Genomic DNA, 49,210 nt, shown 5'->3' with positions numbered 1-49,210 from the left:
CTTTCTCATTAACATAAGAAAATAGTAACGTGCTTTTAACTTCAAAAATAGTCTAAATCCTTAAGTTGATGGATGTGGGGTACCACCACATAACCATCAAGTTAAGAAAAGCAAATATCCCAAAATGAAAAAATGAGCTGAATTCTCTTAAATAGCTATATAGAGATAAAGTTGTTATTACAACATATTTTCCACTTTCAACTTAGTTGTCATTAGAATGTTTTTCTACAAAATCAAGGATTCTAGCATTAACTTCGTTAGAGAACTCACCATTGATTGCGTGAGATGCATTTTTCCAGTTAACTATATCGATATCTTTAACGTATTTTTTCCCAGTTTCAACTGCTTTTACTGAATTGTGCATTGTACTTTTTTCAGCCATTAATGCAAGCACTGGAACATTGATATTTTTTAAGTCTTCTTTACTAAATAGATCAGGCGCTGGCGTTCTAAGTTTATAGTTGCGCATACCTGACTCGATTAATTTAGCGATAGGCTCATCGTCATTTGTTTTTGCTCCTCTAGATACATAGCTTAACATCTTTTCTCTTATAAACTTGGGTACAATAGGGACGGAAGCTGGGATAGATGCAAGAATCATCTTTATGGGCATTTGCGCAAATACAAAGACTGGGTCTAATAAACTAGCCGTAGCAATATGCTCTGGATTATATCTGGCCAAATTCATTGTTGTCCAACCTCCAATGGAGACACCTACGATATGAACTTTTTCTAAACCTAATCCTTCAATTACTTCATTTAACCATTCTGCTTGTTGCTTTTGGTTTTCAATCACCTTCGTTTGCACACTCATTCCAGGTTCACCGAGTAAATCTATCGTGTAAACGGGCCTTTTCTCCCTTAGTCCTTCTAAATTAGGTACCCACATTGGAGTAGATGCACCACGCCCAGGGAGTAAGAGTATTGGTTCCTTATGTTGGTTTTCTTCTTTAGTAAAGTAATAAGCACGAATTGTGCCATATTTAGTTTTTATATCCTTCGTATCGTTAGGATTTGGAAGAAGTGCCATTGATTCATCGTAGGCAGTTTGAAAGTCTTCCCTTCCTTTTTCAGATGTAAAGTGACCAATCTTACTATCATCTCTCCTCATTTGAATTCCTCCTTTTTATAAATATATTGATGAACTTTATCCATATATTCATGGCAATAATCCATTGGGAATTTATCTTTTTTAAGTCAAAACTCTCGTTTAGAAAAAAGAAAAGACACCATCACATGCCCATCAAACCAAGAAAAATAAACTCCCATAGAAGATTCGTAACATATTTATTAGTATTTTTTCTATCCATATTCATTATAAAAATTCACGGTTGACATATTGTGAATTGTTCACATACAATAGTAATGAATGACATTCAGTCATTTTAACTTTTGAAAGGGTGCTAATAATATATTTTTTGATGCACACAAGAAGGTTAGGCAAGATGAGAATTCATTGATTAAGGATGTTAAAAGTACATCAAATCATTTTTGAATGTAGTTAGTTTTATAACGGAACAAATATAATAATAAATGAGGATGATAGTTATTTTTATATAGTAGTAAAGATTATATTTTTTTAAAACAAAATGAATGATAGTCAGTCATAAGAGGTGGTAAGTATGAAAAATAAAGCTTGGTTATATGTGATATTAACATGTATCTTTGAAATATTTTGGGTGTTTGGTTTTAATACAGCCCATACTTGGTGGCATTGGGTCGTTATTGTAGGAGTTATTGCTGTTGATTTTCATTTTCTTTCTAAAGCGTGCGAACATCTTGCAACAGGGACTGTATATGCTGTGTTTGCCGGAGCTGGTACGGTAGGTACTTTCCTAATGGATGTATTCCTTTTCGGCGGCAGTTTCAGTGTAGGGAAACTATTCTTTATCGTGATGGTCGTAGCGGGTGTTATCGGTTTAAAACTGGCTGATAATAAAGAAGAAACCGCGGAAGAAATTGTGAAAGGAGCTGCTTAAAAATGGGTTGGATTTTCGTATTTTGTGCCGCAATTAGTGAAATAGTAGGTGTGATAGGTCTTAAAATGTATAGTAAAGATAAGACGTTAGCAAATGGAGCGATTTATATAGGTGGATTTGCAACTTCCTTCGCATTCTTATACACTTCTTTCTTGTTTTTACAAGTAAGTGTGGCTTATGCGGTTTGGATTGGTATTGGAACAGCAGGCGCAGTTTTATTAAATATGTTTCTGTTTGGTGAATCGAAAAGTAAGGCACGTTTGATTAGCGTAGCTCTTATCGTATGTGGAGTTACAGGATTAAAGGCCCTTTCATAAGAAAAGGATAGTAAAGCTAAATCTCCTAACGATCTGTTGGGAGATTTTTATTATGAAAGTACATGATGATTGACAGTACAGCTAGTTATTTTATAAAATGAGTGACAGTCATTCAATATGTGTTTGAAAGGGTTTAGATGATGAATAAAAAAGAAAAAATTGTCTATGCAGCTATTGAAGTGTTTCAGGAAAAGGGCGTTGAAAAAACGAAGATTTCTGATATCGTGAAATTGGCTGGCATTGCACAAGGAACTTTCTATTTATATTTTCCTTCTAAGCTATCTGTTATGCCTGCAATAGCAGAAGTGATGGTTGAGAAGATGATACTTGCAGTGAAAGAAAAAGTACAGAACGATGCATCTTTTTCAAGTAAAGTTGAGCAAGTAATAGATGCAGTGTTTAACTTTATAGCTGAATATCGTGAAATACAAGCATTAATGTATGCGGGTCTTGCATCTACTGAACATATAAAAGAATGGGAAGCTGTATATGAGCCTCTTTATATGTGGCTAAGCGAATTTTTAAGCGAGGCAAAAGAAGCTGGTGAAATTCGTGATTCGGTTCACGCAGAGCGAACAGCCAAGTTATTTATCGCTCTTGTTGAATCAGCAGCGGAACAAGTTTATTTATACGATCATAAAGATGATGAGCAAGTGGAGCTTCAAAAGGCAGAAGTACTAGATTTTTTAATACATGCACTACATATAAAGAAATAAAGGGAAACTTTAATTGGTAGGGCATTCCCTGCTGATTATTAGCCCGCATTAATGGGGACAAAACAGTTAGGTGAACCTATCTTAAGAGGATAGGTTCATTTCTACGAAAAACTGAATGATAGTCATTCACCCTGTATTTGTGTATGTGTGGAAGGATAAAGTGAAACTTTAATGAGTGGGGGTATCTCCACTCATTATTAGCCCACAAATAGCAGGATAAAGAAAAAGTTTCTTGGGCATTATTTTTGAGAGGAACTTACGGGAAGAGGTGTTAAAAAGTGAAGAAACCGATAAAAGAACAAAAGATGGTATTGGTCATTCTTTTAAGCAATATATTTATCGCTTTTTTAGGGATTGGGTTAATCATTCCGGTTATGCCGTCCTTTATGAATGATATGAATTTAACAGGTAAAACGATGGGCTATCTCGTTGCAGTGTTTGCAATGGCTCAGCTCATAACTTCACCAATTACAGGTCGTTGGGTCGATCTTTACGGTAGGAAGAAAATGATAATCATTGGATTATTTATTTTTGGTGTTTCAGAGCTTCTTTTTGGATTAGGAAAAGATGTGTGGATGCTTTATGTAGCGAGGGTGTTAGGCGGAGTTAGTGCTGCGTTTATTATGCCGGGAGTTACAGCATATGTTGCGGATATTACATCGATTCAGGAACGACCAAAGGCGATGGGTTATCTTTCAGCAGCTATTAGCACTGGATTTATTATAGGGCCTGGAATCGGCGGGTTTATTGCAGAATACGGAATACGTGTGCCGTTCTTTGTGGCAGCAGTGATTGCTTTTGTAGCATGTGTGATTTCGATCTTTATTTTAAAAGAACCGTTAACGAAAGAAGAGCTTGCAGAAATTTCTTCTAATACGAAAGAATCAAGCTTTATTGGAGATTTAAAGAAATCATTAAACCCAATGTATGCAATCGCATTTATTATCGTATTTGTACTTGCATTCGGTTTATCGGCATATGAAACTGTGTTTAGTCTGTTTTCTGATCATAAATTTGGTTTCACGCCGAAAGATATTGCTGCAATTATTACAATTAGTTCAATCTTTGGGGTAGTTGTGCAAGTATTTATGTTTGGAAAATTAGTTGACATGTTTGGTGAAAAAGTGTTAATTCAAATATGTTTAATTGTGGGGGCAGTGTTAGCCTTCGTTTCAACTGTAGTCTTTAATTATTGGGTTGTACTGCTCGTTACTTGCTTCATTTTCCTAGCATTTGATTTACTTCGTCCGGCTTTAACGACGTTTTTATCAAAAGCAGCTGGAAAAGAGCAAGGATTTGTTGCTGGTATGAACTCAACGTATACGAGTTTAGGAAATATCGCAGGACCTGCTATGGGCGGAATATTATTTGATATGAATATTCATTATCCATATGCATTTTCAGGAGTTGTTTTAATCGTTGGTCTCGGCATTACATTTATGTGGAGAGAGAAACAGCTAGCTGAAAGTTTTGCGAAGTAATGTAGTGAATAATGAAAAGCCTCTTACTATTTGTATGGTAAGGGGCTTTTCGTTTATAAACTTAATCCAAACCGCTTTAATTCAATAAAAATCCCCTCTAATTGCTTTCCTTTATCCGTTAAAGTGTACTCTACGCGGGGCGGAACTTCTGGATATACTTTTCGCGTTATAATCCCTTGTGCTTCCAATTCTTTTAGGCGAAGCGATAATGTTTTTGGGCTAATGCCGTCCATTGATTTTTGTAAATCACTAAAACGTAAAGTTCCTTCAATAAGAAGGTCACGAATGATTAAAAACGTCCATTTTGTACTGATTACGTCAAGCGTTTTAGCGATAGGACAAGGTATGCCAGGTAAACCTTTCGTTAATACAACTGAATCTATATTGTTCATGGAACTAGCCTCCATAAAAATTTTTTGAATGAATTTGCTTTATAGTATCACAAAACTATACTTTTGGTAACTATATGAAAAAAATATCACTACTTCCATAAAGGAAGTTAGTGCATATACAATAGCAATATGAAATAAAAAGGGTTTAGATGAAGAGGAGGTGATTTCCATGAGTATGAAAAAATTGTTTATGTTCCTTAGTTTGTTTGTTGTTTGTATTGTACTTGTAGCATGCGGCGTGGAAGAAAAAACTGAAATTCAGTTATTAAAAGAAATGCCAAAGCCAAAAGCAATGACAATTGATTCTTCATTAAGTAAAAAGGAAGCGACAGAAATGGTTCATGCAGCGCAGCGTTTTTACGCATTTTGGGATACAGGTAAAGAGGAGCTTATTCCGCAGACTGTTACGGAAAATTTCTTTGATAATACATTACCGAAAGGTCGTCCGCAAGGCACTGAAGGATTAAAGGTTGCGGCGCAAAATTTTCGTAAAGTCGTTCCTGATATACATTGCGAGATTGAAGATTTATTAGTCGTTGGTGATAAAGTAACAGCTCGTCTTTCTTTTACAGGAACGCATAATGATAAGAAAATCAATTTTTTCGCCATTGATATTTTGCATGTGAAAGACGGAATGATAACGGAAGATTGGCATTTAGAAGATAATCTTACGCTAAAGCAGCAACTGGGCTTAATAGCTGAAGAGTAGATTATATAGGGGAGAGAAAAGCGATGAAAAATATTTTTATAATAAATGGACATGAGAAATACGGTACGAAAGAAGGACGATTAAATAGAACGTTAGTTGATTATATGGTAACGGTATTAAGCGAGAATCATCATGTGAAAACAACAACGATTCAAGATGGCTATAGTATTAAAGAAGAGCAAGAGAAGTTTTTATGGGCGGATGTTGTGATTTATCAAACACCAATTTATTGGTTTAGTGTACCGGGACTATTTAAAAAATATATGGATGAAGTGTATGAATACGGTTTGTTCTTTAAAGGTGCTGATGAATATGGAACAGGTGGTTTACTAAAAGAGAAGCAATATATGTTTTCTACAACTTGGAATGCACCTGAAAAAGCATTTGGAGATAAGACGAAGTTTTTTGAAGGAGAAAGTTTAGAATCTACGCTTAGTCATTTACACCGTGTGCAGAAGTTTCTCGGTATGAGTCCGTTACAGAGTTTTGCTTGTTATGATGTGGTGAAGAATCCGGATATTGAGCAGTTTTTATTAAACTTGAAAGATCACTTAGATGAAGTAATTAAATAATAGTTTATATTTGTATGTGAAGAAGGTACTACTAAGGATGTAGTACCTTCTCTTTTATGAAATACGTTGAAAATCTTTACTTATACAGGACTGCTTTAGTTTTTTTGATTTGATTAAATGTTTCATATCAGAGATGTTATCGTATGAAAGCTGAGTATGATAATAGTTAATGTACTCAAGTAATGCAAAAATATAAATAAATAGGGTGAATGATAGCCCACCTAAAGGTAAGTGGGGATACCAAATTACAAAATCAATAGTAAACGTAATAAATCCCGTGATAATTAATGCTATATTTATCTTTTTAAGTATTTTTAAATATTGAATCATCCTAATGGGCGTAACAGATGTTTTCTCTTTTTTTAGTCGTTTCCACTTTACGTACCAGTAAATTACTCCTTGTAATAAGATAAACTCTAAAAGAAGAAATGAGACCCAAAAAGAATATAGGGAATATAAATGTAATGTAGGATAAGCATAATTAAGTAAGTAACTTGTGAAGATAAAAGTAATGACTGAAAATAACTCACCTGTGTATAGATAGGAAAGTCTTTTTTCTAGGTTGCGTTTCATAGTTCCTCTCCTTTTATAATGACTCACATTTTAAGACATGGATGGCTGTATCCATAACTTTGCAAAATTTGCCCAACCGAATGAATCAATCGTTACGTTTTTTAAAGCAGAAGGATATGTTTTTCTTTTTAAAACGTGATAGTTAAATAAAATGATGTGTTCTGCTTGTAAAAACTCTTCAATCTCATACATGAGCTCATAACGCTTTTCTTTATTTTCCTCTAGTAAAAATGTATCTAGCAAACAGTTAATTTGTTTTTCATAGTGTGGGTCCATAAATCGATTTACGAAGCAACTTTTATTTTTAAACACATTTAAGAATGCGAGTTCATGATCAGCAGCAAACACTTCTCCCATGAAAATAATATCGGCATGTTTATCGATAGAACAATCCATATAATCTGAAACGAGAAATGGGTGAAGTTCTACGCGTATTCCTAATTGTTCGCAACGTTCTTTTAGGAAATGTGCGTCATTTGCACTGTCTTTAAATGCGAAGAAATAAATATGTATCGTTTCTCCATTATAGGTACTCTTTTTCAAATACTCTTTCGCTTTTTCTAAAGAGTAGGACCTATTAGGAACTTGGCGACTTCTTTCAGGGAAAAAGCTTGATGCAGCAATTGTTCGTCTACCTTCTATGCTACGAATTATCGTTTCAACATCATATAGTTCTCTCCAAGCCTTTCGAAAGTACATGTCATGATGAGGACCGGTTTTTTTTAAGTTGAAGCTAGCATAAATACAACCTATTTCTTCTATTTGTATATTATGCCTTTCATTTTCTTCTTCATTTGGTAGTTCATAATCAGCATCGATTTGTACATGATCAGGAATACCCCAAAATTCAATACGGTCTAATAACGCGCGCTCTTTAAAATAATGAGTGAACGCCTCGAACACGATATTATCTTCAGAGTAATGAGCAAGTTTGAAAGGTCCAGTACCTATATAATGATGATTTTCAATACTAGCATCATGTGGCAAAATTGCTAGTTGTATGGAACTTACATAGTGTAAGAAAAATAAATTTGGTTTTGCTAAATGGAATCGAATTTGCAATGGTGATGGTGTTTCAATTTGAACAATTTCTTCTGTTAACCATTCGAAAGGAGAGTGAATTTCTTTTAGTCTTTCAAATGAAAATCGTACATCTTTAGAAGTTAAAACTGTTTCGTTATGAAAATATACATCCTTTCGTAAATAAAAAGTCCACGTAAGCCTGTCTTCACTTAATTCCCACGTATGCGCAATGTGTGGTTCCATTTTTTCAGTAACATCGTTATAAACGACTAACGTATCAAAAATTTGACTCGTAAGATGGCTCTCTGTAGTTACAGCCACAAAAGCCGGATCTAATGGAAATATCTTTCTCGACATAGGAATCTTTAATATGTCGTACATATCATTTGAAGGTTCGTATCCAAAATGATGATGTAGTTTATTTTCTATCTTTTTTTGAAGTGCAAGGGGTAGGGGTTCTTTTAAAAGAAGAAAGATATCTTTTAATTTTTCTTGCGCTAACAGTTCATCTGTATAGGACTCAATCGCTTCTACGAAATTATGTATAAATAGAATTTCCGTTTTATTCCCGCGGCCTCGCCCTGGAGTCCAGTTAATTAATTGCTCCTCGCTCATTTTCTTTAATAAAATCTTTACGTTTTTCGTACTGCAATATAAAACATCCGCTAATTCTTGTAAGCTATTTCGAATATTTTGTTGATCTTGTGCATGTAGTCTTAGTCTAATGTAATAGTCCATAATTTTCATATATACACTTCCTTCTATTATAAAAGGGGAAACTCTTTAGAATATTCTAACCTTTTTCTTCCTTTTTTTCAAAGTAAAATAAGTAAGCATAAGGAGGGGGAAACAATGGGGTTTTGGAGTATGCATCGAAATATAAAAATTAGAATTATAACTTCGTTTTTAACACGTACTGTATCCACGATGATTTTTCCATTTATGGCGATTTATTTTTCAATAAAATTAGGTAGTGCAATTGCTGGTGCGTTACTACTTATTAATGTAATAGCTTCATTAGTAATTGGTTTATACGGTGGATATGTTGGGGATCGACTTGGTCGTAAAAAAGTAATGATTATCGGTCAAAGTATACAAGTCATTTCAATCGCTTGTATGGGGATTGCAAATTCAGATTATGTAGATTCACCGTGGCTAACATTTATCTTTATGTTAGTGAATAGTTTAGGATCTGGTCTTATGAATCCTGCGACAGAGGCGATGTTAATTGATGTGAGTACACCGGAAAATCGAAAAGTGATGTACAGCATTAACTACTGGGCGATTAATTTATCCATTGCAATTGGAGCGATATTTGGAGGACTACTATTTGAAAACTATAGATTACAATTGTTTATCGTATTAACACTTGTTGCCATTATTACTTTATATGTAATGGCTGTATATATGGAAGAGGTGTATGTAGCGAGAAAAACAGTAGAGAAGAAAAATGTCTTAAAAGATATGGCAGATAGTTATAAAGTTGTAATGAAAGATAAAGCGTTTTTAATTTTTTGTGCAGCAAGTATATGTACATTATCTTTAGAGTTTCAGGTTAATAATTATTTAGGAGTACGTTTGCAGCAGGAATTTGAAACGGTGCACTTTTTCTTTGGGAATGGTGTTACGTTTGATTTAACAGGTATTCGAATGATGAGCTGGATTTCAGCAGAGAATACAATTTTAGTTGTGTTATGTTCGGCACTCCTTATTAAAATGCTGAAAAGCTTCAACGATTTGAAAATCTTATATGTAGGTTTATTCATTTATACAATTGGATTTACAATACTCGGAACGAGCAATAGCTTATCGATTTTATTAATTGCTGGGCTTTTCCAAACGGTAGGAGAGATAATGTATGTGCCGGTTCGTCAATCTATTATGGCGGATATGGTGCCGGATGAGGCAAGAGGTTCTTATATGGCGATTAACGGGATGGTCTTTCAAATGGCGAAAATGAACGGGGCATTAGGTGTTATGTTAGGTTCATTTATTGCATCTTGGGGCATGAGTGCTCTGTACTTTATTGTTGGTATGAGCAGTATTTTATTATTTATGAAGGCGATAGGGAAAGAGAAATATCAAGATGAAGGGAAGGTTTCTCAGATCGGGTAAAGTGAAACGATATAAAAAGCGAACCAGTTATAATGAGGAGCGCTTTTTATACCATTTTTAAAACGGATCAACTTCAGCTAAATTTGGAGTGGTATTCGGCTGTAGTAAAAGATTTTTTAACGTTCCTACTTCAGAAAGCGCTACTAATATGTAGCCACTAATCAGTACAATAAGCCCAATGACGCGTAACGTTTGTAAGCTCACTTCATTATTATTCGTTTCCGTTGGATTTGGGGGCGTTGAAGGTGGAGTATTGTTCATAGTTAGGCTCCCATCTTTTGTATTTATATATGTGTAAAATCATGATTTAACTTATGGATAGGAATTATATAGTCATTTTCACTATATGAGAACTGCCTATGAATAGTGATTGGGAATTTTAGAGTGAGATAAGAGGTGTATTTGTGGGAGTCGGGTTGCCCATAAACACGCGATTAGTGTGAACTAATAATCAGTGGGGGATGAAAAAAATCCCCCACTGATTACATTTTGTTTTTCATACAAATAAAAGAGGTTAACCAAAGTAGCTATCCTAATATACGCAACGATTCTTCAATAAAAGCGGGGATGTCTTCCGGTTGTCTACTTGTGACTAGCTGATTTTGGCATACGACTACTTCTTTATCATGAAAGTTTCCGCCAGCATTTTTCAAATCGACCTCAATGGATTTATATCCAGTCACATCGCGTCCTTCAAGTGTTTGTGCAGTGATGAGTAGCTGAGGTCCGTGACAAATAGCGAAAACGGGTTTTTCCGCATCCATAAATGTTTTGCTAAAGCGAACAAAACGCTCATCTGCACGAAGTATATCTGGGGAAAATCCGCCCGGTATGAAGAGGGCATCAAAGTTCTCTGGAGAAACATCATCAATACTTTTATCAATTACGACTTCACTTTTTCTTTGCTTACCGTGTACCGTTTTACCTTTTTCCATTTCAATAGTTGTTAATTCATATCCCTTTTGCTTAAAAGATTCCACTGGCTCTGTGTATTCTGTGTCCTCGAAATAATCCGTTATTAAAATAGCAATTTTTTTACTCATTCCAGTCAGCTCCTTATATTATAGTATCGGTTCCAGAATCATCCTTGAGCAATGCCTTTTATAAAGTGAAACTTTAATTCATGTTTTTTCATTCCCTCCAGTTCCTTTGCCCTGTTAATTTAATAAATACCCTTTTTATTAGGACGTAAACATGTATTATCGTTTTTGTATGTAAAAATCATAAAATATCGGTTGTTTGAGGAAGAAAAATAAAAAAGCCAAGGAGATAATTTATTTTCTCCTTGGCTTTTAAGATAATTCTTTTCGTTAAAACGAAGAAACACGTTGCTTCGTTTTTGGTACAATAATAAATTTAATCCAGATTACCCCGATTATCATAATAATCAAGGTATGTAGTAATTGTCCTGTAGCAATGAGTATAACACTCGAAAATACAATGAGTTGAATGCTTAGTAATATAAAGATTAAGCGAAGAAATTGATTCATTCGTTTTTCAGTATCAATTGGATACAATGCTACAATAATATTTCCCGAAAAATATTTCCACAGGGAACGAAGCTGCATAGAAATCATATATAGGACGATATATGCGATAGCGCCTTTTACGTATGTGTTTGGTATAAAATATAAGGCGAAGGCACCAATCAACCCTAAGCGAATATATATACCGAAATAATCATTCCCGCGTAAAAATGCTAGTGTATGTAAATAGAAGAAAGTTGCTCGCTTTTTATGTAATAAAGGTTCAATCCAATTTGTAAGCCATTTTCTTTTGTTTACTTGCTTATTAAGTTGCGGAACATCAGTAAAGATGCTAGCAAATTGATAAAAGCGAACAACCATTTTTTCTTCTTGCTCGATTATGTAATCCCACGGTATTCGTTTTGTAGGCTGTTTTTTCGTATATAGAAGTAGGAAAGCAAGTAGTAAGAGCAATCCGCCTAATATGAGAACATGTGCCGAGTAAAATAGCATGTAAATGATTAGGGCGTTACAAGCAATACGAATAATGAACCATATGTTTTTTTCATGGCTATCACGCCACATCCAATATATGTACAGGTTCCAAGCTTTCGTAATCATTAAAACGATAAAGATTGTACATAAGAACGGTACAGTTAATTGTAATGATTGCATAGCAAGCGGAACGAGAATAAGGAACGTAAATAATAATGGGAAAATCTGAATGATGTAATTATATAGAAGAGATTTTTTAAAATAAGATGTTAGTTTCTCTTCTAATGCAAGCAAATAGACAGCATCAGGTTTTTGAATAAATGTACGGATCGGGCATCTCGTTATAATGAATGTAAGTACAATCGTGATGAGTAGTAAAGATATTCCTTTAGAAGGAGATGCTTTTAGAAACTGAGCATAGTAGTATGCACCAACGCATGAAATAAAGATAAAGCTATATAATAAACCGTTAATCATACGTGCAAAGTATGTAATGATGTTTTGCATATGTTGTTGGAAGCGACTGCTCCATAGTGATTCAATTGACATGTTTTTCACCTCTTTGTTCTATTATATATGTTTTACAAAAGAAAAAACGAGCAAATTGCGTTATGCAACTTGCCCGTTTTTCTTTTCGTTATTTTTTTTCTGATCACGATTCATTAATGGATAGAAGGCAAAGCCGATTACGAATAAACCAATTCCGAGAAGGAACGTTTTTATATCGGATGCGCCCGTTTTAATAACCCATAGTGCGTAGCAAAGTGCAATAACTGCGACTATACCATCCGTAATTCTTGCCCGCATTTCATTTTTATACGTTTCACCAGTTGCGACTAGTTTTAACTGGAAGATCGGTGAAACGAGATATGGAATGAGGTAGGCCAGTGTTGATACGGTAATAACGAATGTATAAGCTTCCGCAATGGTTCCTGATAATGTTGAGAATAGGAACACTTGCGACATAATGTTTGTTAATCGTAATGAATAAATTGGACTCCCTTTTTTATTTGTTTTCGTGAAGAAGGAAGGGAAGAAACCTTCTTTTGCTGCTTGATACGGTACTTCTGAGCTTAATAAAATCCAGCCTAAGATAGAACCGAACAGGGAAGTAAGAGCAAGCAATGCCATCAGTTTCCCGCCGCCATGACCCATTGCAGCATTTAGTGCATCTGCTAACGGACGTTCAGAAGCTTGTAATGTATCAACGTGAAGGACACCCATTGTTAAAATTGTAATTCCTAAGTAAATTGCAACTGTAATAAGTAATCCCGCAACTGTTGCCCGTTTTACCGTTTTTGGAGAAACAGCCCGGTTTGATAAAAGAACGGCTGATTCAATTCCGATAAACGCCCAAAGCGTTGTAAGAGCAGCTAAATTTACTTGTGAAAGAAGGCCGTGTGATACACCTGATTTATCAATCATCGGTGTGTACCATTGTCCAAACTTAGAAGCTTCGAATGCAAATAACGTAACGACGATAAATAAAAGGAATCCAGTTACTTTCGTTGTTGTTGCTAAGAAGTTTAGCTTTCCAGCTCCGCTTACACCATTAGTTAATATAATATGAGTTCCCCAAAGTAAGATGGAACAAATCGTAAATGTAATTAGTTTTCCGACTTCTATGTTAAACGAACCGATTGAAAATAGTAGTCGTGTATCTTTCATAATTGGGAAGAAGAGTGATAAATATCCCGCGAAAGATGTAATAATGGCAACGTTACTTGCCCAGTTTGCAACCCAATATCCCCATACCATACTGAAACCAGCCATTTTTTTCTTTTTTGGTGTTGAGAATAAAGCATATGCATGACTTTGTGGTCCTGTCGTTAAATCAGGACGACGAATTGCTAAATTACCGAAAACAAGAGCTAGCATTAAAACACCAAACCCTGTTGTTAACCAAGCTAAAGTGACACCGAGAGGGCTTGCTGTTTGTGCCAACGTACTTGGCACCATGAAAATTCCAGCGCCAACCATATTACCGACAACGAAAGCTGTTAGTACCCAAAAGCCCCATTTTTTTTGTTGCATAGAAAATACCTCCAAAGTTAGTATAACCAAGTCAAGCGAGGAGATATGTATGTCTTCCGATTAGAGAAGAGAAGTCCCAAACAAAACAAAAAAAGCACGTAATCTGCCGCTACATGCTTTCTATCTTATAAGAAACCCACGACATACCTCTCGATAGCTCTCCACAAACGAAACGTTTGTGACAGTTCTGCACTTATTAAATGCAGACCCAGCAAGTGTGCATGGTGGACACGACTTACTTCGGCAATCATTCCTTTCTCATTTCTTCATCAATGCCACTACATCTCCTGAAATGATACTCTTAATGACTGCAACCTCTACCTCACCGAGATACGAATGAGGATTTAAATATTAAATTAACGTATTTAAGAGTAACAAATGTATTTTTATACGTCAATGGATATAGTAATAATCAGATTATAGAGAAGAGTTTGTGATTAAAAGAGAGAGGGATTATTATGTAATATTGAATTTTCATAATATAATAAATGTTATTGACGCTAGAAGATTGAGAAGGGGATGAAGTATATGTCTGTATGTCATAAACATTCAGTAATAGGTGTGCTAGATTCGGGAGTTGGGGGATTAACAGTTGCGAGTGAAATTATAAGACAATTGCCTAAAGAGAGCATTTATTATATTGGTGATAATGAGCGTTGTCCGTATGGGCCAAGAAGTGTAGAAGAGGTACAATCTTTCGTATTTGAAATGGTTGAGTTCCTCAAACAGTTTCCGTTAAAAGTGCTAGTGGTAGCATGTAATACTGCTGCAGCTGCTGCATTGACTGCGCTGCAAGAAGCACTGTCTATTCCGGTTATTGGCGTTATACATCCGGGAGCAAGAGCGGCAATTAAAGTGACAAAGAAAGGGGAAATCGGAGTAATTGGAACTGTAGGTACGATACAGTCTAATATGTACGAAAAAGCATTACACGAGCTTGATACATATTTGGAAGTGCATAGTCACGCGTGCCCGACTTTAGCTACAGTTGTAGAAAATCAATTAGAAGATACAGCATATGTAACGCAGCAAGTGAAACAAGCTTTACTGCCATTAACGAAAGAAGATATAGATACGTTAATTCTTGGGTGTACGCATTATCCACTTTTAGAGTCCTATATAAAAAAGGAACTAGGAGAAGATGTAACGATTATTAGTTCTGCAGAAGAAACAGCGATAGAATTAAGCACAATTTTACAGCACAAAGGAATCCTGTCTGACAATTTGAATCCGAAGCATCGATTTTTTACAACAGGCTCTGTTTTATCATTTGAACATATTGCTGAGCGTTGGCTAGGATATGAAATTTCTGTAGAATGTGTGAATTTACCTATGGAAAAACAACTCGTGAAATAAAAAGAAGCTGATCTAAAACTAGATCAGCTTCTATATAAGATTAAACTAAGTTCAATACAGTTACTTTTTCACGTGTCATAGACTCAAGGCTCTTACGAATACCTTGTGCGCCCATACCTGAACCTTTTACACCGATGAATGGGAAGTGGTCAGGGCCGCGCTCTGTGCGTCCGTTAATTTGAACAGAACCAGTTTCGATTTTGTTAGCAATTGCAAATGCTTTGTTAATGTCTTTTGTGAAGACACTTGCTTGTAAGCCGAACTCTGATTTGTTAGCAATTTCAATTGCTTGCTCATCTGAAGAAACGCGGATGATTGGAAGGATTGGGCCAAATGGCTCTTCCCAAGCAACTTTCATTTCTTCAGTTACGTGGTCGATTAATGTTGGGTAAATTAAGTTACGCTCACGTTTGTTACCGATAACGATCGTAGCACCTTTTTCTACAGCGTCGTCAACTAAGCCTTGAACGAAGTCAGCAGATTTATCGTCAATTAATGGAACGATTGTGCTGTCTTGTTCTGGAGATCCAATTGATAGTTTAGCTACTTGCGCTTTTACTAATTCAACAAGCTCGTCCGCTACGTTTTCGTGTACAAGTACACGTTTAATAGCTGTACAACGTTGACCAGAGTAAGAGAATGCACCGCTTACGATATGGTTTGCAGCATCTTGTAAGTCAGCATCTTCACGAACGATACCAGGGTCTTTCCCACCAAGTTCTAGTACAAGTGGAATCATTGAAGCTTTTTTCGCTAAATGTTTACCTGTGTTTGTACCACCTGTGAACGATACCATATTGATACCTTCGTGTTCTACTAAGTAGTCACCAATTACAGAACCGCGTCCTGTAGCTACGTTTACAAGACCTTTTGGAAGGCCAGCTTTATGAAGTGCTTCAACCATTTTAATACCGCTAATTGCACCTTGAGTTGCTGGTTTGAAAATAACAGCGTTACCCATAATTAATGCTGGTGCAAGTTTTGCAGCAGATAAGTTTACTGGGTAGTTAAACGGTGCGATTGCTAATACAACACCAAGTGGTGCACGTTGGATAATCGCAAGTTTTGATTTTGTTCCGCCAGGGAAGCTATCGCCCATCATGCTTTCTCCGTGCATATGTAGAGCTTCTTCAATTGTGTAACGAATGAAATCAGCTGTACGAACAACTTCTTTCTTCGCATCTTTATATCCTTTACCGACTTCTTTCATAATAATATCGGCAATTTCATCTTGCATATTTACGAGCTCATCAGCCCATTTATATAAATATTTTGCGCGATCTTGTAGAGAAGCTTCAGCCCATGATTTTTGAGCTTCTTTTGCAGAAGCAATTGCTTCATCTACTTCTCCGCGAGTAATTGCTTGTACTTGACCAATTACTTCGTGTAAGTATGGAGATGGAATGTCGATTGTTTGTCCTGAAGAGCTTTCTCTCCATTCTCCGTTTAAATAAAATTTGTACGTATTGCTAGTTGTCATGATTAGTCCTCCTAAAATAGCAACTTGTAAGAGTGAGTATAAGGTGATTGTAGGGGGTTTGATAATATTTTTCAAATGAAATGTTTGTGAAAACGATTTCTTATTCTTTTTTTATTTTGTATGCCCTTTCTTACAGAAGATTCCCTTATTTCAAACTGCTTTATCTCGTCATAAATCCTCTTCATTTTATCGTGATTGGTATCTATTTTCTTCAATTTGCAAAAAAATAATTGACAGAATACTCAAAGAAGTTATAAGATTATAAATGGAAAATAAATGAAAGGGGTGTGCGTAATGATTGTAATCGTAAATGTAATGGGCTTAGCTCTGTTAAATAACGGAAAACATTCATATCATTACGCAACCCGTACGGATATATAGGGCATTTTTGTCTTATAAAAAGCGTACGTTGCGTATATCGTAACGTACGCTTTTATGCATTCTTGTGCATATCGTCAAGCGACGGTATGCTTTTTTTTGTCCAATTTGCTTGTTTCCATACTTTGTATGGTTACTATAAAACTGAAATTTGGAAGGTGGAAAAATGTGATGAGATTGTATGGGTTACGAAATGTAAATGTGATTGGTTTGGATAGCGGATAAAGAAATGAGAGTGAAACGAAAACGAGAAGGGAGAGGTTACATTGTTTTCAGTATTACTAAAGTTAAGATGGTTTTTTAAGGAGCATTGGAAGAGATATAGTATCGCAATTGGTGCGCTTTTAATTGTAAATATAGTTGAAGTCATTCCCCCAAAAGTACTAGGGGTTACGATTGATAATATAAAAACAGGAACGTTAACGAATGCAGCAATTATGGAGTCTATTCTTATTTTAATAGGAGTTACGATAGTTGGATATGGTCTTACTTTTGTTTGGCAGCATCAATTGTTTGGAGGTGCATTCGTACTTGAGAAGACGATGCGCTCGAAATTTATGGGGCATTTACTCAAGATGACACCGACGTTTTATCAAAAAAATCGTACTGGCGATTTAATGGCGAGAGCAACAAACGATTTAAAAGCAATCGCTATGACAGCTGGTTTTGGTATATTAACGCTTGTAGATTCTAGTTTATATATGCTTACAATCGTTTTTATGATGGGATTTACAATAAGTTGGGAGCTTACATTAGCGGCCCTTATACCGCTGCCAATTATGGCATATGCGATGAATATATATGGAAAGAAATTGCATGAAAGGTTTACAGTTGCGCAAGATGCGTTCGGTGATATGAATGATAAAGTACTTGAATCAATTGCTGGCGTGCGCGTGATTCGTGCATACGTACAAGAGAACGCAGATCAGGAAAGATTTCATCATTTAGGAGATGACGTCTACGAAAAGAATATGAAGGTAGCAAGAATCGATGCGTTATTCCAACCAACTGTGAAAATGCTTGTCGGTCTTAGTTATTTAATTGGTTTAGTGTACGGTGCATACCTTGTATTTCAATCAAAGGTGACACTTGGCGAGCTCGTTTCCTTTAACGTGTATTTAGGGATGATGATTTGGCCGATGTTTGCAATTGGCGAATTAATTAATGTTATGCAAAGAGGAAATGCTTCGTTAGATCGTGTGAATGAAACGTTAGCATATGAACCAGATGTAAAGAATCCGAAAAATCCAAAGCTTGTACAAGATCCTGATTATATTCAGTTTGATGAAGTTTCTTTTTCCTATCCTTCATCAGCTGAAGAAAATTTAAAAAAGGTTTCTTTTACATTAAAACAAGGAGAAACGCTAGGGGTTGTCGGAAAAACAGGAAGCGGAAAAACGACGCTTGTACGTCAGCTTCTTCGTCAATATCCGCTTGGAGAAGGGGATATTGCAGTTTCTGATGTGACATTAGATAAAATGACGAGTGATAATGTACTCGGGTGGATTGGATATGTACCTCAGGAGCACATTTTATTCTCAAAAACAGCGAGGGAAAATATTTTATTTGGAAACAGGGAAGCGACTGAAGAAGAGCTCGAGAAAGCCATTGAAATTGCTGCGTTTACAAAAGACTTAGAGTTTTTACCAGAAGGATTAGAAACGCTCGTTGGAGAGAAAGGTGTTTCGTTATCAGGAGGGCAAAAGCAAAGGATTTCGATTGCGAGAGCGGTTATTCAAAATCCAGAAATATTAATTTTGGACGATTCGTTATCAGCTGTCGATGCTCGTACGGAAGCGGCGATCATTGAAAATATAAGAACGGAAAGAAGCGGAAAGACGACGATTATTACGACGCACCGTTTATCTGCCGTACAACATGCAGATTGGATTCTCGTTATGGATGACGGCGAAGTTATGGAAGAAGGCACGCATGACCAGTTACTTCGAAACGGAGGCTGGTATGCTGAGCAGTTTGAAAGACAACAAGGTGAAAATGAAAGTGCGGATAGTGGGGTGAAAATATGAGTGTTTCAAAACGATTGTTTCAATATGCGATGAAAGTAAAAGGGACGATTTTTGCAGCGATGGCGATGTTATTTATTTTTGTTATCGCTGAGCTTGCCGGTCCGTTCGTCGCTAAAACGATGATTGACGATCATATCGTCGCGATAGAAAAATCTTGGTATGAGACAGAAAAGAGTGAAGATGCTGTTGCATATAATGGCGCCTATTATAAGCGAAGTGATCGCTTTGAACAAGGTGAGAAAAAAGGAAAAGAAGTACGCGTGATGCAAGTCGGTTTTCAATATTACTTTGTACCAAATAAAGTGAATATTGAAGGAACACGTTCTGTGAAAGGGGATATGATTACCATTCAAAATGGTAAGGCGGTGCAAGTGTATAAAGCGAAAGCATTAACGAAGGAAGAAGTGTTTGCGTTTTATAAGCCAGAAATAAACCCCCTACTGTTACTTGGTGGAGGCTATTTTGCTCTATTAGTAATTGTGTCATTATTTGCATATGGAAAGCAGTTTTTCTTGCAGAAGGCAGCAAACAAAATTATTCAAATTATGAGGGAAGACGTCTTCTCTCATATTCAAACGTTACCGATCAAGTACTTTGATCATTTACCAGCAGGGAAAATCGTTTCGCGTGTAACGAATGATACAGAGGCGATTCGGGATTTATACGTAACAGTGTTTGCGACATTCGTCTCTAGTTTCATTTATATTATCGGGATATTTGCAGCGCTATTTTTACTCGATGTGAAACTTACGTCGTTCTGTTTATTAATTATCCCGATTTTAATTGTTTGGGCGATTTTATATAGAAAGTATGCATCTGTATACAATCATAAAATGCGTTCACGTTTATCCGATATTAACGGTACAGTGAATGAATCGATTCAAGGGATGCCAATTATTCAAACGTTCCGTCAAGAGCGTGAAACGAAAAAAGAGTTTGAAGAATTAAATGGCGATTATTTTAAGTATCAAAATAAAATTTTAAATTTAAATGCAGCAACTTCGCATAACTTAGTGTCTGTATTACGAAATATCGCTTTCACAGGTGTGATTTGGTATTTCGGGGGAGCTTCATTAAGTGCTTCAGGCATCATTTCTCTAGGGATACTGTATGCGTTCGTCGATTATTTAACGAGATTGTTCTCACCAATTACAAATATGGTAAATCAGCTTGCTAACTTAGAACAATCGCGCGTTGCGTCAGAGCGTGTCTTCGAATTGCTAGAGGAAAAGGGAGAGGCAGTGGAAGAAGAACGCATGCCTCGCTTACAAGGAAATGTGAAGTTTGATAATGTTTCGTTTTCTTATAATGGAAAAGATGAAGTGCTAAAAAATATTTCTTTTGAAGCGAAACAAGGCGAGACAGTAGCACTTGTCGGTCATACTGGATCAGGAAAAAGTTCCATTATGAATGTACTCTTTCAATTTTATGAGTTTGAAAAAGGGAAGCTTACAATTGACGGTCACGATGTAAAAGAAATGCCGAAACAAGCAACTCGTGAGCATATGGGAATCGTATTACAAGATCCGTTTTTATTTAGCGGGACGGTCGCTTCCAATGTAAGCTTAGAGAACGAAAAAATTTCAAAAGATCGCATCGTAAAAGCATTACGTGATGTGGGTGCGGAAAGGTTTGCGAACAATATAAACGAAGAAATTACGGAGAAAGGAAGTACACTTTCAACCGGAGAACGCCAGCTTATATCGTTTGCTAGGGCACTGGCTTTTGATCCAGCCATTTTAATTTTAGATGAAGCAACATCTAGTATTGATACAGAGACAGAGGCAATGATTCAACAAGCGCTAGAAGTTGTGAAAAAAGGGAGAACGACGTTTATTATCGCTCACCGTCTTTCAACAATTAAAAGTGCGGATCAAATTATTGTACTCGATAGAGGAACAATCTTAGAAAAAGGCTCTCATGATGAATTAATGAAAAAGCGTGGCCGTTATTACGATATGTACAAAACGCAAATGGAAGGAAACCAGAGCGCTTAATGCGGGGAAGAACTTGCGATTGTCGCAAGTTCTTTTTTGTTGGCAAAATGTCGGCGATAAAGGTACATAATAAGAAGTATTATTTTACCTTTCCTACAATTAATGCTATATTAAAAAATGTTACTTATTTTTTGTATGTAGCGTTATTTTTCCATTTTGTTTGATTATGAAGAAAAAGGATAAACTAAATAAGAACATTTTCATTGAAAAATTGTTCAAGATTGCATACAATCAATATAGTTTTTAAATTCCTATCAGAATACTTGGAGGATTACCATCATGAAAAAATTATTTTCAGTGCTTGCAGTAACTACATTAGCGATCGGGATTGTAGCCGGCTGCGGTAAAGAAGAGAAAAAAGATACAGTTAGTCAAGACGCATTACAAAAGATTAAACAAAGCGGTGAACTTGTAATTGGTACAGAAGGTACATATCCACCATTTACGTTCCACGATTCAAGCAATAAATTAACTGGATTTGACGTTGAATTAGCAGAAGAAGTTGCAAAACGTTTAGGTGTAAAACCTGTATTTAAAGAAACACAATGGGATAGCTTACTTGCTGGTTTAGATGCGAAGCGTTTCGATATGGTTGCGAACGAAGTTGGTATTCGTGAAGATCGTCAAAAGAAATATGATTTCTCTAAACCATACGTTTCATCTTCAGCAGTATTAGTTATTGCAAAAGATAAAGATAAACCTGCTACATTTGCTGATGTAAAAGGGTTAAAAGCAGCGCAATCTTTAACAAGTAACTATGCAGATATTGCTAAGAAAAATGGTGCGGAAATTACTAACGTAGAAGGCTTTAGCCAAGCGGCAGAATTATTAAACACTGGCCGTGTTGATTTCACAATTAATGATAAGTTATCAGTATTAAACTACTTAGAAACGAAAAAAGATGCAAAAATTAAAATTGTAGATACAGAAAAAGAAGCTTCACAAAGTGGATTCTTATTCCGTAAAGGTAGCGATAAGCTTGTACAAGAAGTTGATAAAGCGTTAGAAGATATGAAAAAAGATGGTACGTACGACAAAATAGCGAAAAAATGGTTCGGTGAAAATGTATCTAAGTAGTGCATTGGTTTCAGATCGATTGTCTACTTGGATAGATATTATGCAGTCTTCCTTCATGCCTATGCTGAAGGAAGCTGTCTTTACGACAATTCCATTAACGCTTATTACATTCATTATCGGAATTATACTGGCGACGTTAACAGCGCTCGCGCGTATTTCAGGTAGTCGTATTTTACAATGGATTGCTCGTATCTATGTATCTATCATTCGCGGAACGCCACTTCTTGTACAGTTATTTATTATTTTCTATGGTCTTCCAACTCTTAATATTGAAGTTGAGCCGTATACAGCAGCAGTTATTGGATTTTCATTAAATGTTGGTGCGTATGCATCTGAAATTATTCGTGCTTCTATCCTTTCAATTCCTAAAGGACAGTGGGAAGCAGCTTATACAATTGGGATGACATACCCGCAAGCATTAAAACGTGTTATTTTACCGCAAGCAACGCGCGTATCAATTCCGCCGCTTTCGAATACATTTATTAGCTTAGTGAAGGATACTTCATTAGCATCGTTAATTTTAGTAACAGAAATGTTCCGAAAAGCGCAGGAAATTGCGGCAATGAACTATGAGTTTTTAATTGTTTATTTTGAAGCAGGTCTTATTTATTGGGTTATTTGTTTCTTATTATCAATCGTACAACAGATGTTAGAAAAGCGTTCAGAACGCTACACATTAAAATAATCCTTTTACAAAAGGAGTTTTTGTTTTTATGATTTCAATTCAGCACTTACAAAAAAGTTTCGGGGATAATACCGTACTAAAGCATATAGATTTATCAGTTGAGAAGGGCGAAGTTGTTGTTATTATCGGACCTTCTGGATCTGGCAAAACGACGTTTCTACGTTGCCTAAATGTTCTAGAAACACCGAACGCTGGTAGTATTCGTATCGGCAATAAAGAGCTTGATTTCGCTCAAAAAGTATCGAAGAAAGATATTGTAAATCTTCGTACACAAACAGGAATGGTGTTCCAACATCATAACTTATTCCCGCATTTAACAGCCATTCAAAATGTAATGGAAGGGCTCGTTACAGTGAAAAAGATGGGGAAAGAAGAAGCGAAGAAAAAAGCAAACTATTTCCTTGAAAAAGTTGGTTTAGCAGATAAAGTGGATTTATATCCGTTCCAATTATCAGGCGGACAACAACAGCGCGTTGGAATTGCTCGCGCGCTTGCGATGGAGCCGGAAGTGTTACTATTTGATGAACCGACGTCAGCACTTGATCCTGAACTCGTTCAAGAAGTTCTAAAGGTAATGAAAGAACTTGCTAAAGAAGGCATGACGATGGTTATTGTAACGCATGAGATGCGTTTTGCTCATCAAATTGCGAATCGCGTTATTTTTATGGATGGCGGTGTCGTTGTCGAACAAGGTACACCAGAAGATGTATTTACAAATCCAAAAGAAGAACGCACGAAGAAGTTTTTACAAATGCTTCAATAATTAAGAAAGGTCTCAAGGCATATGCCTTGAGACCTTTTTGCCATATATATTTATTTTTGGAATCCGCCAAGGCTTTGCTCAGCCATTGCAACTAGACGTTTTGTGATTTCTCCACCAACAGAACCGTTAGCACGAGCCGTAGAATCTGCTCCTAATTGTACACCAAATTCTTGAGCGATTTCGTACTTCATTTGATCGATTGCAGCTGTTGCTCCTGGTACTACTAATTGATTTGAAGAATTTTGGTTTGCCATAGGAATATATCCTCCTTAGAGTTATAAAAATTTTTTTGGTTGGACTAGCTGGATTTGAACCAGATATTATCGCCCCGTTTGGCGCTAATCCATCGGTAATTAAGTTTGTACTCATAGTATGGATGTTACCTAGAAAGATATACAAAATAATAATTTGTAAATTTTGTCAAAAAAATGTAGTGATTTCGTAAATTATGAAATAAGAGTAATCGTTGTATTTTTAAGAAAGAAGGCTAAACTAAGAGCGATATTAAATATGGTGTTCTCTTTGAATCCGGCTATGTTAGGGCTAATAATTAGCTTTTTATTAATCGTTTATGAAAGTGAGATACATTACAATTGCAGCTTAGTAATATAAAAACTAAAAAGGCATTAACTTCTCATTTCTAGTTTAACTAAGGATGGGGCATGGAAAGGAAAGGAACTGACCGTATCTACTCATGGCTAGATGCTTTCTTCAACCTAAAAAGAAAGTCTTTAAATGATGTTAAACGATAATGTATGGAGGAATCATGATGGGGATTTGCCCGCTTTGTAACGCATTAGAATCACAAACATATTCTTGTCAAAATTGCCAAGGTATACTCCAAGATTATGGGAAAACTGTTGATTACATAGACGATTATAGTGCGTATATGGATCAGGAATTATTAAGTGAGGTAGATGGATTAACACATAATCATTCACAAGAATATTGCAATCATATTTTTTATTGCGGAGTATGTAACGTGGAAACGGAGGTTGTAGTAAAACTTGTGTAAATAGAAAACTTCCACCTTATGAATGAGGTGGAAGTTTTTGTTTTCGTATTTGTGAGTGAATCATAGGAGAAGGGATATGTTCGGTGTTTGATGAAGTCCCTAATTTCATTTGGGACATTTTTTCTTTTGCATCGCGCAAAGAATGTTCAGTTAAGTAGATAGCATATTCGTAAAATAATTGGCGCGTCAGTTCACTTTGTTCTTTTAATTTTTCATCTTGGAATACAGTTCGCCCAGGTTTTGAGTTTGCTTCAAATAGCCACGGATTTTCCTGCATGTCTAAACCAATATCAAAACCGATTTCTCCAATGTTCCCAGTTACTTGCCCATCGAGCGCGTAACTTATTTGCAAGGCTGTTTGTTTTAATTTATTTTCAATTTGAACTTGTTTCGTTGAATCTGGAAAAAGTTCTTGTAGTAATTTTGTATCACCACCGCTATTTACATGTGTGGTTAAGCTACCTTTGCCAGCAATTTTGGCGACGATGGCACTGACGACCCAATTACCGAAATGGTTTTTATTTGTATGAATGCGAAAATCAACAGGTTGCCCGTCGAAGCGAAGTAAAGAAATACCTTGCTGTACGATAAACTTCTTTAAATCATGTCCTGTTAATACGTGGTTCAGAAGTGTTTCTAATGATTGATACTTTCTTAGTTTATTCTCTTCATTTTCGCGATAACGACAGTAGTAGCAATTCTCTGTTTGAGAATAAAATAGTTGATGAATATTTCTTCCGAAGCTACCGTGTATCGGTTTCATGTAAATTGATTTATATGTGCCAAGAAACCGTTCTACTTGTTCGAAGTGCTGAAATGTCTCTGTGTTTGGTAATAAAGGCACAATTGAATCGTCCTTCATGAGAAGTTGATGAACGTCCCATTTATTGAAAAATCCTGGGTTAAACCATGGAATGTTATAGTCATGTTCTAATTTCCTTTTTGCTCTAACGATTGGTTTATAATTTTCTGCTTTACGATTTGGTAGTCGATCGTAAATGACATTTGGCAAAGGAACTTTTTTCTTTAGCCATTTGCCTTCTTGAAAGAAATACCCATCAATCGTTTCTTCTTCCCAGTTTATATGTTGAACGCCAAAAACGAATACGAACGGTCGTAATGTAAATGGTGGTGTTAGTAACTCACTGAGAGATGTGGAACGGTTTCCTAAAGGAATAGGTGAGTCATCGTTAAAACCAGTTGTGAAAATACCGACTAATGGTCCGAAAATAATTGTTTCATTTTGTGTAAAGGCATGAATGGTAGTGGAATGAGGGAGTAAAAGTTTTTCTGCAATTCGTTTTCCAATCATAATTTCACGAGTAAAGGAATAATGAATTTTTACCTCTTCACTTGCAACATGGCGTCTGCCGAAGGAAAGGGATGTAATAGGTGGTGTAATAGAAAAAATGTAAGGTAAAGTAATACTATTTGGATGCTCATCTGAAATGTTTAATGTATATATGTGCTCTTTCAAAATGGGATTCCCTCCTTTCGTTATGGTGTAAAGCGGCTAAATTTTAGTGGTCCGTGAAAGATCTTTTCAGCTAACGAATCATTATGATGAATGTAACGTTCGTAAGGGGGAATCGTGTTGACATACATAAGCCAAATCGCCCCTTTTTGATCCATAATTGTGGAAAGTTCTAGTTCGAATAAAGAAGAATAAGATTGATCTAATGTTTGAAACACTTCATTTATAATGTCGTGTAAAGCGTCTTGTAATAGTTGCACACCGGTATTAGATAGTACATATTTAATTTTTGATAATGAATGCAGCGAGGAATCATCCGTTACGGAAAGTAAAAATTGGTTCGGAAATGAGCTTTTTTGTATAAATTGACCGATAACGTTCCATTTTTGTTCTCTATTTTTTTGCAAAATGGTTCGAATGTGGAGTGGATACGTTAGTTGGTTCGGTGGTTGTAGCATCGTATGGGTGATATAACGTGTTGATTGTATGTTAGATTTGTACCAAGATATAAACTCATCTGTCCGTTTGATTGGAGTAGAAGTATGATATGCGTCATGTATTGTATCGATATGAAACGTTTTATTTTTATAAGCGATCCGGTACAGACTTTCATTGGAATGTGTATGAGTAGGACGTATAATAATATCTTTTGTTTTTAATAAAAGTTTGAAAATGTTTTGTATCGTTGCTATTTCAAATTTTGGTATATAAGGAGATAATTTTTTATTAGTAAGAAATAAATCATGTAGTTCGCTTAAGTTAATAAGTGTGTTATTTAAAAAGGTAGTGGAAGGACGGTTGTGTAATGAATGAATAATTGATTTAGCTTTTTCAAAGTCTGTATCCTCGTTAAAAGAAGAACGATCGTATATATAAGAAGGAATAGGGAATGTTTGCTCTTTCCATTTTCCTGTATCTGTATCATAAATAAGACCAGAAACAAGGTCTGTTTTAGGATCAATACAAAATGGTGTAAACTGGGCAACGACATTATGATAAAGCCGAGCGCGTTTGGCGATTTCGGTGTAATACGTTTGCTCATAATGAGGTCGGGAAGTTAAAATACCGAGAACCAACGAAATCACTCCTTTATTAACAAAGTGTTGGCATAATAGGCGAAGCTATATATTGCAAATACATTTTTATACCATTATACTTTTGTCCGTATGATGATATGCTATAGTTTTGGAGAAGCGAAAGGTTGATTGTAATGAATATATGGTTGAATATGTTAACGACGACAGGGCTCGGAGCGATTATTGGAGGATATACGAACCACTTAGCGATAAAAATGTTATTTCGTCCCCATCGTCCTATTTATATTGGAAAGTTTCAATTGCCATTTACACCTGGATTAATTCCGAAGCGACGTGATGAGCTTGCTGTTCAATTAGGGAAAATGGTAGTCGAGCATTTGTTAACGCCAGAAGGAATCGGAAAAAAGCTAACAAATGAAGAGTTTCAAAAAAGTTTAATTCGCTGGGTGCAAGTGGAAGTGGATAAAGTCATTACGAATGAACAATCACTGCGACATATGTTAGAAAAATGGAATGTAGCACATGTAGAAGAAGAGGCGACCGGGAAAATCGAGCATGTGATTACAGAAAAAGTTCAGGAATTTTTAGCGGAGTACTATACATATACATGGGAACAAGCTTTACCTCATTCTGTACATGAAAAAATAGAGAATGCAATTCCAAATGTCTCGGCTTTTATTTTAGAGCGAGGAATTGAATTTTTTGAAAGTGAAGAAGGGAAAGCGCGCCTTTCAAAAATGATTGATGATTTCTTTGCTTCTCGTGGAACATTACTTAACTTAGTCGGGATGTTTCTAGGGAATGTAAGTGTAGTGGATCGTGTGCAGCCAGAAGTAATTAAATTTTTAGGTCAAGATGGTACGGAAAAGCTTTTAACTAATGTACTGCAAAAAGAGTGGGAAAAGTTAAAGGGAAGAGATGTAAAAGAATTAGAAACGTTTGTAGAAAAAGAAATGATTGTAAGCTCCATATTGTCTGCAGTTAAAGTTGAGGAAACAGTGAGTAAGTTTTTAAACCAATCTGTACAGCAAGTGTGTGCGCCAGTTCGAGAAACAATCATTGAAAAAGTGGTTCCAAGTGCAGTAACGAAAGGCTTGAAGTGGGGGACAGAAAATGTAGAGACCATACTAAATAATCTACATCTTGCGGAAATTGTTCAGCAAGAAGTGTCTACGTTTTCAACAGAGAGACTAGAAGATTTAGTTCTGTCCATTACAAAAAATGAGCTGAAAATGATTACGTATTTAGGTGCCTTATTAGGCGGAATGATTGGACTCGTGCAAGGGTTGTTACTGTTGTTCCTTAGGTAGTAAAGATAAGTACATAGAAATAAGAGTGAAATTTCTTCACATCTCTTGCATAGTTTGATATGGTAAGAAGAGGTGCGTATGTAAATGCACTTAAAAGGCAGTGTGAGCGAAAAGCGCTAGCCTTCTAAAGGAGGAAAAATAAAATGACAAAAAACATTCATGATGTAGCATATGAATTACAAAAAGCAATCGCTGAAAACGAAGACTTCAAAACTTTAAAAGAGAGCTATGCGGCAGTACAAGGAGATGCAGCTTCAAAGAACTTATTTGAAGAGTTCCGTACGATGCAACTTAGCCTACAACAAAAAATGATGCAAGGCCAAGAAATTACTGAAGAAGACAACCAACAAGCACAAGAAGTTGTAGCTCGCATTCAACAAGATGCTAAAATTACAAAATTAATGGAAACTGAGCAACGCCTAAACGTTGTAATCGGCGACGTTAACAAAATTATCATGAAGCCACTTGAAGAATTATATAGCGCGCAACAAGCGTAATAGTGGAAGACGCTCCTTTATAGGGCGTCTTTTTTGTTTAGGGAATTAAGTTTAAAAGTAAATGTTATTTTAAAAAACAAATTAATTGTAAGCGTATTCTTTAAGGGTTGTCAAAATACTGTCAAATTCATATTGTTGGAAAAATAATGCATTTGTAATATAATGATACATGATACTTCACCACGTTAATTAACTAGGTGAAATTAAAATCTTTATTACACACATTATGAAATAAAGGGATGATTAGTTTGATGAGTACAGGTGTAAAAGCAAACGACGTGAAGACAAAAACAAAAGGAGCAGATCTTGTTGTTGATTGTTTAATTAAACAAGGTGTTACACATGTTTTCGGTATTCCAGGAGCGAAGATTGACTCTGTATTTGATGTATTGCAAGAAAGAGGACCAGAGTTAATCGTTTGTCGTCATGAACAAAACGCAGCATTTATGGCAGCTGCTATTGGTAGATTAACAGGGAAACCGGGTGTGTGTCTTGTAACTTCAGGACCAGGGACATCAAATTTAGCGACAGGTCTTGTTACTGCGAATGCGGAGAGTGATCCCGTTGTTGCTTTAGCTGGTGCAGTTCCACGTACGGATCGATTAAAACGTACCCATCAATCTATGGATAATGCTGCACTATTCGAACCAATCACAAAATATAGCGTAGAAGTAGAGCATCCGGATAACGTACCAGAAGCACTATCAAATGCATTTCGAAGTGCTACCTCCACAAATCCGGGAGCAACTTTAGTAAGTCTTCCGCAAGATGTTATGACTGCGGAAACGACTGTAGAGTCTATCGGTGCGCTTTCTAAGCCACAGCTTGGAATCGCTCCCACATATGATATTACATATGTGGTAGAAAAAATAAAATCAGCGAAATTACCAGTTATTTTACTCGGTATGAGAGCGAGCACAAATGAAGTGACGAAAGCTGTTCGTGAATTAATTGCTGATACAGAACTTCCTGTCGTTGAAACGTATCAAGCAGCTGGTGCAATTTCACGTGAGTTAGAAGATCATTTCTTCGGCCGCGTTGGATTATTCCGTAATCAACCAGGTGATATTTTACTAGAAGAAGCGGATCTCGTTATTTCTATCGGTTATGATCCAATTGAGTACGATCCGAAATTTTGGAATAAACTTGGGGACAGAACGATCATTCATCTTGATGACCATCAAGCAGATATCGATCATGATTACCAACCAGAGCGTGAATTAATTGGCGATATCGCTTTAACTGTAAATAGCATTGCAGAAAAATTACCGAAACTTGTATTAAGCACGGAATCAGAAGCAGTGTTAGAACGATTACGCGCGAAGTTATCAGAGCAAGCAGAAGTTCCAAACCGCGCTTCTGAAGGTGTTACGCATCCGCTTCAAGTCATTCGCACACTTCGTTCTTTAATTAGTGACGATACAACTGTTACGTGTGACATCGGTTCCCATTCTATTTGGATGGCGAGATGTTTCCGTTCTTATGAACCACGTAGACTATTATTTAGTAACGGTATGCAAACGTTAGGTGTTGCACTACCTTGGGCAATTGCCGCTACTTTAGTTGAACCGGGAAAAAAAGTTGTTTCCGTGTCAGGTGATGGTGGTTTCTTATTCTCTTCGATGGAGTTAGAAACAGCGGTACGTTTAAATGCACCGGTTGTACATCTCGTTTGGAGAGACGGTACATATGATATGGTTGCGTTCCAACAAATGATGAAATACGGTAGAACATCAGCTACAGAGTTTGGCGATGTTGATCTTGTGAAATATGCAGAAAGTTTCGGGGCGTTAGGTCTTCGTGTTAACACGCCTGATGAATTAGAAGGGGTATTAAAAGAAGCATTAGCAGCAGATGGTCCTGTCATTATTGATATTCCAATTGACTATCGTGACAACATTAAATTAAGCGAAAAATTATTACCAAACCAATTAAACTAATGGAGGCAGATTTGAGATGACTGTTGCGCAATTAATTGATATTGATGCAAAAAAAACGAAAACGAGTAATGAAGTATATCAAACATCTACAATGCTTGCGCTATTAGATGGTATATATGATGGTGTGATTAGCTTTGAAGATTTGAAAAAACATGGTGATTTCGGCATCGGCACATTTGATCAATTAGATGGTGAAATGATTGCATTTGATAATGAATTTTATCATTTACGTTCAGACGGTTCAGCAGAAAAAGTAGAGCCAGAAGAAACAACGCCATTTGCGACTGTAACGTTTTTTGAAAAAGAAATGAGTTATACGGTAGAGCGTCCGATGAATCGTGAAGAAGTTGAAGCGTTATTACATGAATTAATGCCAAGTAAAAACTTGTTTTACGGTATTCGAATGGACGGTACGTTCCGTGAAGTAAGGACGAGAACTGTTCCAAGACAAGAAAAACCGTATACACCGCTCGTTGAAGTGACGAAATCACAACCAATCTTTTCATTTGAAAATACAGAAGGTACGCTTGCTGGATTTTGGACACCAGATTACGCGCAAGGCATTGGTGTAGCTGGGTTCCACTTACATTATATTGATGATGAAATTCGCGGGGGCGGACATGTTTTCGACTATGTTGTTGAAAACTGTACGATCCAAATTTGTCAAAAAGCTCATATGCATTTAGCACTTCCAGAAACAGCTGACTTTATGGCGGCTGAATTATCAAGAGAAAACTTAGAAAATGATATTGCGACTGCGGAAGGTGCAGAGTAAGAGGGAAAGACTGTTCCATTTTGGAACAGTCTTCTTTTATTCGTAATGTTATTATTTGTCGATAAATCGATATTTCTTGTCGAACCGTTGATATATTGTAAGTTACGATAGATATATTCGAAAAATCGTTGATATATTGTAAGTTACGATAGATATATTTGAAAAATCGTTGATATCGCTTATTTCTTTGAAACAAACCGATGCCCCTCATAATAAAACCGCCACGGATAATGCACAGCTTCTTCTGCATAGTCGATATTAATACGAGGTCCTGCTGTTATTTTATATTGTGATGACATATGTTCTTCTTCTGGAACGAGTTCAATATGTAACGTATCACTTTGTAATGATACGCCGCGTTCTTCTAAAGTGATTCCGAGTGCACGGCATAGTTTGCCAGGACCGTTTGTTAAATTTTTGTACTGTGCTTTTGTAATGTCGGTTTTGTTGTAGCGCGCTAATTTTATTTCCTCAATCCCATCTATAGGCTCAAGGGCTCGAATGAGAACGCCTTGCGGGGTGCCAACTGGCGCTGTAATGACGTTAAAACAATGATACATACCGTAAATTAAATATACGTAAGCATGTCCTGGTGCACCAAACATGACTTCCGTGCGATCCGTCCGTCTGCCGCCGTAACTATGTGCGGCCTTATCATCGGGACCTTTGTATGCTTCTACTTCTACAATGATTCCGCTTCGTTTTATTCCATCTACAATATGTACAAGTTTTTGTCCGAGTAATTTCTTTGCGACTTCTAACGTATCGCCTTCATAAAAGGAAGGTGGTGCCTGCATTGTACTATCTCCTTTGCTAAGTGTATATGTATATAGTAAACCAAATTTTTAGTAGTAATTCTAACTCGTTCTATTTGCTACATTTATTTCATAAATTATGGATAGAGTACAACAGCGAAGAGGGGGAGTGCGACATGATTTATCGCTTACTAGCTCTTAACATAGATGGGACACTACTATACAATAACGGAAAAATCGCAAAAGGATTAAGAGAAACAATTGAATTTGTGAAAAGAAAAGACGTATACGTTACATTATTTACGAGCCGTAATTTTCAGTCTGCTCATAAAGTAGCAAAGGCGTTAAAATTAGATTCTATATTAGTGACACACGGTGGTGCTTTCGTTTCAGCAACGTTAGATAAGCCGTACGTTCAAAAAAGATTATCTGAAGAGAAGACTTTTAATATTGTGCAAGTGTTAGAGCACTTTGATTGTAATGTACGCATTTCTCATGAGCGGTTTTCAATCGGAAACCGGGAGAGAAATACACCAAATTTAATTGCGCGTACTGTATTATCGAGTGCAGATCCTTTATTTTATCCAGTTCAATTTGTAGATTCATTAGGTGATGCGCTTCGTGATCATCCAGTAGCGGCACCAAAAATTGATGTTGTTTTCCATAGTAAAGGTGAAAAGGAAAGAGGGCTAACTACGCTAAGAAAAGCATTCCAAGATATAGAGTATGTTGAATGTGACGCAAAACGAATAGAAATTTTGCCGCAAAATGTATCAAAGTTACGCGGATTACAGTTGCTTGGAGAGCATTTAAATATTTCGCTAAATGAAATGGTTGCGATTGGGGATAGCATGGAAGATTTAGAGGTCATTGAAAACGTGGGACTTGGGGTAGCGATGGGGAACGCACCTGTAGAGTTAAAGCAAGCGGCAGATTGGATTACACGTTCAAATAGTGAGAACGGTGTAGAGTATATGATTAAAGAGCATTTCCGTAAGCAATTCCCACTTCCGTTTTTGAAAAACCATAAAAATACACCGAAACGATGAAAGAAAAACGTAGCTTTGTGGCTACGTTTTTTTGTTGAACTTACTAAAAGGAATGAAAGCGTTTTAGGTTGTGAATTGTGTATGAAATCTATACAATTCACTTGAATCCTTTAGAAAACTAATGTAAAGTGGATGATGTTCCCAAAATAGTTACACCACATGAAATATTCTTCAGATAAATTTTATTGAGCTCCCGTATGTAAAACATTGCCGCATGATAGTGTAGTTCACGTATTATTTCAAAAATGAATTGTAGTAATTTTATTAATTAGTTGTAGCGTTTCTTTGTTTTATTTAAATGGATTATTTTAAGTTAATGTGAGTAAGATCTGGCACATATGAAATGTGTTTCTTTTTATGATTTTAGGAAGTTTAAAAGGGGGAATGAATTTCTTGAGGAAATCATTTAATCAAAAAATTAAAAAGTTAAGTAGTAGTTTAATAGTTGTATTACTAATATGTATGAATTTTTTAATCCATTTACCATTTAAAGCAGAGGCAGCTACAACAGAATTAAAAGGTTTAGGTGATGTATCTTATTACAACGCCATCATTTTTGGAGATCATAGTGCAACGAGTGCGGATATTGAAGGTGCGATGGCTGTTCAAAAAAATATGAACGCATCAAGTTATACAGTCGTAGCGGCTGCAACTGGAGCAAATAACTTAGCTGGAGCAACTTGGGTAGATGAAGGATATCCATCATTATTACTAGGCGGTCAATTTACGAAAGCGGGAGCAGGACAAGTAATTATTCAAGATGGAACAGTGGCGATGACAAAAGACGGTGACCCAGATGGCGCAATGAAAACGTCATATGACCGTATCTCTTATAAAGAGCAAGCGGAGATTGATGCTAAGTTTAAAGAATTTAGAAAAGACGTTGATGGTGTAATCGGGGATGCGGGCCAATTACACACTGATAAGCCAACACTTAATATGAGCTTTGGAATCGGTGAAGATGTAAACAACCCTAATATTTATGTCTCTTCAGGCCAAACGGGAAAGAAAACATTTGATGTAAAAGACGTTTATCTTCCAAATGTAGAGAATAAAGACTTCATTGTTATTTATTCAGATGCAGAAGAAGTGAGTTTTGGTGGCGGTGCAATTTTGTATGATACAAGAAATACTGGGATGGCAACAGACTTAATTAATACATCTCAAGCATACGACCCTAATTCATCTTTTACTGAGTTAGCTAGTAAGGTAATTTGGGTGTTTCCTAATGCTACAAAGATAACAACTAAAGGTTATGGTGTAGTAGGTAGTGTGTTTGCACCTAATGCAGTTGTAGAGACAAAAGGTGGTTCTATTAATGGACAAGCCTATGTTGGAGGATTACACCAAAGAGATGGATTTGAGGTTCATAACTTTAAATTTAACTGGCCGAAATGGAATAAGCCAGCAGCTGAAAAAGGAAATTTACAAATTAAAAAAGTTGATGAAAACGATGAAAACATTGTTTTAAAAGACGCAAAATTTGATGTTATAGACAAAGATAATACTGTTGTGGCTACTGTTACAACAAACGAAAAGGGTATTGCGGAAGTTAAAGATTTACCACTTGGTGATTATTTTGTAAAAGAAATTAGTGCACCAGAAGGATATATAAAAGTTGATACACCAGTAAAAGTAACAATTGATAGTACAAACGTAATTGAACTTGTTATGAAGAATACGAAAAAAGTTGAAAATGGCCAATTTAAATTGTTGAAAAAAGATAATGAATCTGGTCAACTTCTACCAGGTGCAAAATTTGATGTGATAGATAAAGATGGGAAAGTTGTCGAAACAATTATTACAGACAGTAAAGGTGAAGCTTTATCAAAACAACTTCCAGTTGGAACATATACATTAAAAGAGGTAGAAGCCCCGAAAGGATATGAACTATCATCTAGTTCAGTTCCTGTAAATGTAGAGGCTAATAAAGTAATTATTGTAGATGTGTTGAATAAAAAAATCCCTGAAAAAGTAACAGGTCAATTCGAAATCGTGAAAGTAGATGCAAATGATAAAGAGAAACTATTATCAGACGCAGAATTCGAAGTGTATAAAGACGGTAAGAAAGTAGATACGTTACGAACAGATAAAACAGGTAAAGTGATTTCTCAGAAATTAGAACCAGGGAAGTACACATTAAAAGAAACGAAAGCACCACAAGGATATAAGTTGTTAAAAGAAGAAATTGAAGTCGTTGTGGAAGTAAATAAAGTAGTACAAGTACAAGTGGAAAACGCGAAAGAACTAGGAAGCTTACAAATAATCAAAAAGGATGCAGAGAGTGGAAAAGTTCTAGCAGGCGCAGAATTTATACTGAAAAACGAAAGTGGTCAAGTAGTTGGAGAAACGAAAACAACAGATAAAGATGGCGTAGTGAAGTTCGAAAACGTAGTGCCAGGAAAATACACGTTAGAAGAAACGAAAGCGCCAGAAGGTTACAAAGCGCTAGAAGTGACAGTAGAAGTAAATGTTGTAGCGAATGAAGTAGTAACACAAGAAGTTACGAATGAAAAAGTAACAGGTCAATTCGAAATTGTGAAAGTAGATGCGAATGATAAAACGAAAGTATTATCAGGTGCAGAATTCGAAGTGTATAAAGATGGTAAAAAGGTAGCGGAACTGAAAACAGATGAGAGTGGAAAAGTGATGTCACGGAAATTACCATTAGGTGAATACACAGTGAAAGAGACGAAAGCACCAACGGGCTATAAACTTTCTAATAAAGAATGGAAAGTAACAATTCAAAACGAGAAAGAAGTAGTAAAAGTAGAGGCAGAAAACGAAAAAATCTTAGGTTCTCTACAAATTATTAAAATGGATGATAAAGATCAAACGAAACGTTTAGCAGGCGCACAATTTACATTGAAAGATGTGAAAGGAAATGTTGTAAAAGAAGGAATTACAACAGATGAGTCTGGAACTGTAAAAGTAGACGGACTAGTGCCGGGGGAATATACGTTAGAAGAAACAAAAGCGCCAGAAGGTTATGAGTTAACAAAACAAGTAATTCATGTAACAGTTGACGGTGAAAAAGTTATTGATGTAAAAGTAACGAATAGTAAGAGCCTTGGTCAATTTGAAATTGTAAAAGTGGATGCAAATGATAAAGAGAAACTATTATCAGACGCAGAATTCGAAGTGTATAAAGATGGTAAAAAAGTAGAGACATTACGAACAAATAAAACAGGTAAAGTAATCTCTCAAAAATTAGAACCAGGAAAATACACATTGAAAGAAACGAAAGCACCACAAGGGTATAAGTTGTTAAAAGAAGAAATTGAAGTCGTTGTGGAAGCAAATAAAGTAGTACAAGTACAAGTAGAAAATGCGAAAGAACTAGGAAGCTTACAAGTAATCAAAAAGGATGCAGAGAGTGGGAAAGTTCTAGCGGGCGCAGAATTTAAATTAAAGAATGAATCTGGTCAAGTAGTTGGAGAGGCGAAAACAACAGATAAAGATGGTGTTGTGAAATTCGAAAACGTAGTGCCAGGAAAATACACGTTAGAGGAAACGAAAGCGCCAGAAGGTTATAAAGCGCTGGAAGTGACAGTAGAAGTAAACATCGTAGCAAATGAATTAGTAAAACAAGAAGTATTGAATGAAAAAGTGAAAGAAAAAATAACAGGTCAAGTAGAAATTACAAAGGTAGATGCGAATGATACAAATAAAATATTAGCAGGCGCAGTTTTTGAAATTTTGAAAGACGGAACGAAAATAGACAAATTAACAACAGATAAAGATGGTAAAGCAACTTCCAAGAAACTTGAACCAGGAGATTACATTTTAAAAGAAGTACAGGCTCCAGAAGGATACACTTTATCTAATAAGGAAATTAAGTTTACGATTTCTAATCAAAAAATTGAAGTTATAAAACTTCAAATTACAAATCAAAAAGAGCCAGGTGGAGGAACAGAAACACCAGGTGGAGGAACAGAAACACCAGGTGAAGGAACGGAAACACCAGGTGGAGGAGCAGAAACACCAGGTGAAGGAACAGAGAAGCCTAACTTACCCGAAAAAGGGCAAGGTTCTTCTAATAATCAACAACTTCCAGCCACAGGACATGATATGAACTATCTTCCATTCGTTGGTTTTGTTCTTGTGTTATTAGGAATACGTTTAAGATTTATGACTAAAAATAGTTAATAGATGTATAAAAGGCATAAGAGAAATGTTATCTCTTATGCCTTTAAGTTATTAATAGAAGGAATAAGGTAAAACCTTCTGTATTGACCTACAAACGCCCTTCAAGTAAACTAAAGAGAGTTTGCAAATGAAAAGGTGATAATGTTGTTAATTTCAATTAAAACGTTACAAGATGATCGTTTTTTACGTCCGCTACAAAATATTGGCGGCTTATTTTTTGAAGATAGTACGATTGGATTTGAACAAGAGGAAGCAAATCTTATCGTTGATATACACATTGAAGAGAATGTGAAAGCATCAGCTCGCTTAACAGATGTTGCTACTGGAAATGTGTATGAAGAAACATTCGCGAAAGATTTATCTGCTTTTACAGATGAAAAAGAGCGTATGAAGCAAGTGAAACATGTTGTTTCTTATGTATATCTTTCTGTTCTTCAGCAGTTAACAGGTCTTGAACAAAGCTGGGGTATTTTAACGGGAGTACGTCCGACGAAACTTCTTCATAAAATGCTTCAAAGTGGTATGTCAAAAGAAGAAGCACATCAAGAACTTCGTGAAAGCTATTTAATTCATGAAGAGAAAATTGAACTTCTTCAGCGTATTGTTGATTGCCAATTAGCAGTTGTTCCGGATTTATACCGTTTGAAAGAGGAAGTAAGTATTTATATCGGTATTCCATTCTGTCCGACGAAATGTGCATACTGTACATTCCCGGCTTACGCAATTAACGGACGCCAAGGATCTGTTGATTCGTTCTTAGGTGGTTTACATTATGAAGTTCGTGAAATTGGTAAGTTTTTAAAAGAAAAAGGTGTGACAGTTACGACAATTTATTACGGCGGCGGTACACCAACAAGTATTACAGCAGAAGAGATGGATATGCTGTATGAAGAAATGTATGAAGCGTTCCCAGATGTGAAAAATGTGCGTGAAGTAACAGTTGAGGCAGGTCGTCCAGATACAATCACGCCAGCGAAACTAGAAGTGTTAAATAAATGGAATATTGACCGCATTAGTATTAATCCGCAGTCATACCATCAAGAAACACTAAAAGCAATTGGCCGTCATCATACTGTAGAAGAAACAATTGAAAAGTATCATTTAGCTCGTGAAATGGGAATGAACAATATTAATATGGACTTAATTATTGGTCTTCCTGGTGAAGGGTTAGATATCTTCAAGCATACGTTAGATGAAACAGAAAAGTTAATGCCAGAATCATTAACAGTTCATACGTTATCATTTAAACGTGCTTCTGAAATGACACAAAACAAACGTAAATATAAAGTAGCAGGTCGTGAAGAAATTACAGCGATGATGCACGAAGCAGAAGAGTGGACGCAAAAGCATAATTACGTACCATATTACCTATATCGTCAAAAGAATATTTTAGGTAACTTAGAGAACGTTGGTTATGCAATGCCTACGCAAGAAAGTATTTACAACATTGTTATTATGGAAGAAGTACAATCGATTATCGGACTTGGCTGTGGTGCTTCAAGTAAGTTTGTTCATCCGAAGACGGGCGCAATTACGCATTTCGCGAATCCGAAAGATCCAAAATCATATAACGATGGCTTTGTAAAATATACAGAAGATAAACTGAAAATTTTAGAAGAGCTGTTTGTGTAAGCATAAGAGGACTGTTCCGATTTGGAACAGTCTCTTTTTTATCCCGCTATTTGCGGGGGGCAGGCTGCCTGTAAAAACCCGATTAAAGTTTCATTTTATTTTGTCAATTTTTGTCGGTAAGTCGATATATTCGAAAAATCGCTGATATATATTGAGTTGCGGTCGATATATTTTAAAAATCGCTGATATATTTCAAGTTACGGTCGATATATTCAAAAAACCGCCGATATAATTTTATTTACTGAGAAGTGAATCAAAACATACCTTCATTTGTAAAACTATGTCGATAATAATCAGAAAAATTAGTCAATTTTATAGAGGACAATGTCTACTTATAGACGAAATGATAGATTTATGAAAGAGAAAAGGGGGAAATTGTTGGCATGTACATGACGATAGGGAGAATTTTTGATTTATCTGTTGGTAAGTATCCGAATAAAGAGGCGTTAGTGGAACCAGAAAAAAATATTCGCTGGACGTATAAACAGTGGGATGAACAAATAAATAAAACGGCGCACGCTCTATTAGAAGAAGGAGTAAGAAAGGGAGATTGTGTATCTGTTTACTTATATAACTGTCGTGAATTTGTAAACGTTTACTTAGCTTGTGCAAAAATTGGTGCAATCTTTAATCCAATTAATTTCCGCTTAAAAGCGAAAGAAGTAGCTTATATTCTTCAGGACGCATCCTCGAAAGTAGTTGTCTTTGAAAAAGCAGTTGAGTCAACTGTTGCTATGATTGAAAGAGATTTTCCAAATACATCCTTTTGGTATGTAGAAGACGATAAACCTTCCTATGCAAGCTCCTACCATGAAAAAGTAAATGCAGCATCTTCTGAGAAAGTAGATATCGAAATTGATGAAATGGATTATTGCTCTATGCTTTATACGAGCGGTACGACAGGGCATCCGAAAGGCGTATTGCATCGTCATCGTGAAATGACTGAGCATAGTATGATTTGTACGTATTTCTTAAAATATAACAGGGATAGTGTCGGGCTTGTAGTAGCACCTTTATATCATTGTGGTGAGTTGAATGCTGGGATTATACCGCGCATTCAAGTTGGCGGAAAGAATGTTATTTTGCATCACTTTGATACTGAAACAGTATTACATACGATTCAAGAAGAGAAGATTACAACGTTCTTTGCAGCACCGACGATGTGGAATATGTTGCTGCAAAAAGATTTATCCCAATATGATTTAACTTCGATGAAAATTGGTATATATGGCGGAGCAGCAATGGCACCGGCTTTAGTGAAGGAATGTAAAGAACGTCTTTATATTGATCTCGTCCAAATATACGGAATGACAGAAATGGGGCCAGTTGTTGCGTTTCTCGTGGAAGAGGATCAAATTACGAAAGCTGGTTCAGCAGGGACGCCATGTTTTAGCCATGAAATTCGTATTGTAAAGCCGAACGAAGATGCATCTGCAGAGCCAGATGATGTATTACCTCCTTATGAAGTGGGAGAAATTATTTTGCGCGGTCCGACTATGATGGCTGGCTATCATAATCGTGAAGAAGCAAACACAAAATCGCTGTATAAAGGATGGTATCATTCAGGTGACTTAGGTTACTTTGATAAAGATGGCTATTTATTCGTTGCAGATCGCGTGGATGATATGGTAATTAGCGGTGGTGTAAATATTTACCCTCGTGAAATTGAAGATTACCTCCATAGTCACCCTGGTATATTAGATGTTGCAGTGCTTGGTGAACCTGATGAATTATGGGGAGAACGTGTTGTAGCCGTTATTGTAAAGAAAGATGAAGCGATCACAGAAGCTGATTTAGAAAAGTATTGTAAAGAAAGTGATGAATTAGCAGATTATAAACGCCCACGTCATTATTTATTTGTGGATGAACTTCCTCGTAATGCGAGTGGGAAACTGCAGAAATTTGTGCTGAGAGAGTCACTGAAAGGTGCGAAAAAGTAGGCGATAAAACGGTCGTCTATACAAATGAGGCTATCTTTTTAACAAGAAAAGATAGCCTCATTTTTCTTGAAAATGATTAGAAAGATAGTATGTATCTTCTATTTGTAATCCATTTTATTATTATATAAAAATCTTTTTCGGGTGGTATTTTTAATTTTAAATGTATGAAATTCGGTTTTAAATAAAGGTTTGTTGGGATATGGAGATGTATTTTTCATATATAAAAATAATAATTTTAGTGTGCGAGGAATAAAGTTGTAAGAAGGTAATGTTGGATAATAAATGTTTAAAAAGAAAATAGATTAGGTCATCAGATGACCATATGAATAAAGTGGTCATTTAGTATATTTTGGTAGCGATGATGTTTAGACGTCAAAAAAATTAATGTGCTTGACCTAAGGTTTAGTTTGAGAGCAAGATTTATGTAATAAAAAAACGGAGGCGAATAGGTCTCCGTTTTATTATTTGTGTACGCAGTTAAGCTGGATAATACTTATGGTTGAAAGATTTTAATAACATGCGGTTCGTTCTAATTCAGATTTTTATAAACACATGTTTTATTTTTTTGCGAAATCGTATGATTAGCGTAATGACAATAATACCGAAGAGGATTTTCCAAATGTTTTGACCAAGTACCATGAATATATCTTCTAAGTTTTCCCCTAACCAGTAACCACCGATTAAGAAGAATGATACCCAAAATAGGGCGCCTGAATAAATTGTCAGCGCAAAGCGGCGAAATGGTAAGTTGATAATTCCTGCAAAGTACCCTGTAAAGTGGCGTACACCTGGAATGAAAAAAGCAATGAAGATTAGAAAATACCCGTATTTATCGAACCACGTTTGCGTTAACTTAATTTTTCGTTCTGTTAAGAATACATATTTGCCGTATTTCTGAATAAATGGCATGCCAAGTTTATTTCCTAAGAAGTATTGAAATGTCATACCTACACTTGTCCCAATAAAAGATAAAAAAATTAAAATGGGTAAACTTAAATCGCCTTGATGTGATAAAAACCCTGCATAGGCTAATGTCGGCTCTCCTGGAAACGGAAGAGCGATATATTCTAAAAGCAATCCGACGAGTACGACATAATACCCGTATTGTTGGAACAATTCATAAATCCATTCCATGTTGTACTCTCCTTTTTAAATTGATGTTGTTACATAATTTCCTCTTTTTCGCACTAATCGAATGGAAACAATAGTAGTAGAAGAGTTTGGTTGGAGGATCGTATGATTCTTTCATAACGACTCGCTTCATACAGAAGAGGTGAGATGTTGAAGTGAATAATCATACTGAATATAGCTCTTTGCTAATTAGCAAAGAGCATCGAAGTGTAAATGTTACTATGAGCTAAAATCATAGCGGTATAAGAATACATTAAATTCTTCTTCTTTTGGTTCGAAATGAACAGTTTGTTCCTTAATACGCTTAAAGTTTTGTTTGTCATAAAATCCATAGTTACAGTTATTGTCTGTATATAAATATAAAGATGTAACATCTTCGTCTGTCATATATTGGAATAAGTAGTTCATTAATGATTTCCCAACACCAAGTCCTCTAGATTCTTCAGATACGATGAATAATTGTATACAACCTTGAAACTGATCTTCTTTTCCTTGAATTAGTTCCTTATATGTTTTTTTAACTTGTATAAATGATTTTAAAAACTCTCTATTCTCTTTATTCGTCATGAATAGTTTTAGCGTGTTATAGGAAAGGCTAAAACTATTATGAAATCTCTTTAAACGATTTTTATCTTTTTCGGAATCGCCTAAAATGACACCGATAATTTTATTATCTTTTTCAGCTACCTTGCTAAAGGAACTTCCTAAAATGCAACTGTGTAGATAGAAGTTTAATATTGAATTTAAAAATTTTTTATCAGTAATAAATTCATTAAATCCAAATGCCTCACCGATTAAATGTTTAATAGGCTCATAGTCTTCTTTAACAAGGTTTCTATATTTTACTGTGTTCATAATTGTATACTCCCTTTATTAATGTAAATATCTTATTATAAATGGTAAGGTCTCCTCTAAGGAGAGAGTCAATGGTTGTTAGAGAAAAAACATAAGGGAAGAGATTTAAATGAAAAAATTATTTTCTATTGGAGAAGTTGCAAAAATAAAGGATATAACGATAAAAGCATTAAGGTACTATCATAAGATGGGGATTCTTATCCCGAAACATATTGATGAATCAACGGGATATAGATATTATTCTATAGATCAATTTATTCACATAGATATTATAAAAAGCTGTAGAGAGTTGAACACTAGTATAGTAGAGCTTCAAGAGATTTTTAAGGATTGTAATACAGATAAATTATTACAGTTTTTACAATTGAAGAGGGATGAGGCAGAAGAAAATATAAAAAAAATGAGAGAAGTAATCGAAACGATTGATTGTTTAAATGAGAAAGTAGGGAGTTCACAGGATATATTAAAGGATGATGGAATATCTATTATGTTTTTTGAACAGCGTCATGTAATTGTAGCGCCTTGTAAAGAAGTGGGGAGTTTGCAGGAGTTACTGTATTATTCTGATTTAGAGAAAGTCATTGACGATTATGAAGGGAAAATGTCAATGGAAATGGGGATTTTATACAACGTAAATGAAAAATGGGATGTAGAACCGAAGTATGTTTTTCATAAGGTAAAAGATTATGTACATATGGAAGATGATAAGAATATAAAAATGTTACCAAGTGGGAAGTATGCAACTTTATCGTATAGTAAAGAAAATGAAGAGGAACGTAGAAATACTATGATTAAATATATAAAAGAAAACCATATAGAAGTGGAAAGTTTTATTGAAGTGGAGCTAGTTAATGATATTTTTAATACGGAGTCTTATAGCTGTCAAATTCAAATCTTTATAGAGGATAGTGAAAATTTGAAATTTTGATAAATGATAATCCCGTAATTTACGGGATTATCATGAGTAGCAAGAAGTGTATTATTTACGTGAAAAACCTTCTTCATCAAGGTATTCCGCTGCTTCTGGATAAGAGTTGAATGTACCGTCTAAGTTTACGCCAGCGTAAACGTTCCACATGTCATCCTCTGATATAAGAGTAAGAATATGACCATCTTGGTTATGCCATTGTTCTTCTTTCGCAGGTTCTGCAGGGATTACTACTTCTTCTTGTGATAATAGTTCAATTGATTGCTCAATTACTGAACGTAATTCTTCCGCTGAAAATTCACGGATGTTAATCATACCTTTATCGTCCGTTTTGTAACCTTTAATACCGCTTGCATATACAAATCCGTTTCCATTTGGGTGTAAATGATATACAACGTTCTTTTTATCTAAACGACTTTCTTCAAAGTGAAAGTTTACGCGTTTTAATGATACGTTCTTTCTTTCTAATTCAGGGAAAGATTCAATAATCGATAATTTTTCTTCAAAAGTTAGCATAGTGCCTCCAAGTATATAGTAAAAGATTTAATTTGTTCATTATAGCATAGTTGCAATTGTTTCCAAAGATAAGGGGGAAACTTTTCATTGAATACGTTTACGTCACGAGACTGTAAAAAGTACGCTAACGAATAAATCTTTTTAGGTGTACAATGGAACGTGGACTTTATCCCGCATTAACGGGCAGTAAGACTCCCACCTCAAATTTCGGCGAATGCGAGGAAGTTAGGTGGAAGCCCTGCTGCCCGTAAACGCCCGATTGGTGTGGGCTAATAATCAGTGGGGGATGAACAAAACCCCCACTGATTAAAGTTTCACTTTATACGAAGGTGGTTATTTTATGTTTCAAAAAATTGCAAAGGAATGTTTAGCAGGATTTACGGTTGCGATTGTTGCGTTGCCACTTGCCATTGCGTTTGGTATTGCGGCAACGGGAACGTCTGAAGGTGCACTGGTCGGATTGTATGGTGCCATTTTTGCAGGTTTATTTGCGGCGTTATTTGGTGGTACACCTGGGCAGGTTACTGGGCCAACTGGACCGATTACGGTTATCGCAACAGGGGTTATTGCGACGCATGGATTAGAGGCGAGTTTTATAGCATTTATGATGGCGGGACTTTTTCAAATTTTATTCGGGGTATGTAAGCTAGGCTCTTACGTTCGATATATTCCGTATCCTGTCGTTTCAGGATTTATGAACGGTATTGCACTGATTATTATTTTAGGTGAAATAAAGCACGTGCAAAATAGTTTTCTACTCGTAGTATTAACGATCATTGTAATGATTGTTTCTGGAAAATGGATTAAGGCCATTCCATCTAGTTTAGTTGCGTTAGTCGGTGTGACTGCGTTGTTGCCTTTATTTTCTTCATTGTTAGAAGGGCTTACAGTGAAGGTACCGATTATCGGAAATCTTTCACTAAATAAAGTAATTGAAAAGATTGGAACGATTCCAGAAGCGATGCCTACGCTTCATATTCCATCTTTAAGTGGAACAGGATTAGCGGAACTTATTTTACCAGCGCTTAGTATTGCTTTATTAGGTTCAATTGACTCTTTATTAACGTCAGTCGTAATGGATAATGTGACAGGTACACGTCATAAAAGTAATAAAGAACTTGTCGGACAAGGTATCGGTAATATGATGAGCGGATTGTTCGGCGGATTAGCAGGTGCAGGGGCGACTGTACGATCTATCGTTAATGTAAGAAGTGGCGGTAAAACGGCGCTTTCGGCAAGTATGCATAGTGTTATATTGTTTATTTTCATTATGGGACTCGGTTCAGTCGTACAATACATTCCACTTGCTGTATTATCAGGTATTTTAATTTTAACTGGTATTGGAATGTTCGACTGGGAAAGCATGAAGAAAATGCATGTAGCGCCAAAAGGTGATGTTATTGTTATGCTCGTAACGATGATCGTTACAGTAAAGTTTGATTTAATGATCGCTGTTGCATTCGGGATTATTCTTTCTTTCATCCTATACATTGTGAAATGTAAAGAACGTAAAACTTCGATTGTAAAAGAAAGAGAAGCAACGTATACGATTCAAGGACCGCTCTCTTTCCTATCAGTAGATCGTATTTTTACTACTTTACAAGATGTGAAGTCACCGATTGTTTTACGTATGAAAGATGTGCGCTATATGGATGTGTCAGGAGCGATGGCATTATTAAATTTTGTTGAGCAGTCAAATAAAGCTGGAGCGAGTGTAACGCTTGAACAAGTACATCCAAGTATTGAAAAAACAATTGTAGTAATGGCGAACGATGAACAGAAAGAGAAATTGAAGTTTTTAGGTGTTTAGACGGTATAATAACAATATCGCAAAAGAAAATTTAGAGTATGTAAAATACGAATGAAATAAAAAGAAGGTGCTCGAAAATCCAGTATAACGGACTTTTCAGAGTACCTTCTTTTTGTTATTCAATTCCCAAATCAACAATCATATAAGCAAGTATAACTACGAAGAAAATACTTACGGCTGGTGCTGTTAATACGTGACCAGACATAAAGCCGATGCCGAGCGATAAGACGAGTGTGTTAGCTAGTAGCATATGTTTTACATTTAATAGTTTCTTGAAGTTAGTGATGATGTGAATGAATATTTTAATACCGAAATAAAGAAGCGGCAGCAAATACATAAGGAATCCAACAATGCCGAACGCAAAGAATAGGTCGTAGAAATCCATTTCGACTAATTTAGGTGTAGTTGTATAGTTACCAGCGTAGCCCATTCCAAATAGTTTTTGAGATAGTGGTGCGTCTTTATAGTATTGTTTGTATACGTTTAAAAACTTGTCACGATCACTGTAAATTAAACTCTTCATTTCAGAGTCTGTTAGTTCACCCTGCTCACGTTCTTCTTTCGTTACCTCTCCTTCTTGTACTGGATTTTTATATTTATATATTTGTAAATGGATGCTCATGTTTTTGGCGATAGGAGTATATGGTGTGAGTATGAGTATACCTCCTAATACGATAGCAACAACAATTGTATTTACAAGATATGTGAATCCTTTTCCTTCTTTTTTACGATGAATAATATATTCAATGAATAAGAAAAAAAGAGCGATACCAAGTGTAATAACAATGGCACCATAGCCTACTTTCGTTCCAATCATAATGCTTGCATACATCGCAAGTACAGTTGGAATCCAGTAATAGATTTTCGAGAAAGAAGTTGTTTTATGAATTGAGTACAAGACAACGATGGGGAACGTAATGGCGAAAATGGAACTTAACTCATTTCCAGCAAAGAACCATCCCCTTGAACCGATCTTTGAGTTTGGATAGCTTGGGAAATCTGTACTAGTCAACATTGCCACAATAATTGAGATACTCAAAATTAACGTTGCATATAAGAAATAGATAATGATTTTATGAAACGCATATTCGTTATTTTTTAACTCTTTAAGAGCAATAATATACCCAAACAGTAGTACCATTGGATATACACTTTTTAAAATGAATTTCACTTCTTCTCCGAAAGAAACTGGAGATTTGACCATTAAATTATTAACAAGGCCGATTGTGAGTACAGTTCCAAGTAAGCATAAGTAGAGAAAGTATTTTTTCGCACCTTGTTGTTTGTGATGAAGAAGTAGATACCCTGATGCAAGAAGCATAAAGGCGAAACGGACAACGATTCCGACTGTTGCGTTCATGTGTAATACATAGATTGAAAAAGATGTTAGTAAATCTAAAATTGGTTGAAACACAATGAATAGCAGTAGGAAATGTGGGAAGTAGTTATCCGTCTGTTTCAACTTATTAACCATATGTTCCTCCATTTCTTCATTCTTTTATTTCAGCACCCGAGTGAGGGGATAAAATACCTTTTTATCGGGCTATTTACCGCGCAGTAAAACTCCCACCTCTAAATTCAGCTGGAGCAAAGAAGTTAGGTGGAAGCCCTGCGGACCGTAAAAGCCTTCACTTTATAGTAAGGCGAATGAATTTCAATATTTGTTTTTAAGCAGTACATGCAAGAAGACATTATTTCATTGTAATGATAGATAGATGAAAGGTATGGATAAAACGACTTTGATTGCTATATTTTTTAACGAAATGGTATGTTTTATACAGGATATATACAAATTGCGAGATTATTAGACAGAAAATTAAGAAAAAAGAAGGGTTTTTTACCTGTTTTCTATAATTATATAAGTATAATCTTTATGTAGAAAAGAGGGGTATATGATGGAAGTAACGAGTAAAACAGAATCTGTGGTTGTGAAATATGAAGGAAGCGTAGCAACGGTGATGGTCAATCGCCCAGAAGTGTTAAATGCATTAGATGAGCCAACGTTAAAAGAGCTATTACAAAAGTTGAAAGAAGTAGCGGAGAGTTCTGCGCATATTGTTGTGCTATGCGGGAACGGCCGTGGTTTTTCTGCGGGTGGGGATATTAAATCGATGCTTTCAAGTAATGATGAAAGCAAGTTTGACGGTATTATGAATACCATTTCTGAAGTCGTTGTAACTTTATATACGATGCCGAAGCTTGTGATTAGTGCAATTCATGGACCAACTGCTGGTCTTGGATTAAGTATTGCATTAACTGCTGATTATGTGATGGCAGATATATCGTCAGTTATTGCGATGAACTTTATTGGAATCGCTTTAATTCCAGATGGTGGCGGTCATTTCTTCCTACAAAAGCGCGTCGGTGAAAATATGACGAAGCAAATTATTTGGGAAGGCAAGAAATTATCAGCAACAGAAGCGTTAGATATCGGCTTAATTGATGAAGTAATCGGCGAGGACTTCCAAACAGCTGTGAAACAAAAAATTAATGAATGGTTACAAAAACCGGTTAAGGCGATGATTCAAACGAAGCAAATTTTATGTGAAGTCAATCGCTCTAATTTAGAACAGACGCTACAGCTTGAAAAACGCGGTCAATATGCGATGAGACAAACAGCTGACCATAAAGAAGGCATTGCTGCGTTTTTAGAAAAACGTCTACCAGCATTTAAAGGGAAATAAAGTAAAACTTTAATTAGTGAGGGATTTTGCTCACTTCCTACTGATTATTAGCCCGTTAATTCGGGATAAAAGGGAGAA

The 49,210-nt window shown here is 35.9% G+C and carries 42 protein-coding genes and 1 riboswitch; of the genes, 25 read left to right on the top strand and 17 right to left on the bottom strand.

Annotation, left to right across the window (positions count from 1 at the left end):
- Positions 1-202: 202 nt before the first annotated feature.
- Positions 203-1,111, bottom strand: coding sequence for an alpha/beta fold hydrolase (locus JDS81_RS10390; protein ID WP_097955140.1), 909 nt, complete (start codon positions 1,109-1,111; stop codon positions 203-205).
- Between the two features lie 511 nt (positions 1,112-1,622).
- Here JDS81_RS10390 and JDS81_RS10385 point away from each other — a divergent pair.
- The 4 genes from JDS81_RS10385 to JDS81_RS10370 all read left to right on the top strand — a co-directional run bounded on the left by JDS81_RS10385 (position 1,623) and on the right by JDS81_RS10370 (position 4,493).
- Entirely contained in the window at positions 1,623-1,979 is a 357-nt protein-coding gene (locus JDS81_RS10385; protein ID WP_000790623.1) for a DMT family transporter, read from the top strand.
- A 2-nt stretch (positions 1,980-1,981) separates the two neighbouring features.
- Positions 1,982-2,296 carry a DMT family transporter gene (locus tag JDS81_RS10380; protein WP_000539702.1) on the top strand — a complete coding sequence of 105 codons (315 nt, stop codon included), beginning with the start codon at positions 1,982-1,984 and terminating at the stop codon, positions 2,294-2,296.
- Positions 2,297-2,433: 137 nt separating this feature from the next.
- Complete coding sequence (locus JDS81_RS10375; RefSeq protein ID WP_002038002.1) at positions 2,434-3,012, top strand: TetR/AcrR family transcriptional regulator; 579 nt, start codon at positions 2,434-2,436, stop codon at positions 3,010-3,012.
- A 278-nt stretch (positions 3,013-3,290) separates the two neighbouring features.
- Positions 3,291-4,493 (top strand): MFS transporter, encoded by a 1,203-nt coding sequence (locus JDS81_RS10370; RefSeq protein WP_000742966.1) that lies wholly within the window; start codon positions 3,291-3,293, stop codon positions 4,491-4,493.
- A 53-nt stretch (positions 4,494-4,546) separates the two neighbouring features.
- Here JDS81_RS10370 and JDS81_RS10365 read toward each other — a convergent pair whose 3' ends face one another.
- Positions 4,547-4,885 (bottom strand): winged helix-turn-helix transcriptional regulator, encoded by a 339-nt coding sequence (locus JDS81_RS10365; protein ID WP_001059478.1) that lies wholly within the window; start codon positions 4,883-4,885, stop codon positions 4,547-4,549.
- 169 nt (positions 4,886-5,054) lie between these two features.
- Between JDS81_RS10365 and JDS81_RS10360 the strand changes: the two genes are divergently transcribed.
- On the top strand, positions 5,055-5,594 hold the full coding sequence (locus tag JDS81_RS10360; protein WP_097955138.1) for an ester cyclase: 540 nt from the start codon (positions 5,055-5,057) through the stop codon (positions 5,592-5,594).
- Between the two features lie 23 nt (positions 5,595-5,617).
- A complete protein-coding gene (locus tag JDS81_RS10355) occupies positions 5,618-6,166 on the top strand; it encodes an NAD(P)H-dependent oxidoreductase (RefSeq protein WP_097955137.1) in 549 nt (182 codons plus the stop codon).
- A 54-nt stretch (positions 6,167-6,220) separates the two neighbouring features.
- Here JDS81_RS10355 and JDS81_RS10350 read toward each other — a convergent pair whose 3' ends face one another.
- Positions 6,221-6,739: a hypothetical protein gene (locus tag JDS81_RS10350; RefSeq protein WP_000827930.1), complete on the bottom strand. Its 519-nt coding sequence runs from the start codon at positions 6,737-6,739 to the stop codon at positions 6,221-6,223.
- A 30-nt stretch (positions 6,740-6,769) separates the two neighbouring features.
- The gene (locus tag JDS81_RS10345) at positions 6,770-8,509 is read right to left on the bottom strand and encodes an SgrR family transcriptional regulator (protein WP_097955135.1); all 1,740 of its coding nucleotides are present in this window, start codon (positions 8,507-8,509) and stop codon (positions 6,770-6,772) included.
- A 105-nt stretch (positions 8,510-8,614) separates the two neighbouring features.
- Between JDS81_RS10345 and JDS81_RS10340 the strand changes: the two genes are divergently transcribed.
- Complete coding sequence (locus JDS81_RS10340; RefSeq protein ID WP_000508190.1) at positions 8,615-9,877, top strand: MDR family MFS transporter; 1,263 nt, start codon at positions 8,615-8,617, stop codon at positions 9,875-9,877.
- A gap of 57 nt (positions 9,878-9,934) precedes the next feature.
- On the opposite strand, the gene JDS81_RS10335 is transcribed toward JDS81_RS10340, so the two are convergent.
- The 4 genes from JDS81_RS10335 to JDS81_RS10320 form a co-directional block, all read right to left on the bottom strand.
- On the bottom strand, positions 9,935-10,138 hold the full coding sequence (locus JDS81_RS10335; RefSeq protein ID WP_001066489.1) for a hypothetical protein: 204 nt from the start codon (positions 10,136-10,138) through the stop codon (positions 9,935-9,937).
- A 266-nt stretch (positions 10,139-10,404) separates the two neighbouring features.
- Positions 10,405-10,920, bottom strand: a complete 516-nt coding sequence (locus JDS81_RS10330; protein ID WP_097854839.1) for a type 1 glutamine amidotransferase domain-containing protein — start codon at positions 10,918-10,920, stop codon at positions 10,405-10,407.
- 267 nt (positions 10,921-11,187) lie between these two features.
- Positions 11,188-12,387 carry an ABC transporter permease gene (locus JDS81_RS10325; RefSeq protein ID WP_097955134.1) on the bottom strand — a complete coding sequence of 400 codons (1,200 nt, stop codon included), beginning with the start codon at positions 12,385-12,387 and terminating at the stop codon, positions 11,188-11,190.
- Positions 12,388-12,447: 60 nt separating this feature from the next.
- Entirely contained in the window at positions 12,448-13,872 is a 1,425-nt protein-coding gene (locus tag JDS81_RS10320; RefSeq protein WP_001186296.1) for an amino acid permease, read from the bottom strand.
- 146 nt (positions 13,873-14,018) lie between these two features.
- A riboswitch (Lysine riboswitch) is annotated at positions 14,019-14,200 on the bottom strand.
- Positions 14,201-14,400: 200 nt separating this feature from the next.
- Here JDS81_RS10320 and racE point away from each other — a divergent pair.
- Positions 14,401-15,228, top strand: a complete 828-nt coding sequence (gene racE / locus JDS81_RS10315) for a glutamate racemase (protein WP_199688511.1) — start codon at positions 14,401-14,403, stop codon at positions 15,226-15,228.
- 40 nt (positions 15,229-15,268) lie between these two features.
- On the opposite strand, the gene gapN is transcribed toward racE, so the two are convergent.
- The gene (gene gapN, locus JDS81_RS10310; RefSeq protein WP_097955132.1) at positions 15,269-16,708 is read right to left on the bottom strand and encodes an NADP-dependent glyceraldehyde-3-phosphate dehydrogenase; all 1,440 of its coding nucleotides are present in this window, start codon (positions 16,706-16,708) and stop codon (positions 15,269-15,271) included.
- Positions 16,709-17,352: 644 nt separating this feature from the next.
- On the opposite strand from gapN, the gene JDS81_RS10305 reads away from it, so the two are divergent.
- From JDS81_RS10305 to JDS81_RS10285, 5 genes are all read left to right on the top strand, one after another.
- Positions 17,353-19,113: an ABC transporter ATP-binding protein gene (locus JDS81_RS10305; RefSeq protein WP_000493209.1), complete on the top strand. Its 1,761-nt coding sequence runs from the start codon at positions 17,353-17,355 to the stop codon at positions 19,111-19,113.
- Positions 19,110-21,110 (top strand): ABC transporter ATP-binding protein, encoded by a 2,001-nt coding sequence (locus JDS81_RS10300; protein ID WP_097955131.1) that lies wholly within the window; start codon positions 19,110-19,112, stop codon positions 21,108-21,110. The genes JDS81_RS10305 and JDS81_RS10300 overlap by 4 nt, the downstream gene beginning before the upstream one ends.
- Positions 21,111-21,389: 279 nt before the next feature.
- Positions 21,390-22,187, top strand: a complete 798-nt coding sequence (locus JDS81_RS10295; RefSeq protein ID WP_097955129.1) for an amino acid ABC transporter substrate-binding protein — start codon at positions 21,390-21,392, stop codon at positions 22,185-22,187.
- Complete coding sequence (locus JDS81_RS10290; protein ID WP_000281495.1) at positions 22,174-22,872, top strand: amino acid ABC transporter permease; 699 nt, start codon at positions 22,174-22,176, stop codon at positions 22,870-22,872. The genes JDS81_RS10295 and JDS81_RS10290 overlap by 14 nt, the downstream gene beginning before the upstream one ends.
- Before the next feature lie 28 nt (positions 22,873-22,900).
- Complete coding sequence (locus tag JDS81_RS10285; RefSeq protein ID WP_000623596.1) at positions 22,901-23,635, top strand: amino acid ABC transporter ATP-binding protein; 735 nt, start codon at positions 22,901-22,903, stop codon at positions 23,633-23,635.
- Positions 23,636-23,685: 50 nt separating this feature from the next.
- Here JDS81_RS10285 and sasP read toward each other — a convergent pair whose 3' ends face one another.
- Complete coding sequence (gene sasP, locus JDS81_RS10280; protein WP_000013339.1) at positions 23,686-23,889, bottom strand: small acid-soluble spore protein, SasP family; 204 nt, start codon at positions 23,887-23,889, stop codon at positions 23,686-23,688.
- Between the two features lie 515 nt (positions 23,890-24,404).
- On the opposite strand from sasP, the gene JDS81_RS10275 reads away from it, so the two are divergent.
- Complete coding sequence (locus JDS81_RS10275; protein WP_000510465.1) at positions 24,405-24,650, top strand: hypothetical protein; 246 nt, start codon at positions 24,405-24,407, stop codon at positions 24,648-24,650.
- Positions 24,651-24,666: 16 nt separating this feature from the next.
- Here the strand turns inward: JDS81_RS10275 and JDS81_RS10270 are convergent, their stop codons facing one another.
- Together JDS81_RS10270 and JDS81_RS10265 are read right to left on the bottom strand one after the other, a co-directional pair.
- Positions 24,667-26,127 carry a YheC/YheD family endospore coat-associated protein gene (locus JDS81_RS10270; protein WP_097955127.1) on the bottom strand — a complete coding sequence of 487 codons (1,461 nt, stop codon included), beginning with the start codon at positions 26,125-26,127 and terminating at the stop codon, positions 24,667-24,669.
- Between the two features lie 20 nt (positions 26,128-26,147).
- Entirely contained in the window at positions 26,148-27,200 is a 1,053-nt protein-coding gene (locus JDS81_RS10265; protein ID WP_097955126.1) for a YheC/YheD family endospore coat-associated protein, read from the bottom strand.
- Between the two features lie 125 nt (positions 27,201-27,325).
- Here JDS81_RS10265 and JDS81_RS10260 point away from each other — a divergent pair, with 125 nt between their 5' ends.
- From JDS81_RS10260 to alsD, 4 genes are all read left to right on the top strand, one after another.
- Positions 27,326-28,471, top strand: a complete 1,146-nt coding sequence (locus JDS81_RS10260) for a DUF445 domain-containing protein (RefSeq protein WP_097955124.1) — start codon at positions 27,326-27,328, stop codon at positions 28,469-28,471.
- Positions 28,472-28,614: 143 nt separating this feature from the next.
- Complete coding sequence (locus tag JDS81_RS10255) at positions 28,615-28,968, top strand: YlbF/YmcA family competence regulator (RefSeq protein ID WP_000164615.1); 354 nt, start codon at positions 28,615-28,617, stop codon at positions 28,966-28,968.
- A 251-nt stretch (positions 28,969-29,219) separates the two neighbouring features.
- Entirely contained in the window at positions 29,220-30,908 is a 1,689-nt protein-coding gene (gene alsS, locus JDS81_RS10250) for an acetolactate synthase AlsS (protein WP_000103539.1), read from the top strand.
- Between the two features lie 16 nt (positions 30,909-30,924).
- On the top strand, positions 30,925-31,683 hold the full coding sequence (gene alsD, locus JDS81_RS10245; protein WP_097955123.1) for an alpha-acetolactate decarboxylase: 759 nt from the start codon (positions 30,925-30,927) through the stop codon (positions 31,681-31,683).
- Between the two features lie 179 nt (positions 31,684-31,862).
- On the opposite strand, the gene JDS81_RS10240 is transcribed toward alsD, so the two are convergent.
- Positions 31,863-32,480, bottom strand: a complete 618-nt coding sequence (locus tag JDS81_RS10240) for a DNA-3-methyladenine glycosylase (protein WP_097955121.1) — start codon at positions 32,478-32,480, stop codon at positions 31,863-31,865.
- A 134-nt stretch (positions 32,481-32,614) separates the two neighbouring features.
- On the opposite strand from JDS81_RS10240, the gene JDS81_RS10235 reads away from it, so the two are divergent.
- The 4 genes from JDS81_RS10235 (at position 32,615) to JDS81_RS10220 (ending at position 41,208) form a co-directional block, all read left to right on the top strand.
- Positions 32,615-33,487: a Cof-type HAD-IIB family hydrolase gene (locus JDS81_RS10235; protein ID WP_097955120.1), complete on the top strand. Its 873-nt coding sequence runs from the start codon at positions 32,615-32,617 to the stop codon at positions 33,485-33,487.
- 357 nt (positions 33,488-33,844) lie between these two features.
- Positions 33,845-37,636, top strand: a complete 3,792-nt coding sequence (locus JDS81_RS10230) for an MSCRAMM family protein (RefSeq protein WP_199688510.1) — start codon at positions 33,845-33,847, stop codon at positions 37,634-37,636.
- A gap of 141 nt (positions 37,637-37,777) precedes the next feature.
- On the top strand, positions 37,778-39,268 hold the full coding sequence (locus JDS81_RS10225) for a coproporphyrinogen III oxidase (RefSeq protein WP_002007015.1): 1,491 nt from the start codon (positions 37,778-37,780) through the stop codon (positions 39,266-39,268).
- A 383-nt stretch (positions 39,269-39,651) separates the two neighbouring features.
- Entirely contained in the window at positions 39,652-41,208 is a 1,557-nt protein-coding gene (locus tag JDS81_RS10220; protein ID WP_097953071.1) for a fatty acid--CoA ligase, read from the top strand.
- A 534-nt stretch (positions 41,209-41,742) separates the two neighbouring features.
- Here the strand turns inward: JDS81_RS10220 and JDS81_RS10215 are convergent.
- Entirely contained in the window at positions 41,743-42,342 is a 600-nt protein-coding gene (locus tag JDS81_RS10215; protein ID WP_000454873.1) for a DedA family protein, read from the bottom strand.
- 216 nt (positions 42,343-42,558) lie between these two features.
- Positions 42,559-43,194 (bottom strand): GNAT family N-acetyltransferase, encoded by a 636-nt coding sequence (locus JDS81_RS10210; protein WP_001098951.1) that lies wholly within the window; start codon positions 43,192-43,194, stop codon positions 42,559-42,561.
- Between the two features lie 109 nt (positions 43,195-43,303).
- Between JDS81_RS10210 and JDS81_RS10205 the strand changes: the two genes are divergently transcribed.
- Positions 43,304-44,122, top strand: a complete 819-nt coding sequence (locus JDS81_RS10205; RefSeq protein WP_097953072.1) for a MerR family transcriptional regulator — start codon at positions 43,304-43,306, stop codon at positions 44,120-44,122.
- A 51-nt stretch (positions 44,123-44,173) separates the two neighbouring features.
- Here the strand turns inward: JDS81_RS10205 and JDS81_RS10200 are convergent, their stop codons facing one another.
- Entirely contained in the window at positions 44,174-44,638 is a 465-nt protein-coding gene (locus JDS81_RS10200) for a hypothetical protein (RefSeq protein ID WP_097953073.1), read from the bottom strand.
- A gap of 340 nt (positions 44,639-44,978) precedes the next feature.
- Between JDS81_RS10200 and JDS81_RS10195 the strand changes: the two genes are divergently transcribed.
- The gene (locus JDS81_RS10195; RefSeq protein WP_097953074.1) at positions 44,979-46,448 is read left to right on the top strand and encodes a SulP family inorganic anion transporter; all 1,470 of its coding nucleotides are present in this window, start codon (positions 44,979-44,981) and stop codon (positions 46,446-46,448) included.
- 115 nt (positions 46,449-46,563) lie between these two features.
- Here the strand turns inward: JDS81_RS10195 and JDS81_RS10190 are convergent, their stop codons facing one another.
- The gene (locus tag JDS81_RS10190) at positions 46,564-47,922 is read right to left on the bottom strand and encodes an O-antigen ligase family protein (RefSeq protein WP_097953075.1); all 1,359 of its coding nucleotides are present in this window, start codon (positions 47,920-47,922) and stop codon (positions 46,564-46,566) included.
- Positions 47,923-48,343: 421 nt separating this feature from the next.
- Here JDS81_RS10190 and JDS81_RS10185 point away from each other — a divergent pair, with 421 nt between their 5' ends.
- On the top strand, positions 48,344-49,132 hold the full coding sequence (locus JDS81_RS10185) for an enoyl-CoA hydratase (protein ID WP_097953076.1): 789 nt from the start codon (positions 48,344-48,346) through the stop codon (positions 49,130-49,132).
- Positions 49,133-49,210 lie beyond the last annotated feature (78 nt).

Origin of the sequence: Bacillus cereus group sp. N31, assembly GCF_016483245.1 — a bacterium.
GTDB lineage: Bacteria > Bacillota > Bacilli > Bacillales > Bacillaceae_G > Bacillus_A > Bacillus_A toyonensis.
Note: the sequence above shows the minus strand (reverse complement) of the source record. Positions and strands in the feature narration are given on the sequence as shown.

What these genes read in the sequence shown, in the direction of transcription:
- JDS81_RS10225 (WP_002007015.1), top strand. Translation starts at nt 37,778, where the DNA reads ATGTTGTTAATTTCAATTAAAACGTTACAAGATGATCGTTTTTTACGT.
- JDS81_RS10325 (WP_097955134.1), bottom strand. Translation starts at nt 12,387, where the DNA reads ATGTCAATTGAATCACTATGGAGCAGTCGCTTCCAACAACATATGCAA.
- JDS81_RS10290 (WP_000281495.1), top strand. Translation starts at nt 22,174, where the DNA reads ATGTATCTAAGTAGTGCATTGGTTTCAGATCGATTGTCTACTTGGATA.
- JDS81_RS10285 (WP_000623596.1), top strand. Translation starts at nt 22,901, where the DNA reads ATGATTTCAATTCAGCACTTACAAAAAAGTTTCGGGGATAATACCGTA.
- JDS81_RS10190 (WP_097953075.1), bottom strand. Translation starts at nt 47,922, where the DNA reads ATGGTTAATAAGTTGAAACAGACGGATAACTACTTCCCACATTTCCTA.
- JDS81_RS10360 (WP_097955138.1), top strand. Translation starts at nt 5,055, where the DNA reads ATGAGTATGAAAAAATTGTTTATGTTCCTTAGTTTGTTTGTTGTTTGT.
- JDS81_RS10355 (WP_097955137.1), top strand. Translation starts at nt 5,618, where the DNA reads ATGAAAAATATTTTTATAATAAATGGACATGAGAAATACGGTACGAAA.
- JDS81_RS10300 (WP_097955131.1), top strand. Translation starts at nt 19,110, where the DNA reads ATGAGTGTTTCAAAACGATTGTTTCAATATGCGATGAAAGTAAAAGGG.
- JDS81_RS10220 (WP_097953071.1), top strand. Translation starts at nt 39,652, where the DNA reads ATGTACATGACGATAGGGAGAATTTTTGATTTATCTGTTGGTAAGTAT.
- JDS81_RS10185 (WP_097953076.1), top strand. Translation starts at nt 48,344, where the DNA reads ATGGAAGTAACGAGTAAAACAGAATCTGTGGTTGTGAAATATGAAGGA.
- JDS81_RS10235 (WP_097955120.1), top strand. Translation starts at nt 32,615, where the DNA reads ATGATTTATCGCTTACTAGCTCTTAACATAGATGGGACACTACTATAC.
- JDS81_RS10205 (WP_097953072.1), top strand. Translation starts at nt 43,304, where the DNA reads ATGAAAAAATTATTTTCTATTGGAGAAGTTGCAAAAATAAAGGATATA.
- gapN (WP_097955132.1), bottom strand. Translation starts at nt 16,708, where the DNA reads ATGACAACTAGCAATACGTACAAATTTTATTTAAACGGAGAATGGAGA.
- alsS (WP_000103539.1), top strand. Translation starts at nt 29,220, where the DNA reads ATGAGTACAGGTGTAAAAGCAAACGACGTGAAGACAAAAACAAAAGGA.
- JDS81_RS10365 (WP_001059478.1), bottom strand. Translation starts at nt 4,885, where the DNA reads ATGAACAATATAGATTCAGTTGTATTAACGAAAGGTTTACCTGGCATA.
- JDS81_RS10330 (WP_097854839.1), bottom strand. Translation starts at nt 10,920, where the DNA reads ATGAGTAAAAAAATTGCTATTTTAATAACGGATTATTTCGAGGACACA.
- JDS81_RS10380 (WP_000539702.1), top strand. Translation starts at nt 1,982, where the DNA reads ATGGGTTGGATTTTCGTATTTTGTGCCGCAATTAGTGAAATAGTAGGT.
- JDS81_RS10390 (WP_097955140.1), bottom strand. Translation starts at nt 1,111, where the DNA reads ATGAGGAGAGATGATAGTAAGATTGGTCACTTTACATCTGAAAAAGGA.
- sasP (WP_000013339.1), bottom strand. Translation starts at nt 23,889, where the DNA reads ATGGCAAACCAAAATTCTTCAAATCAATTAGTAGTACCAGGAGCAACA.
- alsD (WP_097955123.1), top strand. Translation starts at nt 30,925, where the DNA reads ATGACTGTTGCGCAATTAATTGATATTGATGCAAAAAAAACGAAAACG.
- JDS81_RS10195 (WP_097953074.1), top strand. Translation starts at nt 44,979, where the DNA reads ATGTTTCAAAAAATTGCAAAGGAATGTTTAGCAGGATTTACGGTTGCG.
- JDS81_RS10375 (WP_002038002.1), top strand. Translation starts at nt 2,434, where the DNA reads ATGATGAATAAAAAAGAAAAAATTGTCTATGCAGCTATTGAAGTGTTT.
- JDS81_RS10340 (WP_000508190.1), top strand. Translation starts at nt 8,615, where the DNA reads ATGGGGTTTTGGAGTATGCATCGAAATATAAAAATTAGAATTATAACT.
- JDS81_RS10385 (WP_000790623.1), top strand. Translation starts at nt 1,623, where the DNA reads ATGAAAAATAAAGCTTGGTTATATGTGATATTAACATGTATCTTTGAA.
- JDS81_RS10255 (WP_000164615.1), top strand. Translation starts at nt 28,615, where the DNA reads ATGACAAAAAACATTCATGATGTAGCATATGAATTACAAAAAGCAATC.
- JDS81_RS10335 (WP_001066489.1), bottom strand. Translation starts at nt 10,138, where the DNA reads ATGAACAATACTCCACCTTCAACGCCCCCAAATCCAACGGAAACGAAT.
- JDS81_RS10350 (WP_000827930.1), bottom strand. Translation starts at nt 6,739, where the DNA reads ATGAAACGCAACCTAGAAAAAAGACTTTCCTATCTATACACAGGTGAG.
- JDS81_RS10230 (WP_199688510.1), top strand. Translation starts at nt 33,845, where the DNA reads ATGATTTTAGGAAGTTTAAAAGGGGGAATGAATTTCTTGAGGAAATCA.
- JDS81_RS10275 (WP_000510465.1), top strand. Translation starts at nt 24,405, where the DNA reads ATGGGGATTTGCCCGCTTTGTAACGCATTAGAATCACAAACATATTCT.
- JDS81_RS10240 (WP_097955121.1), bottom strand. Translation starts at nt 32,480, where the DNA reads ATGCAGGCACCACCTTCCTTTTATGAAGGCGATACGTTAGAAGTCGCA.
- JDS81_RS10295 (WP_097955129.1), top strand. Translation starts at nt 21,390, where the DNA reads ATGAAAAAATTATTTTCAGTGCTTGCAGTAACTACATTAGCGATCGGG.
- JDS81_RS10200 (WP_097953073.1), bottom strand. Translation starts at nt 44,638, where the DNA reads ATGCTAACTTTTGAAGAAAAATTATCGATTATTGAATCTTTCCCTGAA.
- JDS81_RS10320 (WP_001186296.1), bottom strand. Translation starts at nt 13,872, where the DNA reads ATGCAACAAAAAAAATGGGGCTTTTGGGTACTAACAGCTTTCGTTGTC.
- JDS81_RS10215 (WP_000454873.1), bottom strand. Translation starts at nt 42,342, where the DNA reads ATGGAATGGATTTATGAATTGTTCCAACAATACGGGTATTATGTCGTA.
- JDS81_RS10210 (WP_001098951.1), bottom strand. Translation starts at nt 43,194, where the DNA reads ATGAACACAGTAAAATATAGAAACCTTGTTAAAGAAGACTATGAGCCT.
- JDS81_RS10345 (WP_097955135.1), bottom strand. Translation starts at nt 8,509, where the DNA reads ATGAAAATTATGGACTATTACATTAGACTAAGACTACATGCACAAGAT.
- racE (WP_199688511.1), top strand. Translation starts at nt 14,401, where the DNA reads ATGTCTGTATGTCATAAACATTCAGTAATAGGTGTGCTAGATTCGGGA.